Below are 55,846 nucleotides of genomic sequence, written 5' to 3' on the forward strand. Positions count from 1 at the left end.
GGACGGCGCCATCCGCGAGGCCACCGCGCAGGCGACCCTGTTCCCGGCCGAGGTCATCGCGGCCGAGGCCGACAGGCCGCATTTCGAGCAGATCGCCACCCGCAAGCGCGGGGCCGTGCGGGCGCGCAACCCGGCGCAGGACGCCTACATCAAGCTCCTGCGCACCAACGAGCTGGTCTTCGCCGAGGGCCCGGCCGGGACCGGCAAGACCTGGCTCGCCGTCGGCCACGCCGTGTCGCTCCTGGAGCAGGGCCATGCCGAGCGGCTGATCCTGTCCAGGCCCGCGGTCGAGGCCGGCGAGCGCCTGGGCTTCCTGCCGGGCGACATGCGCGAGAAGGTCGATCCCTACCTCCGCCCGATCTACGACGCCCTGTACGACTTCATGGAGGCCCGCCACGTCGATCGCGGCCTCCAGACCGGCCAGATCGAGATCGCGCCGCTCGCCTTCATGCGCGGCCGAACCCTCACCAACGCGGTGGTGCTGCTCGACGAGGCGCAGAACACCACCTCCATGCAGATGAAGATGTTCCTCACCCGCCTGGGCGAGGGCTCGCGCATGATCATCACCGGCGATCCGAGCCAGATCGACCTGCCGCCGGGCCAGAAATCCGGCCTCGTGGAAGCGGTCAGCGTGCTGGAGGACGTCGAGGGGATCGGGCACGTGCGGTTCAAGGACGTCGACGTGGTCCGCCACGACCTCGTCCGCCGGATCGTGACCGCCTACGAGCGCGCCGCCCACGGCAGCGCGGAGGCCGACCGCAACCCGAATCCCCGCCGCCGGCCCCTGGCGTGACCATGCCCCACGAGATCGACCTCGCCGTCGAGGACGCGCGCTGGGAGACGGCGGTTCCGGACCTCGAGGCCCTCGTCACCCGCGCCGTCGAGGCCGGGCTCGCCGTCGCCCCCGAGAGGCCGGACGGTCCCGTCGAGGTCAGCGTCCTGCTGACCGACGACGCCGCCGTCCGGGAACTCAACAGGACCTGGCGCGGCAAGGACAAGCCCACCAACGTCCTGTCCTTCCCGGCCGCCCCGCAGCCGCGGCATGCCGGGACCGCCGCGCCCCTCGGCGACGTGGTCCTTGCGTACGAGACCCTGGTGCGCGAGAGTGCGGAGCAGTCGAAGCCGCTCCAGAATCACCTCGCCCACCTCCTCGTCCATGGCACCCTGCATTGTCTCGGTCAGGACCACGAGATCGGCGAGGCCGAGGCCGATGCCATGGAAGCCCTCGAGGTCGCGGCACTCGCGACCCTCGGCATCCCGGATCCCTATGCCTGAGCGCGCGACGTCCGAGCGACCCCAGACCCGAGAGACATGAGCAACGATCGAAGTCGCGGCGCGGCCCTGGCCGCGCCCAGTTCCACCGAGGGCGAGTCCCAGCACCGGGAGCCCTGGTACGACCGCCTGCTCCAGGCGCTCCATCTCAAGCCGCGCGATTCGCTGCGCGAGGGTCTTGAGGAGGCGCTGGCGGAGCCGGACGCCGGCGAGAGCGGCCTCACCCCACTCGAGCGCGTCATGCTCAAGAACGTCCTCGGCCTGCACAAGGTGCGCGTCGACGACGTGATGGTCCCCCGGGCCGACATCGTCGCCGTCTCGAACGACACGAGCCTCGGCGAGTTGCTCAAGCTGTTCCGCACGGCCGGCCATTCCCGGCTGCCGGTCTACGGCGAGACCCTCGACGATCCCCGCGGCATGGTCCACATCCGCGACCTCGTCGACCACATCGCCGCCAAGGCCGAGCCGGCCCGCCGCAGCGCGCCCGCCGTCTCGAAGCCCGCCGAGGTCGCGGCCGACGGCGCGGCGGACGCGCCGGCCGCGCCGCGCCCGCGCCGGCCGGCGTCGCGCCTGCCGCGCGGCCTGGACCTCGGCAAAGTCGACCTGACGACCACGCTGGCGGCGGCGCGCATCCAGCGGCCGGTCCTGTTCGTGCCGCCCTCCATGCCGGCGATCGACCTGCTGGTGCGGATGCAGGCGACCCGCACCCACATGGCGCTGGTCATCGACGAGTACGGCGGCACCGACGGGCTGATCTCCATCGAGGATCTGATCGAGGTCGTGGTCGGCGACATCGAGGACGAGCACGACGTTGCCGAGGACAAGTACGTCCAGCGCGTCGAGGGCGAGGGCGAGGTCTTCGTGGCCGACGCGCGCACGCCGCTGGCCGAGGTCTCCGAAGTGACGGGCGTCGACCTCGTCGCGGCCGTCGGCGAGATGGCCGAGGAGATCGACACGCTGGGCGGCATGATCGTGACGCTGGCGGGCCGCGTCCCGTCGCGCGGCGAGCTGATCGCCGGCCCCGGGGACCTCGAGTTCGAGGTGCTCGACGCCGATCCGCGCCGCCTGAAGCGGCTCCGGTTCCACAAGGGCGCGGCGCGCATCGGCAACGTCGTGCCGCTCGCCCTGCCGCCGCCCGCGAACGCCCCGGTCGCCGAGACGCCGCACCCGTGACGGTCGCGGCGTGACGGGTCTGGTGGACGGTTTCGCCCGGTCGCCCGCGGCGGCCGGCGCACCGATGCGCGGGCCGATCCCGGGTCCCATGTCCGATCCGGAGCGGGCGCGCGTCCCCGGCGCGGTGCTGGCGATCGCGCGCCTGACCGGCTGGCGCCGGCTCGGGTTGGCGTGGCTCGCCGGCGCCCTGGGCGCGCTGGCCATGCCGCCCTACGGGCTCCTGCCGGCGCTCGCGGTCTCCCTGACGGTCGCGGTCTGGCTGCAGGACGGGGCTGCGGCCGGTCGGACGACGGTCCGGAGATTCGCGCCCTGCTTCCTCATCGGCTGGGCCTGGGGCTTCGGCTACCTCACCGCCGGTCTCTGGTGGCTGGGCCAGGCCTTCCTGGTCGAGGCCGACGAGTTCCTCTGGGCCCTGCCGCTGGGCGTGATCGGCCTGCCCTTCGTCCTCGGCCTGTTCTACGGCGCCGGTTTCGGCGCCGCGGGCCTGCTCTGGGGGCGGGGCGCGGCGCGGATCGCCGCCCTGGCCTTCGGGCTCGGCGCGGCCGACTGGCTGCGCGGCCACCTGTTCACGGGATTCCCCTGGAACACCCTCGGGATGGCGCTGGCCCAGAACCTCTGGCTGATGCAGGGGGCGGCGGCGATCGGGCTCTACGGCCTGGGCATCCTGGCCGCGCTGGTCTGCGCGGCGCCCGCGACGCTCGCCAGCGGCGCGAATCCGCGCGCCCGGTTCGGGCCGAGCGTCGCCGCCGCGATCGTGCTCGCCGGCCTGGCGCTCTACGGGGCCGAGCGGCTCGGTCCGCCCGACCCGGTGGTCGCGGGTGTCCGGCTGCGGCTCGTCCAGCCCAACCTGCCCCAGGACGCCAAGTTCAGGCCCGAGAACCGGGCCGACATCGTCGACCGCTACATCGAGCTGAGCCAGCGCCCGACGGAGGCCGGTGCGCCGGAACCGACCCACATCGTCTGGCCGGAATCGGCCTTCCCGTTCCTGATCCAGCGCGACCCCGACGCCCTGGCCAAGGTGGCGGCCGGCCTCAAGCCCGGGCAGCACCTGATCACCGGGGCGGCGCGCGCCGAGGAGCCGCTGCCGGGCGAGCGCCTGCGCTTCTACAACGCCGTCCTGGTGATCGGCCCGGACGGCCGGATCTCCGACAGCTACGATAAGGTCCACCTCGTCCCGTTCGGGGAGTACCTCCCCGCGCCCCTCGACGCCGCCCTGCGGACCGTGGGGCTGCGCCAGTTCGTGGCGATCCCCGGCGGGTTCTCGGCCGGGACGCTCGCCGGGCAGCGGATCCTGACGGTGCCGGGCCTGCCGCCGGTCGCGGCGACCATCTGCTACGAGGCGATCTTCCCGGGCGCGATCCTGCCCGCCGGGCACGCCGCGCCGTCCCCGCAGCCGCCGGGGCTGATCCTGAACGTCACCAACGACGCGTGGTTCGGCGACACGCCGGGGCCGCGCCAGCACCTCGCCCAGGCGCGCCTGCGCGCCGTCGAGGAGGGTCTGCCGCTCGTGCGCGACGCCAATACCGGGATCTCCGCGGTGATCGACCCGCACGGCCGCGTCGTCGCCCGCACCGCGCTCGACACCGAGACCTGGCTCGACGCCGACCTGCCCGCCCGCATCGTCGGCGGCACGCTCTACGGTCAGTTCGGCGACGCCGCCTTCGCGCTGATGCTGGCCGCCTGCCTGGGCGGAGCCGTGATCGCGCGGCGGCGGCCGTGAGCGCGGACCGGGCGACCGCCAACCGGTTCCTGCTCGGCCTCGCGCTGATGCTGGTCGCGTTCAACCTGCGCCCGGCGCTGAGCACGGTCGGCCCCCTCCTGGCGACGATCCGGGACGGCACGGGGCTCGGCGCCGGCGGCGCCGCCATCCTCACGACGCTGCCGGTCCTGTGCCTCGGCATCGCCTGCGCGCTGGCCGCGCCGCTGATCCGCCGGATCGGGCCCGACCTCGCCGTGCTCGCCGGCTCGACCATCCTCGTCGCCGGCCTGACGCTCCGCGGTCTCGGCGGCCTCGTGCCGCTCTTCGCCGGCACGGCGCTCGCGGCCATCGGGATCGGGCTCGACAACGTCCTGCTGCCGGCGCTGGTGAAGCGCGATTTCGCCGGCAACGGCGGCCTGATGACGGGCCTCTACACGATGACCCTGTGCCTCGGCGCGGCCGCGGGCGCCGGGGCCTCGGTGCCGGTGGAGCACGCCCTCGGGGGCGGCTGGCCCTCCGCCCTGGCGATCTGGTCGCTGCCCGCGCTGGTGGCGGCCTTCGTGTGGATCCCGTTCGCCCGCCGGACCGCCTCGACCGCCGCGCCCTCGGCCGGGCGGCTGCTCCGCAACCCGCTCGCGTGGTGGGTGACGGGCTTCATGGGCCTGCAATCCTCGCTCGCCTACATCCTGTTCGGCTGGCTGCCGCTGCTGCTGCAGGGCCGCGGGCTGACGCCGCTGAATGCCGGGCTCTACGCCTCGCTGGCGACGCTGGTGCAGGCGCCGGGCGCCCTGCTCGTTGCCATGCTGGCGGCCCGCGCCCGCGACCAGCGCGCCTGGATCGTCGTGATACCCGGCCTGACGGCCGCCGCCTTCGTGGTCCTCGCCTTCGGGGCGGAGTCCCTGCGGATCCCCGCCGCCTGCGCGCTGGGCTTCGGAATCGGCGGCTGCTTCGGGCTGGGCCTGACCCTGATCGTGCTGCGCGCCGCGGACGCGGCGAGCGCCGCCGGCCTCTCGGCCATGGCGCAGGGCATCGGCTACACCTGCGCCGCGCTGGGGCCGCTGGTCTTCGGTCTCGCCCACGAGGCGACCGGCGGCTGGGCCGTGCCGGGCGCCCTGTTCGTCGGCATCACCGTCGCGGCGATCCTGATCGGGCTCGCCGCCGGACGCGACCGGAAGGTCAGCGCGGCCGAACCCGAGCCGCGGGATCCGGACGCTCAGCCGCTGACCGAACTCCAGCCGGCGAACCCGGCCAGCGGTTCCTGATCGTAGCGGGCCATCAGGTCGGTCATCGCGGCGTCGTCGTCGAGCCGTCCCTCCGCGGCGAGGCGGGCCAGACCCTCGAAGAAGCCTTCGCGGCCGAGCGCCGGCGCGAAGCTCAGCGTGAAGCGCACCGGGCGGTCGCCGCGATTGGCGAAGGCGTGCGCGACGCCGGGCGGGATCAGCGCGAAGTCGCCGGGTCCGAGGTCGTGGTCGGCACCGTCGACGTGGAGCGCGAGCCGGCCCGCCTCGATCGAGAAGGTCTCGGTCAGTCGGGCGTGGCGATGCAGTCCCGCGCCCGGCGTCCGGGGATCCATCGCGACGCGGTAGATGCCGAGGCCGTCGGCCGTCTCGTCGCTGCGCGCGAGATAGGAGACCCGCATGCCGCCGATGACGGCGTTCGGGCCGGGCCCGCGGTGCACGACACTCGCCATCTTCGCCCCCGTCCGTTCCGCAAACGAGAACCCCGCGCGGCCGGGTGACCGCGCGGGGCTGTGTCGATGAGCGCGCGCGCGAGGCTTACTCGGCGGCGACCCGGTGCGCCTGCGAGCCGTCGGTCAGGGTCTCGGACTGCAGGCGCTTGCCCGGCGCGGCGCGGCCCGGCAGCGGCGGCAGGGCCTTGGCCTTCTCCAGATCGATCCCGGCGCCCTCGGCGACGCGGCGGCCGTAATCCTCGTCGGCATGCCAGAAGTGCCAGACCATCCGCAGCTGGATCGGCTCGGGGCACTGCTTCATGTCGGCCACGAGGTTGGCGATCAGGTCGTCGCGCTCCCAATCCTGGAACGAGCGGTACCGGACGCCGGCCTGGGTGTAGTCGTCCTCGGTCCGCGAGGTCTGGTAGCGGCCGAGGCGGCCCTCCACCGGCTGGTGGTAGTCCTTGGCGGGCTTCGGCGCCTCGCGCAGGCCCTCGGCCAGCGTCGACGGCTCGTAGTTGATGTGCTTGTTCGGGCCGGTGCCGTCGACCGTGTAGGCCATCTGACCGTCGCGCTGGTTCGAGTAGACCTTCACGCCGGGCTGCGGCGCGTTGATTGGCAGCTGGAGGTAGTTGGCGCCGACGCGGTAGCGCTGCGTGTCCGAGTAGGACAGCGTCCGCCCCTGCAGCATCTTGTCGTCCGAGAAGTCGATGCCGTCGACCAGCACGCCGGTGCCGAAGGCGGACTGCTCGACCTCGGCGAAGAAGTTGTCCGGCACGCGATCGAGCACCATGCGGCCCACCGGCAGCAGCGGGAACTGGTCGACCGGCCACAGCTTCGTGTCGTCCAGCGGGTCGAACGACAGGTGGTCGTTCGGGCCGTCCGGCATGATCTGGACGCAGAATTCCCACTCGGGGAAATTCCCGGCCTTGATGTTGTCGTACAGGTCACGGGTCGCGTGGCCGACATCCTTGGCCTGGATCTCGGAGGCCTGCTGCGAGGTCAGGTTGCGCACGCCCTGCTTCGGCTCCCAGTGGAACTTGCAGAGCACCGCCTCACCCTGGTCGTTGACCAGCTTGTAGGTGTTGACGCCCGAGCCTTCCATCTCGCGGTAATTGGCCGGGATGCCCCAGGGCGACTTCAGGTGCGTCACCATGTGGATCGACTCGGGGTGCTGGGCCACGAAGTCGAAGAAGCGCCACGCCTCCTGCCGGTTCGTCACCGGGTCCGGCTTGAACGCGTGGATCATGTCGGGGAACTTGATCGCGTCGCGGATGAAGAAGACCTTGAGGTTGTTGCCCACGAGGTCCCAATTGCCGTCGACGGTCTTGAACTTGACCGCGAACCCGCGCGGGTCGCGCTCGGTCTCCGGGCTCTCCTTGGCGCCGGCGACCGTCGAGAAGCGCACGAACATCGGCGTCTTCACGCCGGTCTCGTTCAGCACGCGGGCGCGGGTGTACTTGGAGGCCGGCTCATCGCCGATCTTGCCGTAGGCCTCGAACCAGCCGTGGGCGCCGGCGCCGCGGGCGTGGACGACGCGCTCCGGGATCCGCTCGCGGTCGAAGTGGGTGATCTTCTCGATGAACTGGTAGTTCTCGAGCGTGGCCGGGCCCCGCTCACCGACCGTGCGGGTGCTCTGGTTGTCGCGGACCGGATGGCCCTGGCGGGTGGTCAGGATCGGGCGTTGATCGCTCATGCGTACCGTCTCTCCGTACTGCGAAGGCTCTCGGTGGACAGCGGAGTCAGCCTGGAACCGTTCTGGTGAAGGGTTATGACCGGGGCGTGACCCCGAGGCAAATGCATCGTCACAAAGGTTCTGATAGACGCAGCCTATGAATCTGGCCGGCCTCTCGCTCCGCGATCTCGAATACGTCGTCGCCGTCGCCGACGAGGGGCATTTCGGCCGGGCTGCCGAGCGCTGCAACGTCAGCCAGCCGACGCTGAGCGTGCAGGTCCGTAAGCTGGAAACCGCGCTCGGCCTGACTTTCTTCGAGCGCTCGAACCGGCGGATCCTGCTCACCGAGGCGGGCCAGGCCATCGTCCGGCAGGCGCGGGTCGTCCTGGCGGAGGCGCAGCGGCTCCTGGCGCTGGCCAGCGAGGGGCGCGGCTCGCCGCTCACCGGGCGTCTCGTGCTGGCGGCGATCCAGACGCTCGGCCCCTACTTCTTCCCGCTGGTGCTGCGGCCCCTGCGCGAGCAGTACCCGCTGCTGATGCTCTCGCTGTCCGAATCGCGCACGGCCGACATCGTCGAGGGTCTGCGCGACGGCCGCATCGACGCGGCCCTGGTCTCGCTGCCGCTGCCGTCGCACGGGCTCGCGGTCTCGCCGCTGTTCGTCGAGCCGTTCTGGCTCGCCTGCCCGGCCGAGCACACCCTCGCCCGGGGCGGCGCGCTCTCCGCCAACGAGATCGCGGGGCCGGACCTGCTGCTCCTCGACGAGGGCAACTGCCTGCGCGACCAGACGATCGCGGCCTGCGGCGCCGGCTCCTCGGTCGGCCGCCACGCGACCAGCCTGGAGACGCTCCGCTCGATGGTGGCGGCGGGCGCCGGATACACGCTGCTCCCGGCCCTGGCGGTGCCGGCGAGCCCCGATCCTAGCGGCCTGACGGTCACCCGCGCCTTCGACGTCGACGGGCCCGGGCGGACCATCGCGCTGGTTTGGCGCGCGAGCGATCCGCGGGCCGCCGGCCTCGCGAGCCTGGCCGCCTTCTTCCGGGCGCACGCGCCAGCGGGCACGGCCGCCTGCCGCGACGGCGAGGCCGTCGCCTGAGCCGCCGCGGACGCCCACCTTGAGCGGTTGTGAATAGGAAGAGGAGCCGCAACCGGTCTATCAGGACGGGTGACGACAGGGAGCGGCTCGATGCGGCGCACGATGGTCTGGGCCGTACTGGCGCTGCTGATCCCCGCGGGCGCGCGCGCCGAGCCGAAGGACAGCTTCGCCCGGATCGACCAGATCAACCGCGCCTCCCTGGTGATGACGGTGGAGACCGGCATCGTGCCGCGGGCGCTGGGCGCGACCGTCGCCCGCGCCCTCGACCAGGTCGCCGCCGACGCCGCCAAGCCGGGCGCCGAGCGGCCGGACGATTACCTGCGGATCGAGCCGCTGATCACCGCCATCGCGGGGGCCGACGCCACGCGGATGCATTCCGGGCGCAGCCGCCAGGACATCATCCCGACGGTGCTGAAGCTCGAGCAGCGCGACCGTCTCCTGAACCTGGCCAAGGCGCTCGACGAGACCCGGGCGGCCCTGCTGGCAGTGGCCGAGCGCGAGGCCGACACGATCGTCCCGGCCTACACCAACGGGGTGCAGGCCCAGCCGACGACGCTCGGCCACGTCTACCTGGGCTACGCATCCGTCCTCGCCCGCGACGCGGACCGCCTCCGGGAGAGCTGGGCGCGGCTGAACCTGTCGCCCCTGGGCGCGGCCGCCCTCGGCACGTCGAGCTTCCCGGTGGATCGCGAGAGGCTGGCGGCGCTGCTCGGCTTCGACGCGCCGGTGGAGAACAGCTACGATTCCGGCCAACTCGCGCCCATGGACATGGGGCTCGAGCTGACCGGGCTCGCGGCGAACCTCGCCACCACGGCCGGCAGCTTCGCGCAGGATCTCTACGCGCAGTACCAACAGACCCGGCCCTGGATCCTGCTGCGGGAGGGCGCGCTCACCGGGCCGAGCAGCATCATGCCGCAGAAGCGCAACCCCGTCGCGCTCTACAGCCTGCGCATGAAGGCCAGCGACGTCGTGGGGGCCGCCCAGGCCTTCGTCATCATGGCGCACAACGTCGATTCCGGCATGCCGGACTACAAGCGCAACCAAGCCGAGCCGCCGGGGCGGACCCTGGCCGAGGCCGCCGAGATGTGCCGGCGCTGGACGCGCGTCCTCGACGGGCTGGTCGTGGACCGGGCGCGCGCCGCCGACGAGGTCGCGGCGGACTACTCCACCACCACCGAGCTCGCCGACACGCTCCAGCGCGAGGCCGACGTGCCGTTCCGGCTCGGCCACCACTTCGCGTCCGAGCTCGTGAGCTACGGCCGCAGCCACGACCTGCGCCCGGCCGACCTGCCATTCCCGGAGGTGCGGCGCATCTACGCCGAGGCCGCGGCGGGGTCGGGGCTGAAGCCGGACCTGCCCCTCGACGAGGCCCGCTTCCGGGCGGCGCTGTCGGCCCGCGGCATGATCGACGCCGCGAAGGGGCTCGGCGGCCCGCAGCCCGCGGAGGTCCGGCGGATGCTGGGCGCCGCGCAGACGCGGCTGCGGACCGACCGCGACTGGCTCGACGCCCGCCGCAAGGGCCTGGCCGACGCCCGGGCGCGCCTCGACGCCGCCTTCGCGGCCCTCACGCGCGAGCCCTGAGTTCCGCGCGGGGGCGCCGTGCCGAAACTCTGCCGTGACAGGGCCAATATTGCGGTATAGCGCGCGCCTGACGCCTGCCGGCTGAAGCGGGCCTCTCCCGATCGGTCGCCTTGCCCCCTCTCCGCACCCTCGGCCTCTGGGCCGCCCTCGCCGCCGCGTCGGCGGCCGTGTCATACGGCCTGATGCAGGCGCAGTTCCCGGCCGCGCTGCTGCTCGGGCCGATGATCGCGGCCATCGCCTTCGGCGTCGGCGGCTCGCGCCTGCGCGTCCCGCGGCCCGCGTTCCAGGCCTCCCAGGCGGCGATCGGCTGCCTCGTCGCGCACGCCGTCACCGGGCAGATCGCCCAGACCCTGATGGAGGACGGGCCGCTCATCGTCGCGGTCGTGCTGGTCACCGTCGCGGTCAGCGGCCTCGTCGGCTGGATCCTGACCCGCCTGCGCGTGCTCCCCGGGACCACCGCGGCCTGGGGCTCGTCCCCCGGCGGCGCCTCCGCCATGGTGGCGATGGCCGAGGATTTCGGCGCCGATCCGCGCCTCGTCGCCTTCATGCAGTACGTGCGCGTCGCCGCCGTGGTGTTCTCGGCCTCGCTGGCCGCCCGCTTCCTGATGGAGGCCCCGGTCCCGGGGGCGTCGGCCGGCGCCGGCGAGGTCACCGGTCCGCTCTCGCTGCTGGCGACGCTGGCGGTCGCCGTCGTCGGCGCGGGCGCGGCGCTCGCCCTGCGGGTTCCGGCCGGCGCGCAGATCGGGCCGATGGTGCTGGGCAGCCTGCTCCACGCCACCGGGCTCGTCCGGATGGCGCTGCCGGTGCCGCTCCTCGAACTCGCCTACGCCTGCATCGGCATCTACGTGGGCCTGCGCTTCACCCGCGAGACGCTGCGCCTGACCGTCACCGCCCTGCCGGGCATCCTGGCGGCGACCTTCTCGGTCATCGCCCTCTGCGCGGCGTGGGGCTGGGGGCTGACCCTCCTGCTGCCCATCGACCTGCTGACCGCCATCCTCGCCACGAGCCCCGGCGGCCTCGACTCGGTGGCGATCATCGCGGTCGGCTCGAAGGCGGACGTCTCCTTCGTGCTGGCCGTCCAGACCCTGCGCCTGTTCGTGGTGCTGCTCACCGGCCCGCTGCTCGCCAAGTGGATCAGCCGGTCCGTGCCGGAGGCCGCCATCCGATGAACGCCTTGGTCCTCGCCTTCCTCAATTCCTGGCGCGGCCTGCGCCACGGCGCGCGCACCGAGCGGGCCGTGCGCCAGGAACTCGTGCTCCTGGCGCTCGGGATCCCGGTCGCGCTGTTCCTCGGCGCGACGCTCTGGGTGCGCGTCGCCCTGATGGTCAGCCTGCTGCTGATGCTGGCCGCGGAGTTCCTGAACACCGCCGTCGAGAAGCTCTGCGACCACGTCCATCCGGGCCATCACCCGATGATCGGGACCGTGAAGGACCTCGCCTCCGCCGGCACCTTCATGGCGCAGATGGCGGCGCTGCTCGTCTGGGTGGCGGCGCTGGTGGACCGTCTCGGCTGACCTGCCGCGCGCGGGGCGCGCTCGCATCCGCGGGCCGGAGGGTCTATCTGGCCGGCATCGCCCCGCGCATCGGCCGAGACTGCACACCGTGACGGACTACATCCGCAAGATCCTCACCGCCCGCGTCTACGACGTCGCGATCGAGAGCCCCCTCGATCCGATGCCGCGCCTGACGCAGCGGCTCGGCCGGGCGGTTCTGCTCAAGCGCGAGGATCTCCAGCCGGTCTTCTCGTTCAAGCTGCGCGGCGCCTACAACAAGATGTCGGGCCTGCACCCCGACCAGATCGCCCGCGGCGTCGTCTGCGCCTCGGCGGGCAACCACGCCCAGGGCGTCGCCCTCGCCGCCGCCAAGCTCGGCGCGCGGGCCGTGATCGTGATGCCGCGCACCACCCCCTCGATCAAGGTCGATGCCTGCCGGGCGCGCGGGGCCGAGGTCGTGCTGCACGGCGACGCCTTCGACGAGGCCCTGGCGCAGGCCAAGATCCTCGAGGACGAGCAGGGCCTGACCTTCCTGCACCCCTTCGACGATCCGGACGTGATCGCCGGCCAGGGCACCATCGGCAAGGAGATCCTGGAGCAGCATACCGGCCCGATCGAGGCGATCTTCGTGCCGGTGGGCGGCGGCGGGCTGGCCGCCGGGATCGCCACCTTCGTGAAGTACCTGAGGCCCGGCACCAAGGTGATCGGCGTCGAGCCCGAGGACGCCGCCTGCATGGCCGCCGCGCTCGCGGCTGACACCCGGGTCAGCCTGCCGAGCGTCGGCCTGTTCGCCGACGGTGTCGCCGTGCGGCAGGCCGGCGAGGAGACCTTCCGGCTCTGCCGCGAGCATCTCGACGAGGTCATCACCGTGGACACCGACGCTATGTGCGCCGCGGTCAAAGACATCTTCGACGACACCCGCGCGGTGTCCGAGCCCTCCGGGGCGCTGAGCCTCGCCGGCGCCAAGATGTACGCCGAGCGCGAGGGCGGCGACGGCACGCTGATCGCCATCTCGTCGGGGGCGAACCTGAACTTCGACCGCCTGCGCCACATCGCCGAGCGCGCCGAGATCGGCGAGCAGCGCGAGGTCCTGATCGGCGTGACCATCCCGGAACGTCCGGGCGCCTATCGCGCCTTCATCCAGGCCCTCGGCCCGCGCGCCGTCACCGAGTTCAACTACCGCCACGCCCCGGGCTCCGAGGCGCAGATCTTCGTGGGCATCAACGTCGGCGGCGGCAAGCGCGAGAAGCAGGCGCTGATCGGCTCCCTGCGCGACGCCGGCTACCGCGTCCTCGACATGAGCGACAACGAGATGGCCAAGGTCCATGTCCGCTACATGGTCGGCGGCCGGGCCGTGGGGGTGGCGCACGAGCGCCTGTTCCGCTTCCAGTTCCCGGAGCGGCCGGGCGCGCTGATGAAGTTCCTCGAAGCGCTGGGCCCGGACTTCGACATCACGCTGTTCCACTACCGCAACCACGGGGCCGATTACGGCCGGGTGCTCGCCGGGATCGCGGTGCCGCCGGCCGAGCGCGCCCGCTTCGACGCCGTCATCGAGGCGCTCGGCTACCCGGCCACCGACGAGACCGAGAACCCGGCCTACCGCCTGTTCCTCGACGGCGAGGGCGCCGGGACGCTCTGAGCCCCGGCGGCGGCACGCCCCCGCGTCACCCGCCGTCAGCTCTCCGCCACGTCGACGGAGGTGACGTCCGGCATCGCCCGCAGCTTCGCCGCGATGGTCTCGAAGCTCGTGCGCGACAGGCGCACGAAGGTGACGGTGACCTCGTCGAGGTCCGGGTCGGGCCCCGGATGGACCGTGAAGGTCCGGACGCGCGAGGCACGCTCGCCGGTCGCCGCCTGGAGGGTGTCGATCGACATGGTGCCGCGCTTGGCGGTCAGCCGCAGCGTCTGGGCGCGCATCCGGTCGCGCCAGCGCTCCTCGAAGGGCTTCACGCCGGCCAGGATGCCGACGATCAGTGCCGTCGCGGCGAGCGCCGGCACGTAGAGGCCGCTGCCGATCGCCAGCCCGATCGCCGCCACGCCCCAGAGGCTCGCGGCCGTGGTGAGGCCCTTCACCACCTCGCCGCGCAGCAGGATCGTCCCCGCGCCGAGGAAGCCGATGCCGGAGACGACCTGCGCGGCGATACGGGACGGGTCGAGGACGACGTGCTCGGCGCCCAGCACGTCGGCGAAGCCGAAGGCCGAGACCAGCATGATCAGGCAGGAGCCGACGCAGACCAGCATGTGGGTCCGCAGGCCGGCCGCCCAGAGCAGGCGCTCGCGCTCCAGGCCTACCACGCTGCCGAACAGGGCCGCCAGTGCCAGCCGGGCCACCATCTCGCCGTTGCCGATCAGAGCCGCCTCCGTGCCTCCGCCCCGCGCGGATCGCGCGGATCCTTGCGGCTTTAGCGTGGGCGGATCAAGCGATCCCGAGGGCCGCCTTCTCGACCTCGTAGGCGGCCCGCACGGCGGCGGCCCCGTAGGCGCGCTCCAGGCGGCGCACGGTGAAATGCGCCCGCGCGGTCGACTGGAAGTGGTTCATGAAGGCGGTGTTGACCGCCGCCCCGCCGAAGGCGCCGAGGATCGGCACCGCCTGGGCGGCGACCTTCTGGGAGGCCACGAGGCCGAAGCGCGCGGCGATCTGCGCGGTGAAGCGGATCAGCGCCGGCGCCGACTGGTCGAGGAGCGTCTTGCTCCCGGCGTAGCGCGCCGCCTCCGACAGGGTCTTGGCCAGCGCGGCGCGGACCGCGAAGTAGCCGCTCTCGGTGAGCGCCGAGCCCGCCTCGGTCTCCGCCATGGCCCGGCCGCCGAGGGCGAAGACCTGCACGCAGGCGAGCGCGCCCTCGGGGGTCTCGAGATCCTCCCCCTCCTCCCGGGCGATCTCGGCGATCGAGCGCAGCATCAGCGTGGTCGAGACCGGCAGCTCGACCGCCAGCGTCGCGAGGCCGAACGCGCCGCCGACCGCGCCCGAGAGCGCCGCCATCGCCTTGTGCTTGGCGTCGCCCGAGCCGAGCAGCCGCGTGAGACGGCTCTCGGCCTTCGCGGCCACGCCGCCGAGACCCTCGCCCTCGGCGGGGACGAGTTCCTTGCGCGGCAGCGTCGCCAGCGCGACGCGCAGCGCGCCCCGCATGGCCACCTCGGTGCTGCGGCTGACGGCCTCGGTGACCGGGGTCGGCAGCGATCTGCCGATGATGTCGAGGGGCGCGCCGGCCGCCGCGGAGAGCCGCGCCGCGAGGCTCGGACGCTCCAGCACCTGCACGGCGCGGCGCAGGGCGGCGAGATCCGCGTCGCTCAGCGCTATCTCTGGCGTCTCGGCCGGCAGCGTCTCGCCGGCGCGGGTGAGGTCGCTCGTGCTCATCCGTCGATCCCTGGATCTGTCCCGCTCACGCGGCCCCGGGGGCGCGCGCCGTGGTAGGAAGCTCGGGCCCCGGGATGCGGTTCCCCGGCTCCTGGGCGTCCCGCGCCGGGGCCGCGGCCTCCACCCGACCGCTCCGGCGCCCGACCGCGAGGCAGAGCACGAGGACGGGGATTCCCACAAGGGAGGTCATGACGAAGAAGGCCGGGTAGCCGATCGCCGCGACCACGAAGCCCGACGAGCCCGCGATCAGCTTGCCCGGCAGCGCGTAGAGCGAGGAGAACAGCGCGTACTGCGTCGCCGCGTAGGCCGGGCTGGTGAGGCTCGACATGTAGGCGATCAGCACGATCCCCGCGAAGGAGCCGCAGAAGTTCTCGATCGAGATGGCCACGGTCAGGCGCCAGATCTCGGGCGCGCCGGCCGCCAGCCACGCGAAGGCGAGGTGGGAGGCGGCGGCCAGGAAGGCGCCCAGCAGCAGCGTCGGGAACAGGCCGAACCGGGCCAGCGCCCAGCCGCCCGCGAAGCCGCCCGCGATGCCGACCCAGATGCCGTAGAGCTTGGTGACGGTGGCGATCTCCTTCAGGTCGAAGCCCAGCGTCCGGTAGAGCGGGCTCGCCATGACGCCGGACAGGAAGTCGGGCAGCCGGAACAGGGCCACGAGCAGGAGGATGCCCCAGAGCGCGCCGCCGAACCGGCCGTGCAGCTCGGTCAGCGGCTCCAGGATGGCGCGGCGCATCGACCAGAACCGGGACCGGCCTAGCGTCTCGGCGGGGGCCGCGCGCGGTCTGTCGAAGGCCGGGGCCAGCAGGGCGGCGATCATCCCGACCAGCATGAGGGCGGCCATGATCAGGTAGGCCAGCGTCCAGCCCCCCGCGGAGGCGATGAACAGCGCGCCGGCGCCGGCGCTGATCAGGCCGAGGCGGTAGCCGAGGTTCGAGGTCGCCGCCAGGATGCCCTGGAAGTCGCTGCCGGCGGCGTCGATGCGCCAACCGTCGATCACGACGTCCTGGCTGGCCGCGCAGAACGCCACCAGGAAGGCCCCGAGCCCGAGGAGCGCGAGGTTGGTCTTCGGGTCCGAGAAGGCCATCAGGATCAGGCACAGGGCGACCGCGGCCTGCGTCGTCACCATCCAGGCGCGGCGGCGCCCGAGCCGGGCGCTCAGCACCGGCACGTTCAGGCGGTCGATCGCGGGCGCCCAGAGAAACTTCAGCGAGTAGGGCAGCGCCACGTAGCTGAACAGGCCGATCGCCCGGACGTCGATGTCCGAGAAGGCGAGGCGGAGCGTGAACGTCCCCAGCACCAGGAGCAGCGGCAGTCCGGACGAGAATCCGAGTGCCAGCATGAGCGCGATCCGCCGATCCTCGACGATGTCGCGGAGCCGGAAGCGACGCGTCGCCTGTGGCTGGTTCGCCATGGCATGGAACTCCTGAGCGTTCGTGGCCTTGATCCCGCGAAATCGTGGCAGCCTTACGCCGCACCTGTCTCCGCTGGATCCTGCTGTCTTGCGCCCCAATCTTGGTAGAAGCTTGCTTAACGCGGTGTCCACGTCCCGCGGTCGGAGCGCGATGGTGGCGCCGCCGGACGAACGGGGGCACCGCCTGACTGTGGAATGACGCGTTGAGTGCCCGATCCGAGACCGGTCCGCCCCTCGCGACGCTCGTCGACGCGTTCGCGTCGAGTCCGTCGCCGATGGTCATCACCGATGCCCGCGCGCCCGACAACCCGATCGCCTGGGCGAACGACGCCTTCCTGAGCGCCACCGGCTACGCCGCCGACGAGATCGTCGGGCGCAACTGCCGCATGCTGCAGGGGCCGGCCACGGACCGGTCGACGATCCAGCGGATCCGCGCGGCCGTCGAGTCCGCCGAGGCGATCTCGGTGGAGCTGCTCAACTATCGCAAGGACGGGACGTCGTTCTGGAACGCGATGACCATCACGCCGGTGCGCGACGCCGAGGGGCTCGCCTACTTCTACGCCGCCCAGGCGGACATGACCCATGTCCACCAGATGGAAGTGTCGATGCGCGGCACCAACGACGAACTGGAGCGCCTCGTCGCGGCGCGGACCCAGGACCTGACATCGGCGCTGGAGCAGAAGACCGCCCTCCTCCACGAGGTCGATCACCGGGTGAAGAACAATCTCCAGGTGATCTCGTCGCTGATGCTGCTGAAGGCCCGGCGCACGCCCGAGGGCGAGGCGCGCGACGCGCTCCAGGGCATGGCCGAGCGGATCGGCGCCCTCTCGACGGCGCACCGGATGCTCTACTCCGAGGGCGACTGCACGCACTTCAACCTCGGCGACTTCGCGGCCGAGTTCCTGGCCGACATGAATGCCGGCCTGGACCCGGAGCGGCGCCGGGTGGAGGCCGACGTCGAGCCGATCGCGGTGGCCGCCGCGATGGCGGCGCCTCTCGCGCTGATGATCCACGAACTGACGGCCAACGCCCTGCGCCACGCCTTTCCGGGCGAGCGCGAGGGGCGCGTGTCGATCGTCGCCCGCCGCACCGATGGCGGGATGCACATGACGATCCGCGACGACGGCGTCGGCGTCGCCGCGGCGGCCCCGAACCCGGCGGGGTTCGGGCGCAATCTCGTGGAGATGGTGGTCCGGCAGATGCGCGGGACCATCGCCTGGGCGGATGCCGGCCCGGGCACGACCGTCGAGATCGACATCCCGCTCCTGCAGCCGGCTTGAGAAATCGACGTGGAGGCATCAAGCTCGTCGGCCGCGGGGCCGGAGGACGAAGAGCGCATGGGGACCGGGAACGCCGCCGCGGACGCCGCGCTCCGCATCCTCGTGGTGGAGGACGAGGCCCTGATCGCCCTCGAGCTGGAATGCCTGCTGGACGATCTCGGGCACGTCACCGTCGGCGTCGCCGGCAACGCGACGGAGGCCATCGCGATGGGCCGGTCCACGGCGCCCGACGTCGCCCTCGTCGACATCCACCTCGTCGACGGCCCGACCGGCATCGACGTGGCCCGGGCGCTCTCGGCCGACCGGCGCACCACCGTGGTGTTCATGACCGCGAACGCCAAGCGCATCCCGGCCGATTTCGCCGGCGCGATCGGGGTGATCGCCAAGCCCTATTCCGAGCGCGTCGTCGCCAGCACCCTGGACTACGTGGCCGATCGCCGGGCCGGCCGCGACGGGCCGGCCTGCCCGGACGGGTTCTCGCCCGCGCCCGTCTGAGGTTCTTCGGGTCAGGCCCCCGGCGCGCGGCCCACGGGTCTCAGCCCCGCGCCGCGCGCTCGCGCTTCAGCCGGTAGAGCGCGTCCAGCGCCTCGCGCGGGGTCAGCGCGTCCGGGTCGATCCCGTCGAGCAGCGCGCCCAGCGGATCCTCCGGCGGCGGTTCCGGCGGCGGGGGCGGCGCGAGGGCCGCGAAGAGCGGCAGGTCGTCGATCCGGGCGCGGGCCGGGCGGCCGCGCTCGGCCTTCTCCAGGCTCTTGAGGATCGCGCCGGCCCGGGTCACGACGCTGCCCGGGAGGCCGGCGAGCCGTGCCACCTGCAGCCCGTAGCTGCGCTCGGCGACGCCCGGCACGACCTCGTGCAGGAACACGACGCCGTCCCGGTGCTCGGCCACCTTCAGGGTGGCGTTCTCCAGCCGCGCCAGCCGGTCGCCCAGCGCCGTCAGCTCGTGGAAATGCGTGGCGAACAGCGCCCGGCAGGCATTCACCTCGTGGAGGTGCTCCAGGCAGGCCCAGGCGATCGACAGGCCGTCGAAGGTCGCGGTGCCGCGGCCGATCTCGTCCAGGATCACCAGGGAGCGCCGGGTTGCCTGGTTGAGGATCGCCGCGGTCTCGACCATCTCGACCATGAAGGTCGATTGCCCCCGGGCGAGATCGTCGGCGGCGCCGACGCGGGAGAACAGCCGGTCGACCCGGCCGATCCGCGCCTCTGCGGCCGGCACGAAGGCGCCGATCTGGGCGAGCACCGCGATCAGCGCGTTCTGGCGCAGGAAGGTCGACTTGCCGCCCATGTTCGGGCCGGTGATCAGGCGGATCCGGCCGCGCGTGTCGCCGGACAGGTCGCAGTCGTTGGCGATGAACGGCTCGCCGGCCCGGTGCAGGGCCGCCTCGACCACCGGGTGGCGGCCGCCGACCACGACGAAGCTGAGCGAGTCGTCGACCACGGGACGCCGCCAGTCGAGCTCGACGGCGAGTTCCGCGTGGCTCGCCGCCACGTCGAGCCCGGCCAGCGCCTCGGCCACCTCGGCGACGGGCTCGGCCTGGGCCAGCACGCGGGCCGCGAGGTCGTCGAAGACGGCGGCCTCCAGGGCCAGGGCCCGGTCGGAGGCGCCCGAGATCTTCGATTCGAGCTCGCCCAGCTCGACGCTGGTGAAGCGCATCGCGTCCACCATGGTCTGGCGATGGACGAACTCGCTCTGCAGGCCCTTCAGGCAGGCCTCGCCGACGGATTGCGGGACCTCGATGAAGTAGCCCAGCAGATTGTTGTGCTTGATCCGCAGGGTCCGGCAGCCGGTCTGCTCGGCGTAGCGCGCCTGAAGGGCCGCGATCACCTTGCGGGAATCCTGTCCGAGGGTCCGCGCCTCGTCGATCTCCGGGTGGTAGCCCGTGCGGACGAATCCGCCGTCGCGCCGGCTCAGGGGCAGCTCGTCGGCGAGCGCCGCCGCCAGAGTCGCGATGAGCGCCCGGTCGGCCTCGGCCAGATGCTCGGCCAGCCGGGCGAGTTCCGCCGGGAGGCCGTGCATGGCGGCGAGGCGCGCGCCGAGATCCGCCGCGACCGCGAGGCCGTCGCGGATCGCCGCGAGGTCCCGAGGACCCGCGCGACCGAGCCCGGTCCGCGAGAGGGCCCGGGCGAGGTCGGGCGCGCGGGCCAGGGCGTCGCGCAGGAAGCCGCGCAGGCGCGCGTCGTCCACCAGGTACGCCACCGCGGCGTGCCGCCGGGCGATGGCGTCGAGATGGGTGAGCGGGCCCGCGAGGTGCTCAGCGAGCAGCCGCGCCCCGTTCGCCGTCACGGTCCGGTCGATCGTGGCGAGGAGGCTCCCGGCGCGCTCGCCCGACAGGGTGCGGGTGAGTTCGAGATTGGCCCGCGTCGCCGCGTCGATCGCCAGGGTGGCGCCGCCATCCTCGCGGGTCGGGACCGCCAGGGGCGGACGGGCCGCGAGCTGCGTCCGGGCGATGTAGAGCAGCGCCGCCCCGGCGGCCGCGATCTCGGCCCGGGTGAACTGGCCGAACCCCTCCAGGGTCGAGACCCCAAACTGCTCGCGCAGGCGCCGCTCGGCGGCCGCGGGCTCGAGCTCGGCCTGCGCGAGGGGCACGACGGCGGCGCGGCTCTCCTGCCACAGGCGCGCGAGGGCCGGATCGGCGTGGATCGCCTCCGACAGGACGATCTCCCGCGGGTCGTGCCGCGCGATGGCGCCGGACAAGTCGCCGCCCGCGACCTCGCTGAGGGAGAAGCGGCCCGTGGAGATGTCCACCGCGGCGAGGCCGTAGGCGACCGCCCCCTCCCCCGTCTTCCGGCGGCCGATGGCCAGGAGGAGGTTGGCGCGGGCCGGGTCGAGGAGCCGGTCCTCGGTGATCGTGCCGGGGGTGACGAGCCGCACGACCTCGCGGCGGACCACGGATTTCGGCCCGCGCTTCTTGGCCTCGGCCGGATCCTCTGTCTGCTCGCACACCGCCACGCGGTGGCCGAGGGCGATGAGGCGGTTGAGATAGTCGTCGGACCGGTCGACCGGCACGCCGCACATCGGGATCTCGCCGCCCGCGTGCTTGCCGCGCTTCGTCAGGACGATGCCGAGGGCCCGGGACGCGATCTCGGCGTCCTCGAAGAACAGCTCGTAGAAGTCGCCCATCCGGTAGAACAGCAGGCAGTCCGGATTGGCGGCCTTGATCTCGATGTACTGCGCCATCATCGGCGTCGCGCCGGCCGGGTCCAGGCCGGGCGTGGGCGTCGTGTCGGCGGCGGGGCGGACGGCGGTTCTGGCCATGCCGCCTCTTAGCAGAGCGACGCCGGCGAATCAGGCCGGGCGAACCGATGCGACTGGGGAGAAGGCGCCCGGACTCCGCATCGCCGGTGGATGGCGCCCGGATCCGCCACAGCCTGCGCGGAATCCGGGCGCGGTCGCGATGTCAGTAGCGCGGGCCGCCCGTGGTGTTGCCGAGCTGCTGCTGGTAGCCCGGGCGCGACGGGTTGCGGGCGTTCGGGTTGCCGTGGCGCATCGTGTTCATGCGCCGCATCCGGCGCTCGTGCCGGGTCGAGTGATGGCGGTGCATCCGGTGATGATGCATGCGGTGATGGCGATGCATCGCCACGGTCTCGACCATGTCGGATCCGGCGAAGCCGGGCTGCGCGATCGCGGGCGCGGCCTGCGACGCGACGGTTCCGGCCAGGAGGCCGCCGAAGACCACACCCGCGGTCAGGAAAGAACGAAAAGACATCGTGGAGTAGCTCCGATCAGCCCTCATGGGCCACCACCAAGTGACAAGTGCTCGTCATGTTCCGGAGCGGCGAGCGAAAAATAGTACGTGGCTTCCGAGAAGCGAACGGATTACCGCACCGCCCGACGCGCGTCCGCACTCGCCGGCGCGGAGACTTGCGAGATCCGGCCGTGCATTGAATATCGCTCTACAACTTGCCCGCGTGGACCGGCCCGCTTTCACGCGGGTGCAAGGCGGCTAGCGGAGGAACGCGCCGAGGTCGGCGTTGACCGCCTCGGGCTCCTCGTGGGCGAGCCAGTGGCTGGCCCGCTCGTACCAGCGGAGCCGGCCGGCGTCGCAGAACGCGAGGCTCGCCTCCGCCAAGCCGGGCTGCAGCGCCGTATCCCGTCGCCCCCAGAGGATGAGCACCGGCACGCGCACCCGCGGCGGCCGCGCCCGGGGCAGCTGCACCAGGGCCCGGTACCAGTTCAGCATGCCGGTCATCGCGCCGGGCCGGAGCCACCCCGCGACGTAATGGTCGAGATCGGCCTGCGCGAAGGTGCCGGGCCGGCTGGAGGTCGTCAGCGCGCGCCGCAGGGCCCGGCCGCGATCCGCCGTGAGCAGCCGCTCGGGGAGGCGCGGGAGCTGGAAGAGGCCCACATAGGTGCTGCGCAGCCACTGACCGGGATGGCGGCGCATGTAGGTGCCGACGATCGCGGGATGCGGCGCGTTGAGGATCGCCAGCCGGTCGATCCGCTCGGGGTGGCGGCTCGCCACCCACCACGCGACGAGGCCCCCCCAGTCGTGGCCGACGAGCCGCACCGTGGGCGCGCCGTAGGCGTCGGCCAGGGCCAGGACGTCGCCGGCCAGCCGGTCCAGGTGGTAGGCGGCGATCCCCGCCGGCTTGTCGCTGAGGCCGTAGCCGCGCTGATCCGGCGCGATGATCCGCAGCCCCGCCTCGGCGAGCGGCCCGATCTGGTGGCGCCAGCCGTACCAGGATTCCGGGAAGCCGTGCAGCAGGATGGTCGGCGGCCCCGTCTCGGGGCCCGCCTCGGCCACGTGCAGGCCGATCTCCGGCAGGGCGATCCGGCGAAACCTCACTCCCGCGACGGTCATTCTCGCGCGCGCTCCGTCATGTCCGGCTCCCCCGCGGCGGAGAACGCGCGCGTCCTCCGGTCCGATCCGCTCAGAAGCCGAGCGCGGCGCCGTCGCCGGCGTCCGGGGAGAGCTGGTCGCGCAGACGCTCCGGCGCGGTCCGCGTCCAGAGGCACAGCAGCACGAAGGCGGCGCCGTGCAGGAGGGCGTGCGGCCCGGAATGGTCGGCCGCGGCGCGCCGGTCCGGCGCGGAACCGGGCACGGCGCCGGTCGGGGTCTTGGCAGGATGGGTCATGGTTCCGGTCTCCCGATGACGTGTTGCACCGGAGATCGTCGGCGGATGGTCCGGGTTACAGGGCCGCGGGCGCCGCGCGTGCGCCGCCGCACGCGGACATCTCGGCGCACCGGGTCAGCGCATCGGGTCGAGCCAGCGCGCGAGGGTCCCGGTCGCGATGCCCGCGCGGGTCTCCCGGTAGCCGAGTTCCGCCGATTCCCGGAAGCGCGACCACGCCCGCAGGTCGATGCCGGAGAGCTGCGGCTTCAGCACGGCGGTCGCGTGGGCCGCCGCCATCAGGCTCTGCGCGTCGCTCGACACGGTGGCGGCGCGCAGGAGCAGCGGGGCCAGGCCCGGCATCGCCAGCGGTGAGCCGATCAGCTTGCGCATGAGCCGGCCGCTCCACCCGCGCCGCGGCATATCCTGGAACGCCCGGTCGGTCCCGACATCGACGGCCAGGACCGGGCCGCGCTCCAGCCCGGCGGCGACGTCGGCCGGCAGGTTGTTCATCATGCCGCCGTCGACCAGGACGCCCTCGTCGCACAGCACGGGCGGCAGGAGGCCGGGGATCGCGATGCTGGCGCGCAGGGCCTTCGGCAGGTCGCCCGAGCGGTGCACCATGGTGTTGCCGGTCGTCAGGTTCGACGAGACGCAGAAGAACGGCAGCCAGAGGTCCTCGATGCGCACGCCGCCGTAGCGCGCCGCGAGGCCGGCATCGACCTTTGCGCCGCGGGTCAGCGCGTGCAGCGGCAGCGTGTAGTCGTTGATCGGGTTGCTGGTGGCGAAGAACGCCTCGATCTGGGCCTGGATCTCCGCGACGCTCCAGCCCATGGCGAGGCTCGCCGCGATGATCGCGCCCATGCTGGTCCCGCCCACGAAGTCGGGCGCGCAGGACACCTCGTCGAGGGCCTTGAGCACTCCTAGATGGGCGAGCCCCCGGGCCCCGCCGCCGCCGAGGACGAGGCCGCGCGCCGACCCGCTGGCGAGCCGCGCGAGGCGATGCAGATCCCCCCGGTCGCCGTCCCGGACCTGGATGCGCATCGCCGCGGGCAGCGCGGCGACCTCCGGATGCAGGGCCTTCGGGCGCCGGGCCGCGGGGTCCTGGCGCACGACGAGGTCCATGCGGATCCAGTCGGAGCGCACCCGGTCGAGATAGGCCGCCGCGCCCGGCCGCGGCGGCGCGCCGGGCTCGGCGAGGAGCAGGACATGGTCGCCCCGCCGCTGGCTCTGGCGGCACCAGGGGCAGTCGATGTCGTGCGCCGCGAAGATCGTGCGCGCGTGGGCGCCCTCGAAGGCCTGGAACCACGCCTCGTCGGCGCCCTCCGGCCAGTCGGTGAGGCAGCCGGTCTTCCCGGGCAGCAGGGCGTCGAAGGCGGCGGCGAGCTGCCGCGCCACCCGCGCCGGATCGGGCCCCTCGGTCACGGCCAGGATCGTGAAGATCCGCGGTGCGTGGTGGACCGAGTGGCCGTCGTAGATCGCCCGCAGGCGGTCGGCGAGCATCCGGGCGAAGTAGAGGAGTGTGTGCGGGTGCTCGGCGATCACCGCCTCGAAGGCCCCGCGGGTGAGTTGCAGGAGGTGCGAATCGCGCAGCGCCATAACGGTCGCCGCCCGCGGGGCGTCCGACAGCAGGGCCATCTCGCCGAAGGTCTCGGGCGGCCGCAGGCGCGCGATCCGGGTCGGCCGCCCGGCATGGTCGCGGGCCGAGACGCCGACCGCGCCGGAGACCAGCGTGTACAGGGCGTCCCCGGTCTCGCCCTGCTCGAACAGGGTCCGGCCGCCCGGCACCGCCACCGGCACCATCCGGGCCCGCACGGCCGCGATTGCCGGCGCGTCGAGGCCGGCGAGGAACGGGATCTCGGGTGCGCTCACGCCGGGACCGCCGCGTCGCTCGTCCCGCGCAGGCCTGCCGACGAACCCTGCCCCATCGTTCCGTTCCCGTCCCCGTGTCTTTCGACCACCATAGCGCATGGCGGCCGCCGGTACGCCCCGTGACCGTGGCCCGCATGTGAAACGCCGAGCCTTCGCGCGGCGGCGGCCATCCGCTACAGGCGGTGAAACACCGGAGCCGGGAGGAACGCATGTCGGGGCTTGAGCGGATCGCGATCGTGACCGGGGCCGGGACGGGTGTCGGCAAGGCCGCCGCCCTGGCGCTCGCCGACGCCGGATGGCGCGTCGTCCTCTCGGGGCGGCGTCAGGCTCCCCTCGAGGAGGTCGCCGCGCGGATCGGACACGGAGCCCTGGCGGTCCCGACCGACGTGACCGATCCCGACTCGATCGCCGCCCTGTTCGCGCGCACCAAGGCGGAGTTCGGCCGGCTCGACCTGCTGTTCAACAATGCCGGGATCGGCGCTCCGGCGGTCCCGCTGGAGGATCTGCCCCTCGAGACCTGGCGGCAGGTGGTCGACACCAACCTCACGGCGCTGTTCCTGTGCACGCAGCACGCCTTCCGGATCATGCGCGACCAGGATCCCCGGGGCGGCCGGATCATCAACAACGGCTCGATCTCGGCCCACGCGCCCCGACCGAACTCCATCGCCTACACGGCGACCAAGCACGCCGTGACCGGGCTGACCAAGGCGACCTCCCTCGACGGCCGGGCCTACGACATCGCCTGCGGCCAGATCGATATCGGCAACGCCGACACGCCCATGGGCGGCAAGATGAAGGCCGGCGTCCCGCAGGCGGACGGCTCCCTGCGGGCCGAGGCGGTGATGGATCCGGACCATGTCGGTCAGGCCGTGCTGTCCATGGCGAGCCTGCCGCTGGAGGCCAACGTGCAGTTCATGACCATCATGGCCACCAAGATGCCGTTCGTCGGCCGCGGCTGAACCAACGCGGTTTCCGGGCCCGCGCGGCGACGCCGCGCTGAACTGCTTGGCGGTGCGGACACGCGATCCGCCCTCCCCTGATCCGATCGAGCGGACCGGTCATCGCCGCCGTGCCGATCGGCCGGCCGCGCCCCGTGGCCCGCGCGACCCCATCGCGCCGACCGGCGATCGAACTCGGACCTGAACCCGCGGCGCGCTCCACACACACACCTGAGACCGCGCCGCGAGACGGGGCGCCGCGCGTGCCGATTGACGGCCCCATCTATAACTCATACAAATCGAATGCTCGAGCTTCTCAAGTTGCGGGCTTGGCCCTCGAAGAGGCTGCCGGCGGCGCCCGGATTGCGCTTCTGCCTGCCAACCCGGCCAAGTTTGCCGGATCGGCTCCCGCAGGGATATTCGGTCGGGCAGTGGATGGGTGTCGGCCATAGACTAGATAAGTAAAACATCGAGTTTTAATTATAGAAAATAATCGACCGACAATAACAGAAGCACGGACTCGCTTCGATTGAAGTCGAAGTCCGGCTGCGCAGCGATAGGGGGGGATTGTGATCGCCAGGCATACGGTTCTCAAATACATCCTGGGCCTGTCGCTCATCGGCGCGTGCGCCACGGCATCGGCGCAGGCGGCCGGCGGGGATTCGATCGGGGTCGCCATGCCGACCAAGTCGTCGCAGCGCTGGATCGACGACGGCAACAACATCGTCAGGCTTCTGAAGGCCAAGGGCTACAATCCGGATCTGCAATACGCGGACGACGACATCCCGACCCAGCTCGCCCAGATCGAGAACATGCTCACCACCGGCGTGAAGATCCTGGTGATCGCTTCCATCGACGGCACGACCCTCAGCGATGTGCTGTCGAAAGCGAGCGAGCGCGGCGTCAGGGTCATCGCCTACGACCGGCTCATCCGGGGGACGCCGAACGTCGATTACTACGCCACCTTCGACAACTACAAGGTTGGCGTTCAGCAGGCGACATCCATCGTCGACGCCCTCGGCTTGAAGGACGGGAAGGGGCCCTTCAACATCGAGCTGTTCGGCGGTTCGCCCGACGACAATAACGCATACTTTTTCTACGACGGCGCCCTGTCGGTGCTGAAGCCCTACATCGACGCGAAGAGGCTCGTTGTGCGCTCGGGCCAGTTCGGCATGGACAAGGTGTCCACCCTGCGCTGGGACGCCGCGACCGCCCAGGCGCGGATGGATAACCTGCTCTCGGCCTATTACGGCAACGCCCATCTGGATGCCGTGCTCTCGCCCTACGACGGCATCTCCACGGCGATCCTCTCGTCGGTGAAGAGCGTGGGCTACGGGTCGGGCGGCGTGAAGCTGCCGGTGATCAGCGGCCAGGACGCCGAGCTGCAATCGGTCAAGTCGATCATCGCCGGTGAGCAGACGGCGACGATCTTCAAGGACACCCGGGACTTGGCCAAGGTGACGGTGGCGATGATCGACGCCATCGAGGCGGGCCGACAGCCCGAGGTCAACGACGTGAAGACCTACGACAACGGCAAGAAGATCGTCCCGTCCTACCTGCTCACGCCGGTGATCGTCACCCGGGCCAACTGGAAGCCGGCCCTGATCGACACGGGCTACTACACGCTCGACCAGCTCAAGTGACCGATGCCGGGGCGGAGCCCGGTCGCTCCGCCCGATCCGATCCCCGCCGCGACGACTGTCGCGCGGGCCGAACGTGCAGTCCGAGCTGGTAGGCGCCGCATGCAGCCCGTTCTCGAAATGCGGGGAATCACCAAGACCTTCCCCGGCGTGAAGGCCCTCTCCGACGTCAACCTGACCGTCGAGCCCGCCGAGATCCTCGCCCTGGTCGGCGAGAACGGCGCGGGGAAGTCGACGCTGATGAAGGTGCTGAGCGGCGTGTATCCCAACGGGTCGTACACGGGTGACATCACCTACGAGGGGCGGCCGGGCCGCTTCCGCGACATCACGGACAGCGAGCGCCTCGGCATCGTGATCATCCACCAGGAACTCGCCCTGGTGCCGTACCTGTCGATCGCCGAGAACATCTTCCTCGGCAACGAGCCGGCCCGGTTCGGGGTCATCGACCGGGATCGTGTCCAGGCCCGCGCCCGCGCGCTGATGGCGATGGTGGGGCTCGACGAGAGCCCCGACACCCTCGTCACCCATCTCGGGGTCGGCAAGCAGCAGCTCGTGGAGATCGCCAAGGCGCTCTCCAAGGAGGTGAAGCTCCTGATCCTCGACGAACCGACCGCGTCGTTGAGCGAGACCGACAGTGAGGCCTTGCTGCAGCTCCTGCTGCGCTTCAAGGCGCAGGGCATCGCCTCGATCCTGATCTCCCACAAGCTGAACGAGATCGCCAAGGTGGCCGACCGGATCACGGTCCTGCGCGACGGCAGCACCGTCGAGACCCTCGACTGCCGCGGCGGCGCGATCGACGAGGGCCGCATCATCCGGGCGATGGTCGGCCGCACGCTGGAGAGCCGCTACCCGGTCCGCACGCCGCGGATCGGCGCGGTGCTGATGGAGGTGCGCGACTGGACGGTCCACCACCCCGTCCACGCCGGCCGGGCGGTGGTGCGCGACGTCGACCTGAGCCTGCGCCGGGGCGAGATCGTCGGGATCGCGGGCCTGATGGGCTCGGGCCGGACCGAGCTCGCCATGAGCCTCTTCGGCCGGTCCTACGGCCGGGACATCCGGGGCACGGTCCGGATCGGAAGTGTCGAGGTCGACGTCTCGACGATCGACCGGGCGATCGCGGCCGGCCTCGCCTACGTCACCGAGGATCGCAAGCAACTCGGGCTCGTGCTGGGCGAGGACATCGCCCGGAACACCACCCTGGCGAACCTGCCCGGGATCTCCACCGCCGCGGTGATCGACGAGGCGGCCGAGCACCGGGTCGCGACCGGCTACCGCACCAAGATGCGCATCCGCTCCGTCGGGGTGACGCAGCAGACCGTGAATTTGTCGGGCGGCAACCAGCAGAAGGTCGTGCTGAGCAAGTGGCTGTTCACCCGGCCCAAGGTGCTGATCCTCGACGAGCCGACCCGCGGCATCGATGTCGGCGCGAAGTACGAGATCTACAGCATCATCAACGAGCTGGCGGAGGACGGCCGCGGCGTCCTCCTGATCTCCTCGGAGATGCCGGAACTGCTCGGCCTCTGCGACCGCATCTACGTGATGAACGAGGGGCGCTTCGTGGGCGAATTCGACCGCGCCGAGGCCAGCCAGGAAGCGATCATGCGCGCCATCATGCGCTCCAGGGGGCTGAACGGATGACCGACATCACAGTGAGCAAGTCCGTGAGCCCCGGCAGGGACCTCATCCCGGCCGCCGCCGCGGGCGAAGTCCGGGCCGGGCGCGGCCGCCTGCCGATGGCGCAGCTGCGCGCCTACGGTCTCGTCGTCGCGCTGGCGGTGATCACGCTGTTCTTCGAGGTCGCGACGGGCGGCGTCCTGTTCCAGCCGCTGAACCTGACCAACCTGATCCTCCAGAACAGCTACGTCGTCGTGATGGCGCTCGGGATGCTGCTGGTCATCGTGGCCGGGCATATCGACCTGTCGGTCGGCTCGGTGGTCGGTTTCGTGGGGGCGCTCGCCGCCCTGCTGATGGTCCGCTTCCACGTCGACCCGTTCTCTGCGGCCGTCCTGTGCCTCGCGGTGGGCGCGGTCATCGGCGGTCTGCAGGGCTACTTCGTGGCCTACCTCGCCATCCCGAGCTTCATCGTCACCCTGGCCGGCATGATGGTGTTCCGCGGCCTGACGCAGGTGCTGCTGCAGGGGGCCTCCATCGGACCGTTCCCGGAGGTGTTCCAGCTCCTCGCCAAGGGCTTCCTCGTCAACGGCGCCGGACCCTGGACCGCCGTCCTGATCGCCGCCGCGCTGGTCGCGACGCTGACCGGGCTGAACTGGCGACGGCGGCAGGCTCGGCTGCGGAACGCGAGCCCGGCCGAGTCCCCGGCGGCGTTCATCGGCCGCAACGGCGTGACCGCCATCCTGATCCTGGCCTTCGCCTGGCAGATGAGCGCGTACCGGGGCCTGCCCAACGTGCTCCTCGTGCTGCTGGCGCTGGTGACGCTCTACGGGTTCGTGACGACGCGGACGACGATCGGGCGCCGGATCTACGCGCTGGGCGGGAACATCAAGGCCGCGCGCCTCTCGGGGATCAAGACCGAGCGGCTGACCTTCCTGACCTTCGCCAACATGGGCGCGCTGGCGGGCCTCGCCGGCATGATCTTCGTCGCCCGGCTCAACACCGCGAACTCGAAGGCCGGCGTCGGGATGGAGCTCGACGTGATCGCGGCCTGCTTCATCGGTGGCGCCTCGGCGGCGGGCGGCATCGGCAAGGTCTCGGGTGTCGTGATCGGCGCCTTCATCATCGGCATCATGAACAACGGCATGTCGATCCTGGGGATCGGCGTCGACTGGCAGCAGGTGATCAAGGGCGTCGTCCTGCTCGCCGCCGTGTGCCTCGACGTCCACAACAAGACCAACCGGCTCTGACCGGCGCCCCGCGCTCCGCGGTCCCGCCTCCGGTTCGGATGGCCCCGATCGGGACGGCGCGGGTCCGCGTCGCGGAGGGTGTCGATCCGGCGGAGCCGCGATCGCTTGTGGCGTGCCCCGCGTGGTCGTGGCGCAGTGTTCGCGGAGGTCGGGCTGCCGGGCCCGGCCCGGCCGCCCGAGGCGGCGGCCGGGTTTCCGCCGCCCGGCGCGATCAGGTCTTGCGGGCGACCGTGAAGCGGGCGGCGTCGCGCAGGACGCGGGCGCCCTCCCCCCAGGACGACACCGCGTCCTCGCAGACGCCGACGAGGCGGTCGCACTCGGCGCGGGCCCCGTCGATGCCGAGACGGTCGACGAGCGTCGCCTTGCCGGCATCCTTGTCCTTGCCGGTGGCCTTGCCCATGGCCTCGGGCGAGGCCTCCCGGTCGAGGATGTCGTCGGCGATCTGGAAGGCCTGCCCCAGGGCGAGGCCGTAGCGCAGGAGTGCGGCCTGCTGGTCCTTGTCGGCACCGCCGACGATCGCGCCGGCCTCCACCGAGAAGGCCAGGATCGCGCCGGTCTTCATCGCCTGCATCCGCAGGGTGTCGTCCACGTCCATGTTGGCCGCGCCGAACCGGCCCTCGGCGGTGAGGTCGAGGAGCTGGCCGCCGACCATGCCGCCGAGGCCCGAGGCCCGAGCGAGGCCGAGCACGAGGTCGGCGCGGATGCGCGCATCCGGCTGCCAGGTCGGGTCGGCCACGATCTCGAAGGCCAGCGTCTGCAGGGCGTCGCCGACGAGGATGGCGGTGGCCTCGTCGTAGGCCTTGTGGACCGTGGGCTTGCCGCGGCGCATGTCGTCGTCGTCCATCGCCGGCAGGTCGTCGTGGACGAGGCTGTAGCAGTGGACCAGCTCGACGCCGGCGCCGGCCGCCAGCGCGGCGGCCTCGGAGCCGCCGAGCATCCGGGCGGTCTCGATGGCCAGGAACGGCCGGAGACGCTTGCCGCCGCCGAGCACGGCGTGCCGCATGGCCTCCATCAGGCGGGGCGGCCGGGCGATCTCGCCGGCGCCGACCGCGGGGCCGAGCCGCTCGACCAGGAAGGTCTCGACCGTGCCGGCGACCTCCGTCAACCTGTGGGTAAAATCGGCGGCCGGCGTGACTGCCTTGACCGAACCGGTCGGTGCCTGCGTTGAGGGGGTCGGGGTCATCGGGCTTACGTCCGGTCCTGGCCTTGCGAAACCAATCGGGTGTCAGTTGGGCGGGGACGGACTCACGGTGGACGGGGCTCGACGCAGGCGGGAGACGGCAGGTCGCGACCTCCCGCTCGCGCGCCCGCGCCGTTCCCGTCGCGTCCGACAGCTTGTGGGAGCGCTGCTGCTGCTCCCCGCCGTCGGGTTCGTCCTCGCGCTGACGTTGGCGCTCGTCTATAGCGCGGTGATGCCGCCGTCGACCCTGATGCTGGGACGGTGGTTGACGCTTCAGCCGGTGAGTCGGGATCCGGTCCCGCTCTCCGCCATCGCGCCGGTCCTGCCGCAGGCGGTGATCGCCTCGGAGGATCAGCGCTTCTGCCTGGATCACGGGGTCGATTTCGGCGCGATCCGCGACGTGGTCGAGGACGAGGATTCCCCGAGCCGCGGCGCCTCCACGATCGCCATGCAGACGGTGAAGAACGTCTTCCTGTGGCCCGGCCGCTCCTACATCCGGAAGGCCATCGAGATCCCGCTGGCGCTGGCGCTCGACACGCTCTGGGGCAAGCGCCGGATGATGGAGATCTACCTCAACGTCGCCGAGTGGGGCGACGGGATCTACGGCGCGCAGGCCGCGAGCCGGCACTGGTTCGGCAAGGACGCGAGCCGGCTGACCCGCAACGAGGCCGCCCTGCTCGCCGCCGTGCTGCCGAACCCGATCACCCGCAGCGCCGGCCGGCCCTCTCCCGGGGTGCGCCGCCGGGCCGCGCGGATCCAGGCGATGATGGGACAGATCGACGGCCTCACGGGCTGCGTGCGGCGGTAGCAGGGGGCGACTCGCCTCTGTAAGACGGGCCTTCCAAGCGTGAGAGCCGGGACCGATACACGATGAGCGATGCCGCCTACGACCTGAGCCTGGAGCGCATCGCCCTGATCCGCCGGATGGTCGTCGCCTGGGACGGCGCCGAGCCGGGGGCGCCGACCATCCACCCGGCCGCCCCCTATGGCAGCCTCGACCGCGACGGCGACATCGCCAACGTCACCGGCGACGACGAGGGCGCCGAGGAGGAGCACCGGTCCCTCGAGGACGGCCTCGCCGTCTTCGTCCAGAACGGGCAGCTGAAGCCGGGCCGGTACCAGTACCACAACGGTCTGGCCAAGCTCGATCCGGGCGCCGTGGGCGACGTCTTCCGGGACGCGGCCACCGGCGAGACCCCGGACCTGATCACCTTCGCGGTGACGCCCGAGCACCTCGCGCTGATCCCGCAGCTGAACATCGGGTGGAACGCCGAGCAGGGGGTGCCGCGCGTCGACCCGGAGCGGCCCTACGGCGCGGACGGTGCCTACACCGCGGCCATGAAGCGCCTTCTCGCCGCCGTGCCGGGCGCGGCCGCGAACGACGACGAGGACGCGGAGACGCGGCTCGTGCGCCTCCATCGCGAATTGCAGCCGGCCCTGCAGATCTTCCTGCGCTACGCCGATCTCGGGCCCGGCGACTTCCGTCGGGCCGCCGAGCGCTGGCTCCCCGCCTGACGGCTACCTCCGGTCGCGGCCGCCCGCGCGGCGGCGACCGGCACCGGGCTCAGCCCTCGCGCTTCTTGCGCTGGGCCAGGGTGCGCAGGCGCAGGGCGTTGAGCTTGATGAAACCCGCCGCGTCGCGGTGATCGTAGGCGACGGCGCCCTCCTCGAAGGTCACGAGGTCCTGGTCGTAGAGCGAGTGCGGGCTCTCGCGGCCGATCACGTGGACGCCGCCCTTGTAGAGCTTCAGCCGCACCGTGCCGGTGACCTTCTCCTGGCTCTTGTCGATCAGGGCCTGGATCATCTCGCGCTCCGGCGAGAACCAGAAGCCGTTGTAGATGAGCTCGGCGTATTGCGGCATGAGCTGGTCCTTGAGGTGCGCGGCCCCCCGGTCCAGCGTGATCGACTCGATGGCGCGGTGCGCCGGCAGCAGGATCGTGCCGCCCGGCGTCTCGTACATGCCGCGGCTCTTCATGCCGACGAAGCGGTTCTCCACCAGGTCGAGCCGGCCGATGCCGTTGGCGCGGCCGAGCTCGTTGAGCTTGGTCAGAAGGCTCGCGGGCGACAGAGCCTCGCCGTCGATCGAGACGGCGTCGCCGCGCTCGAACCCGATCGTGATGACCGTCGGCTGGTCGGGCGCCTCCTCGGGGGAGAGGGTGCGCGAGTAGACGTAGTCCGGCACCTCGACGGCCGGATCCTCCAGCACCTTGCCCTCCGAGGAGGCGTGCAGGAGGTTGGCGTCCACCGAGAACGGGCTCTCGCCGCGCTTGTCCTTGGCGATCGGGATCTGGTGCTGCTCGGCGAAGGCGATGAGCTGCTCGCGCGAGCGCAGGTCCCACTCGCGCCAGGGCGCGATTACCGTGACGTCGGGCTTCAGCGCGTAGTAGCCAAGCTCGAACCGGACCTGATCGTTCCCCTTGCCGGTGGCGCCGTGGCAGACCGCGTCGGCGCCGACGCGCTCGGCGATCTCGATCTGCTTCTTGGCGATCAGCGGCCGGGCGATCGAGGTGCCGAGCAGGTAGACGCCCTCGTAGACGGCGTTCGCCCGGAACATCGGGAAGACGTAGTCGCGGACGAATTCCTCGCGCAGGTCCTCGATGTAGATATTCTCGGGCTTGATGCCGAGGAGCTCCGCCTTGCGGCGCGCGGGCTCCAGCTCCTCGCCCTGGCCGAGATCGGCCGTGAAGGTGACGACCTCGCAGCCGTAGGTGGTCTGCAGCCACTTCAGGATGATCGATGTGTCGAGGCCGCCGGAATAGGCCAGCACGACCTTCTTCACGGGGCTCTTCGCGGGGACGGACATGGGACTTCCGGAACTGGGCGAGGGATCTGGCTCGGCGTCTGCGGCTTATCGCGGGTGTCACCGGCCTGCAACCGGCGCGCCGCCTCGCGCGTAGCCGAGATGCCGGAGGATCGGCCGCGTTTCGCCTCACGACGGCCTTGCGGTTGTGTCAGAAACGGCGCGGGCGTTGCAGGTCGTCATCGCCGCGAGAGTGCATCGGAGAAGCGAAGTCTATGGCGCGCCAGCCAATTCTGGAGTTCTGGTACGAATTCGCCTCCACCTACTCCTACCTCGCGGCCATGCGCGTCGAGGCCGCCGCCGCCGAGGCGGACGTGGCGATCCGGTGGCGCCCCTTCCTGGTCGGGCCGCTCTTCGCCGCGCAGGGCTGGACCACCTCGCCGTTCAATCTCTACGCGGCCAAGGGCAAGAACATGTGGCGCGACGTCGAGCGCGAGGCCGCCCGCCTCGGCCTGCCGCCGGTGACGCGCCCCGCCCAGTTTCCGCAGAACAGCCTCAGCGCGGTGCGGGTCGCGATCCTCGGCCAGGACCAGCCGTGGCTGGTCCCGTTCTCGAAGGCGGTCTTCACCGCGAGCTTCGCCGAGGGCCGCTCGATCGCGGAGCCGGCGGCCGTCGCGGAGATCCTCGATTCGCTCGGGCTCGACGGCACGCAGACCGTGCGGGCCGCCGCCGCCGAGGCCAACAAGACGAAGCTGCGGGTCAGCGTCGAGGAGGCGCGCTCCCGCGGGATCTACGGGGCGCCGACGTTCCTGGCCGATGACGGCGAGCTGTTCTGGGGCAACGACCGGCTCGAGCAGGCCCTGGCCTGGGCGACCGGCGACCGGCCGAAGGGGCTGCGCTAGGCCGCGCCCGCCGCGCGGTAGCGCGACGTTCACGGCCGCTCGGCCATGAAACCGACTCGACCCCCTGGTTCTGGTCCGGCTCCGCTTCGGCGCGGCCGGAGCGGGACAGCGATGCCCCGGACGAGTCCCATGCCTGTTTCGAAGCCTGTCTCGCGACGCCTCCTGCTCGCCGCAGCCGCCACCTTCGGTGCCGGCCTGACCAGCGCCTCCGCGCAATCCTACGGCCAGCGGGTCGCGGTGACGGGCGACGACGGGCGCGCGGTGGCGAACTCGATCCTGCCGGGCGAGATCACCGGGCAGATCCCGGCCCTGCGCGGCGTGACCTATGTCGGGCCGCGGGATGCCGGCACCACGCTCTACGAGTTCTTCGACTTCAACTGCCCGTACTGCCGGAAGGCGGCCGCCGACGTGGTTGCCCTGCACGACAGCGATCCGGAGCTGCGGATCGGGCTTGTCCACAACCCGATCCTGTCGCCGCAATCCGCCCAGGCCGCCAAGGTGATGCTCGCGGTGCAGCGCAAGCTCGGCTCCGAGGCGGCGTGGCGCTTCTACCAGACGCTGCTGGGCAAGCCCGGCCGCATCGACGGGCCCGGCGCGCTCGCCGTCGCCGCCACGATGGGGATCCCGCAGGCGGAGGTCGAGGAGATCGCCGACAGCGAGGAGGTGCGCGCGGCGCTGAAGAGCCAGATGCGGATGGCCGCGGATCTCGGCCTATACGCGACGCCGTCCTACGTGATCGGCAACAGCGGGATCCTCGGGCATCCCGGCGCCGGCGCCATGGCCAAGATGATCGCGAGCGTGCGGCGCTGCGACCGGCTCGCCTGCTGAGGCGGGACCCGCGTCACACTTCCGCCGTCCTGACGCGCAGCGACGCGCGCCTGCCGTGTTGCGCGCGGCCATGCTGGCATGCTAGGCGGTCGCCGCGCCGCGAGGACAGTTCTCGACCTGTCCGTTGCCGGCGCGATCCCACGTCCCGAACGGTCTCGCACCGCGCTCCAGCCGGAGCGCGCGGAGCGGACGGGCAACCAGAGAAGAGAGCGACGGGTGGCGCAGAACGGTTCCGAGGCTGGTCCCCTGGTCGCAGGCGTGGCGGGCCGGTACGCTTCCGCCCTGTTCGAGCTCGCGCGCGACGAGCGCCAGGTCGACGCGGTCGCCGAGTCTCTCGATCAATTCGACACGCTGCTGAAGGAGAGCGCGGATCTCCGCCGCCTCGTCCGCAGCCCGGTCTTCAGCGCCGAGGAGCAGGCGGCCGCCATCGGCGCCGTGCTCGACAAGGCGGGCATCGGCGGCCTCGCCGGCAATTTCATCCGCCTCGCGGCCTCGAACCGCCGGCTCTTCGCCCTGCCCGACATGATCGACGCGTTCCGGACCCTGGTCCAGGACTCGAAGGGCATCGTGCGCGCCCAGGTCCGGGTGGCCGAGAAGCCCTCCGACGCGGTGATCGAGGAGATCAAGGCGTCGCTGCGCGACATCGCCAAGGCCGATGTCGCCGTCGACCTCGTGGTCGATCCCAGCCTGATCGGCGGCCTCGTCGTGAAGATGGGCTCGCGCATGGTCGACGCCTCCCTCAAGACCAAGCTCAACGGTATCCGCCTCGCGATGCGGGCCGCGCGGTAAGCGCCCCCATCCGACCCGAACACGCATAGACGCATCAGCGACAGAGGCCCGAGTATGGACATCCGCGCCGCCGAGATCTCCGCGATCCTGAAAGAGCAGATCAAGAACTTCGGCGAGGAGGCCGAGGTCTCCGAGGTCGGGCAGGTCCTGTCCGTCGGCGACGGCATCGCCCGCGCCTACGGCCTCGACAACGTCCAGGCCGGCGAGATGGTCGAGTTCGAGTCGGGCGTGCGCGGCATGGCCCTGAACCTCGAGCAGGACAACGTCGGCATCGTGATCTTCGGCTCCGACCGCGAGATCAAGGAAGGCCAGACCGTCAAGCGGACCGGCGCCATCGTGGACGTGCCGGTCGGCAAGGGCCTGCTCGGCCGCGTCGTCGACGCCCTCGGCAACCCGATCGACGGCAAGGGCCCGATCCAGTCGACCGAGCGTCGCCGCGTCGACGTCAAGGCTCCGGGCATCATCCCGCGCAAGTCTGTGCACGAGCCGATGGCCACGGGCCTGAAGGCGATCGACGCCCTGATCCCGGTCGGCCGCGGCCAGCGCGAGCTGATCATCGGCGATCGCCAGACCGGCAAGACCGCCATCGCCCTCGACACGATCCTGAACCAGAAGCCGGGCCACACCGCCGGCAGTGACGAGAAGGCCAAGCTCTACTGCATCTACGTCGCTATCGGCCAGAAGCGCTCGACGGTGGCCCAGTTCGTGAAGGTCCTGGAGGACCAGGGCGCGCTGGAGTACTCCATCGTCATCGCCGCCACGGCGTCCGACGCGGCCCCGATGCAGTTCATCGCGCCGTTCGCCGGCTGCGCCATGGGCGAGTACTTCCGCGACAACGGCATGCACGCCGTGATCGTGTACGACGATCTGTCCAAGCAGGCCGTGGCCTACCGCCAGATGTCGCTGCTGCTGCGCCGCCCGCCGGGCCGCGAGGCGTATCCGGGCGACGTGTTCTACCTCCACAGCCGCCTGCTCGAGCGCGCCGCCAAGATGGGCGACGCCGCCGGCAACGGCTCGCTGACCGCGCTGCCGGTCATCGAGACCCAGGCCAACGACGTCTCGGCCTACATCCCGACCAACGTGATCTCGATCACCGACGGCCAGATCTTCCTCGAGACCGACCTGTTCTACCAGGGCATCCGCCCGGCGGTGAACGTCGGCCTCTCGGTGTCGCGGGTGGGCTCCTCGGCGCAGACCAAGGCGATGAAGAAGGTCGCCGGCAAGATCAAGGGCGAGCTCGCGCAGTACCGCGAGATGGCCGCCTTCGCGCAGTTCGGCTCGGATCTCGACGCCTCCACCCAGGCGCTCCTGAACCGCGGCTCGCGGCTCACCGAGCTCCTGAAGCAGCCGCAGTTCTCGCCACTGAAGATGGAAGAGCAGGTCGCGGTGATCTACGCCGGCGTGAACGGCTACCTCGACAAGATGCCGGTGACCAAGGTCCGTCCCTTCGAGGACGCGCTGCTCTCGACCCTGCGCTCCAAGCACAAGGACCTGCTCGACTCGATCGCCGCCTCCAAGGACCTGTCGGACGAGAACGCCGGCAAGCTGAAGAGCGTCGTCGAGAGCGTCGCCAAGTCGATCGGCTGATGTGAGGCCCCTCCCCTCGGGGAGGGATCTTGGGTGGTGCGGGGGGATCCCGGTCCCCGCCGCACCGCCCGAACTTCCGGCTCCTTCCCGCCGAGGGAAGGAGAGGCCCATAGAACGGACCTGGACCTCACCCGATGGCGAGTTTGAAGGACCTGCGCAACCGCATCACCTCGGTGAAGGCGACGCAGAAGATCACCAAGGCCATGCAGATGGTCGCCGCCGCCAAGCTGCGCCGGGCGCAGATGGCCGCCGAGGCGGGCCGTCCCTACGCCGAGAAGATGTCGGCGGTGCTCGGCAACCTCGCGGGCAACCTCGTCGGCGGCGTCGGCGCCCCGCGGCTCCTGTCCGGGACCGGCTCCGAGCAGACGCACCTGCTCGTGGTGTGCACGGGCGACCGCGGCCTCGCCGGCGCGTTCAACTCGTCGATCGTCCGCCTCGCGGTGCGCGAGTACGCCCAGAGGCTCGCCGCCGAGGGCAAGACGGTCAAGATCATGACGGTCGGCAAGAAGGGCCTCGACGCGCTGCGCCGGCAGTACCGCGACCAGATCGTCGAGAGCATGGACATCCGCGGCAACCGCCCGGTGGATTACGAGTTCGCCGCCTCGATCGCCGACAAGATCCTGACCCGCTTCGAGAACGGCGAGTTCGACGTCGCGACCCTGTTCTACTCCGAGTTCCGCTCGGTCATCTCGCAGATCCCGACCGCGCAGCGCCTGATCCCCGCGGAGCTGCCGGCGGTCGACACGACCGCGAAGGCGGCCGCCGGCAACGCCGCCCTGGAATTCGAGCCGTCCGAGGAGGCGATCCTCGAGACGCTGCTGCCGAAGAACCTGACGGTGCAGATCTACCGGGCGCTCCTGGAGAACGCCGCCTCCGAGCAGGGCGCGCGCATGAGCGCCATGGACTCGGCGACCCGCAACGCGGGCGAGATGATCAAGAAGCAGACGCTGATCTACAACCGGACGCGTCAGGCCATGATCACCAAGGAACTCATCGAGATCATCTCGGGCGCGGAAGCCCTCTGAGGCACCGCGACCCGACCGCACAGCTTGAAGGGTAGGTTAACGATGGCGAACACCGCACTCCCCGGCACCGGCTCCAACAAGGTCGGCAAGATCACCCAGGTCATCGGCCCCGTGGTCGACGTGCAGTTCGAGGGCCACCTGCCCGAGATCCTGAACGCGCTGGAGACCAAGAACAACGGCGCCCGCCTCGTCCTCGAGGTGGCCCAGCAGCTCGGCGAGAACACCGTCCGCTGCATCGCCATGGACACGTCCGAGGGCCTGACCCGCGGCCAGGAGTGCACCGACACCGGCGAGCCGATCAAGGTTCCGGTCGGCATGAACACGCTCGGCCGCATCATGAACGTCATCGGCGAGCCGATCGACGAGGCTGGCCCAGTCCAGGCCGACACGTTCCGCGCCATCCACCAGCCGGCCCCCTCCTACGCCGAGCAGTCGACCGAGGCCCAGATCCTCGTGACCGGCATCAAGGTGGTGGACCTGCTCGCCCCCTACGCGAAGGGCGGCAAGATCGGCCTGTTCGGCGGCGCCGGCGTCGGCAAGACCGTGCTGATCATGGAGCTGATCAACAACATCGCCAAGGTGCACTCGGGCTACTCGGTGTTCGCCGGCGTGGGTGAGCGCACCCGCGAGGGCAACGATCTCTACCACGAGATGATCGAGTCCAAGGTGAACGTCGACCCGAAGGAGCACGGCTCCGCCGAGGGTTCGAAGTGCGCCCTGGTCTACGGCCAGATGAACGAGTCGCCGGGCGCCCGCTCGCGCGTCGCCCTGACCGGCCTCACGATCGCCGAGCAGTTCCGCGACGACGGCCAGGACGTGCTGTTCTTCGTCGACAACATCTTCCGCTTCACGCAGGCGGGCTCCGAGGTGTCGGCGCTCCTCGGCCGCATCCCGTCGGCGGTGGGCTACCAGCCGACGCTCGCCACCGACATGGGCGCCCTCCAGGAGCGCATCACCACCACGACCAAGGGCTCGATCACCTCGGTGCAGGCGATCTACGTGCCGGCCGACGACCTGACCGACCCGGCGCCCGCCGCCTCGTTCGCCCACCTCGACGCCACGACCGTGCTGTCGCGCTCGATCGCCGAGAAGGGCATCTACCCGGCGGTGGACCCGCTGGACTCGACCTCGCGCATGCTGTCGCCGGCGATCCTCGGCGAGGAGCACTACGATGTCGCCCGCCGCGTCCAGCAGACCCTGCAGCGCTACAAGGCTCTCCAGGATATCATCGCGATCCTGGGCATGGACGAGCTGTCCGAGGAGGACAAGCTGACCGTGGCCCGCGCCCGCAAGATCGAGCGCTTCTTCTCGCAGCCCTTCTCGGTGGCCGAGGTGTTCACTGGCTCGCCGGGCAAGCAGGTCGCCCTCGAGGACACCATCAAGGGCTTCAAGGGCCTGGTGAACGGCGACTACGACGACCTCCCGGAGGCCGCCTTCTACATGGTCGGCACCATCGAGGAGGCCCAGGAGAAGGCCAAGAAGCTCAAGGCCGCGTAAGACGACACCCCCTTCCCCGCGCGGGAAGGGGACAGAGGCCGCGCGGGCGACCCTGACCGGTGCCGTCCGCGCAGCCTTTTTCCGAGACGCTCCGCCCGCTTGGCGGGGCGCGCGCCGCCGATCCGGGAACACGTCAGGCCATGGCCACCTTCCACTTCGATTTCGTCGGCCCCGAGCGGACGCTGTATTCCGGCGAGGTGACCGCCGTTCAGCTGCCCGGCACCGAGGGCGAGATGACCGTGATGCCGGGCCACGCGCCCGTGCTGACCTCCCTTCGGGTCGGCGTCATCGTGATCACCGAGAGCCAGGGCAGCGGCAAGCGGATCTACGTCCGCGGCGGCTTCGCCGATATCGGCCCGACGGCCGTGACCGTGCTGGCCGAGCGCGCCGCCCCGATCGAGGAGCTGACGCACGAATCCCTCGACCGCGACATCGAGGCGATCGAGATGCAGCGCGACGCCACCGAGGACCTGCAGAAGCGCGAGGAGCTGAACGGCCAGATCGTCCAGCTCCAGGAGACCAAGGCGCTCCTGAAGCTCTGAGCCTCGTTCAGCGGGCGCTCTCCAGCGCCCGCGCCAGCAGGTCGGCCCGCGCTGCCGCGTCCGTCGGGCAGCCCCGCTCCAGCCAGATCCTCCGCGCCGCGGCCAACCCGCGCCCGATCCCGGGCCCCGGCGCCACCCCGGCCGCGACGAGATCCGCCCCCGCCAGGGGAAAGGCCGGCGACTCCCCTTCCCCCTCCAGGGCCCGCAGGGCCGCCCGCGCCGCCTCCGTCACGGCGGGCCGCGGCTCTCCGGCCAGGATCGCCAGCGCGTCGGCCAGGCACGACAGGCCGTGCTCCGCCGCCAGGGCCCGCGCCGCGACCGCGTCCAGCACCGCGCATCCGTGGAGATCGGCCAGCGCCGCGGCGTAGCCGAGCAGCTGCCCGTGCTCGTTCTTCGACAGGCGTAGCCGGTCGCGCAGCCGGTCGGCGTCGTGCCGAGCGCCGACGGCGAGGGCCGCGAGGCGCGTCACCGGAGGCAGGCCCGCGGCTGCGGCCCGTTCCAGCCGCCCGAGCTCCCCGACGCCGCCGGTGATCCGCGGCAGCAGCCCGGTCGTGCTCAGCGTCGTCACCATGGCCGCGCCGCCGGGGGCCGCGAGCAACTTCAGGAATTCCGCGCGCACGCGCTCGCGAGAGAGCCGGTCCAGGCTGTCCCGCGCGGCCACGCAGGCCGCCAGGGCCGCGGCGTCTGGCGCGCCGGCTCCGAACCGCGCATGGAAGCGGAAGAAGCGCAGGATCCGCAGCGCGTCCTCGCGGATCCGGGTCGCCGGGTCGCCGATGAAGCGCACCCGCCCGGCCGTCAGGTCGGGCCGGCCGCCCACCGGGTCGTGCAGGGTTCCGTCGGCGCCGAGGGAGAGCGTGTTGACGGTGAAGTCGCGGCGCTCGGCGTCGCGGAGGAAGTCGCTGCCGAAGCGGACGACGGCGTGACGCCCGTCGGTCTCGACGTCCTCGCGCAGGGTCGTGACCTCGATCGGCCCGTCCTCGGTCACCAGCGTGATGGTGCCGTGCTCGATGCCGGTCGGCACCGCCTTGAGGCCGGGCGCCCGCTGCGCCGCCCGCATCACCGCCTCGGGCCGGTGCGTCGTCGCCATGTCGATGTCGGCGGTCGGCGCGCCGAGGAGCGCGTCGCGGACGCAGCCGCCGATCAGGCGGGTCTCCGCGCCCGGCGCGTCCAGGGCCGCGAGGACGCGGCGGACGCCCGGGCGTTCGAGCAGGGCCGCCAGCCCCGCCGGATCGAGGGCGCGGCTCACCGGAAGCCACCGGGTACGAGGCGGCCGTTCTCCATGTGGGTCGGCACGTAGCCCCCGGGACGGCGCTCCGAGAACAGGCCCTCGTAGACGAGGGTGCCGATCACCACCGCCAGCCCGGCCAGGACCAAGCGGAACAGGTGCGCGTCCCAGTGTACCCGGCGCAGGGGATTGCGGCCGGACAGCAGCAGGTAGACGAGGAACAGCGCGAAGGGGATGAGGAAGAGGCCGAACTCTTCGAGGATGCGGCGGAGCATGCGGTCAGCCTAACGCGCCGCGCGGTCGGCGTCGCCCGGCTCCGCCTCCGGGTAGAGCCGTTCCCGCAGATTGTTCAGGATCCCGGCGGTGACGCCCCAGATCAGCCGCTCGCCGAAGGTCAAGGCGTAGAACCAGCGCTCGCGGCCCTGCCACGCGCGGGAGCGCAGGCGGTAGCGCTCCGGGTCCATGAGGAACGGGAGCGGTACCTCGAAGACGTCGGCCACCTCGTCCGGGTTCGGCGTCAGGACCGCGCCGGGATCGACCAGGCCGATGACCGGCGTCACGAGGAAGCCGGTGCCCGAGAGGTATGGGTCGAGATAGCCGAGGAACCGCACCGCCTCGGGCGGCAGCCCGATCTCCTCGTAGGCCTCCCGCAGGGCCGCGTCCGCAGGCCCGGGATCGGAGGGATCGATCTTGCCCCCCGGCAGCGCCACCTGCCCGGAATGGTCGCGCAGGTTGGCGGCCCGCATCGTCAGGATCAGGGTCGGACCGTCCGCGCGCGGCACGACCGCCACGAGGACGGCGGCCCGGCGGTGCGGCGGCGGCGGGATCACGGCCGTCCCGTCCGGATCGAGGCTGTGGTCGCCCCGGGGATTGGAGGTCGGATCGTCCGGTCCGGGCGGGTCCGGCGACAGGCCGGCGGCGGCGCGGGCGAGGAAGTCGGCGAGCGGGTCGCTCACGCGGCGGCGACCGGCGCGATCGAGTGGAAGGCGCCGCCGGCCCACAGGCCGAGCCAGGGCTTCCCGTCGACCAGACGCTCCTCGGCGAGGTCCACGAGGTCGTAGGTGAGCGCCCGGGTCACGAGCGCCCACAGCCCGCGGCGGACATGGAGGTAGGGCTTCAGCGCCCCGTCCGGCGCCTCCTCGAAGCGGAGGGTGTGGTCGGCGTCGACGCTCACTAGGTCGTCGACGTTGGTCCGGAACGAGACCCGCCGGTCCGCCCCGCTCCCGTCCACCGCCATCTCGACGGCCACGAAGGCCGCGTCGTCCACGGTGATGCCCACGCTCTCCACCGGCGTGACCAGGACGGTCCGGCCGTCCGGCTCGCGCCGCAGGATGGTGGCGAAGAGCTTGACCAGCTTGTCCCGTCGGATCGGCGAGCCGTTGTGGAACCACGTCCCGTCCGCGGCGATGCGGATGTCGATGGCGCCGCAATAGGGTGGGTCCCACCGCTCCACCGGCGGCAGCCCGCGCTTCGGCAGATCCCCGAGGGCCGCGCTGAGGCGGCTCAAGGTCGGGTCGGGGGCGGGATCCTCGCTCATGCCCGTGACAGATAGCGTCGCGATGCCCGGTCAGCCATGGCCGAGAGGAGGATCGGCGCCGGTTCCGTCCCGGATCGCAGATTCGCGATCCTAGGCCGGCCCGGCGCCCTGGGTATTCACCGTCAGGGCGTAGAGCGACTGGCTCGCCGCCATGAACAGGCGGTTGCGCTTGGGGCCGCCGAAGGTCAGATTCCCGCACACTTCCGGCAGGCGGATCCGACCGATGAGCTTGCCCTGGGGCGTCCAGACGGTGACGCCGTTGTAGCCCACGGCCCGGCCGGCATTGCTCGACACCCAGAGATTGCCGTCGACGTCGGTCCGCAGGCCGTCGGGCCCGCATTTCACCCCGTCGACGACGCAGTCCGAGAAGAGGCGCTTGTTCGAGAGCGCCGCCCCGGCCCCGACGTCGAAGGCATAGATCTCGCCCTTGCCGCCGGGTCCGGTATCCCCGGGACCCTTGCCGGTGGAGCAGACGTAGAGCGTCCGGTGATCGGGCGAGAAGCACAGGCCGTTGGGGTCGGGCACCTCGTCGTCGGTCAGAACCCGGTCGACCCGGCCGGACGGGTCGATGCGGTAGACCGCGTTCGGGAGCTCGCGTCGCCGCGGGACGGTCCCGGCGGGCTGGCCGAGCCGCGGATCGAGATGGCCCTGCCGGTTGCTCGGGCCGCCGGCGACGTCGGGCAGGCCCTCGTAGAGAAGCGCCCCGTAGGGCGGATCGGAGAACCAGTAGGCGCCGTCCGGGTGCTGGATGACGTCGTTGGGCGAGTTGAGCGGCTTGCCCTCGAACGAATCGGCCAGGACCGTCGCCGAGCCGTCGAGCTCGTAGCGGACGACCCGCCCGGTGGCGTGCTCGCAGGTAAGCTGTCGCCCCTGGCGATCGAAGCTGTTGCCGTTGGAGTTGTTGCTCGGCATCCGGAAGGTGGAGACGTGCCCGTCCTCCTCCAGCCAGCGCATCTGCCGGTTGTTCGGGATGTCGCTCCAGACGAGGTAACGGCCGACCGAGTTCCAGGCCGGTCCCTCCGCCCAGAGGGCGCCGGTCCAGAGCCGGCGGATGGCGCTGTTGGGCACGATGTAGGGCTCGAACGCCGGGTCGACCGTGACGATGTCCGGATCGGTGAAGTAGGTGGTCGGGGCGGCGCCAGGCCGGAAGTCGCGCGGCGGGCTCGTCACCGTGCTGGGCGGTTCCGGTCGGGCCGCCGCGTCGCCGGCAGTGACGGCCAGGGCCCCCAGGCCCGCGAGGATCGTGCGCCGGGATCGCGGAATCGACTCGCGTTCACCCGCGATCCCGGATGCGTCGGTCCGCGACGGTCGCATGTGATCCTCCCCCGCACATCGGGCCTCTGCGCCGCGATGCGCCCGGGCAGGTTAGGACCGTCGTCCTGCGCGGGTCAATCGGGACGGCGCCTCAGGATCTTCCAGACGCCGTCCGCCGAGGCGAGGAGACGTGTGCCGTCGCGGACGTCGCCGCGCATGAACACCAGGGAGCCCGTGCGCTTGACGACCTGCGGCCGGATCTCGATCCAGTCGCCGAGTCGGCCGACATCGATGAACTTCATCTCCAGCTGGATGGTCACGCAGTTGGCGCCCCCGGCGGCGCGCATCGCGGTCTCGCCGAGGGCGCGGTCGGCGAAGCTCATCAGCATGCCGCCGTGGACCACGCCGATCAGGTTGGCGTGCTTCTGATCGGCCCGGAAGGCGTAGGCGCCGTCCGCGCCGCGGACGTGCAGCGGCCCGACATGGGCGATGAAGCCCTTGTCCTCCACCGGCGTCCAGCCTTCGGCGGAGGGGTCGTGGGCGGCGGGGTCGTGGGCATCCGTGTCGTTCGTCATCGCGTCGGGCTCGTTCGTGTCGGGGTCTCGGAGGGCGGCTGTCAGGTTTCCCGGGGCTTGGCCCGGCGGGTCGGGGCCTCGCTGAGCGGGTCCTCCGGCCAGGGATGGCGCGGGTAGCGCCCGCGCATCTCGGACCGCACCGCCGCCCAGGAACCGCGCCAGAAGCCCGGCAGGTCCCGCGTGATCTGGATCGGCCGCTGGGCCGGCGACAGCAGGTGCAGGACCAGCGGCCGGCCGCCGGCCCTGGGATGCCGGTCGAGGCCGAACAGCTCCTGGACTCGGACCGCCAGCGCCGGTTCCTCGGCCGTGTAATCCACCGGGATGCGGGAGCCGGTCGGCACCTCGACATGGGTCGGCGCCTCCGCGTCGAGCCGCGCGCGCAGGTCCCAGGGCAGCAGGGCCTGGAGGGCGTCCGCGAGGTCGCTCGCCGTGACCGACGCCAGGGCGGCGCGCCCCACTAGGGCAGGCGCCAGCCACGTCTCCGCGGTGCGAGCCAGGGCGTCGTCCGACAGGTCGGGCCAAGCCACGCCGTCGGCGGCGTGCAAGAAGGTCACCCGGGCCCGCCACTGCGCCAGGGCCTGCGTCCACGGCAGGCGGTCGATCCCGAGATCGGCGATGCCGCGCGCCAGGATCGCGGCGCTGTCCGTATCGGGCGGCACCGGCAGCGGCCGTGACCCGAGACTGACCGCGCCGAGCCGCCGGACCGCCCGCGCCCGCAGGGCGGCCGCCTGCGGATCGAAGGCGATCTCGGTGCGCGACTCGATCCGGTCGGCGAAGAGGCGCTCGATCGCCTCAGTGCCGATCGCCGCCGCGGCCAGGATCCGGGCGTTCCCGGCCGATCCGGCGAGGTCGGCGACCACCAGATGGGTCTCGCGGGCGAGCGGGCTCGCCGGGTCGAGGCGCCCGGCCCGACCGCTCGCCATCACGAACTCGCCCTCGCGGCCGCGCGCCCGGGCGACCCGGTCGGGATAGGCGAGTGCCAGGAGCGGCCCGGCGGCGGCCGGACCGGCATCCGGGCTCGCGGGGCCGGTGGCCCCGGCGTTCCGGGCCCAGTTCTCGGCGAGCCGGCGCATGTCGGCGGCGCGCCCGCCCCGGTCGCGGAGGAAGCGCTCGACCCGGTCGTCGAGGTCGACCCCGTCGCCCCCAAGGCCCCGCTCCACCAGCACGGCGGCGAGGTCGGCCGCGGCCCGCGCCTGGCCGGTACCGGCCGCGACCGTCACCATCCGGGCGAGCCGCGGCGGCAGCGGCAGCGCCCGCAGGCGCGCGCCGACCGGCGTCAGGCGGCCGTCGGCGTCGAGGGCGCCCAGCTCACTCAGCAGGGCGCGGGCCTCCGCCAGGGCCGGCGCCGGCGGCGGGTCGAGGAAGGCGAGCGCGCCCGGGTCGGTCACGCCCCAGGCGGCGCAGTCGAGGAGCAGCCCGGCGAGGTCGGACGACAGGATCTCGGGCCGCGTGAACGGCTCCAGGGCGTTGGTGCCGGCCTCGGACCAGAGCCGCCAGCACAGGCCGGGCTCGGTGCGGCCGGCGCGGCCCCGGCGCTGGTCCACCGAGGCGCGGGAGGCGCGGGCCGTGACCAGCCGGGTCAGGCCGAGGCCCGGCTCGTAGACCGGGACCCGCGCCAACCCCGAATCGACCACGATCCGGACGCCCTCGATGGTCAGGGAGGTCTCGGCGATGCTGGTCGCGAGGACGACCTTCCGGGTGCCGGCGGAGGCCGGCGCGACGGCGCGGTCCTGCTCGGCGGGCGTCAGCGCGCCGTAGAGCGGCGCGAGCTGCACGTCGGGTCCGACCTTCTCGGCCAGCAGGTCGGCGGTCCGGCGGATCTCGGCCTGCCCGGGCAGGAACACCAGGATCGAGCCCGGATCCGCCCGCAGGGCGCGCAAAGTGACCTCGGCGACCGAGTCCTCGATCCGCCGGTTCGGATCGCGCTCCGCGTAGCGGGTCTCCACCGGGAAGGCGCGCCCCTCGGAGGCCACGACCGGGGCGTCGCCCATCAGCCGCGCGACCCGGGCGCCGTCGAGGGTCGCCGACATGACGAGGATCCGCAGGTCTTCCCGCAGGCCGCCCTGCGCGTCGAGCGCCAGCGCGAGGCCGAGATCGGCGTCGAGGGAGCGCTCGTGGAACTCGTCGAACAGGACGGCTCCGACCCCGGACAGTTCCGGATCGTCCAGGATCATCCGGGTGAAGACACCCTCGGTGACGACCTCGATCCGCGTGCGGCCCGAGATCTTCGAGCCGAGGCGGACCCGCAGGCCGACCGTGCCGCCGACCGGTTCGCCCAAAGTCTGGGCCATCCGCGCGGCGGCGGCCCGGGCCGCGAGGCGGCGCGGCTCCAGCAGGACGATCTTGCGCCCGTCAAGCCAGGGCACCGCGAGCAGGTCGAGGGGCACGCGCGTCGTCTTGCCGGCGCCGGGGGGCGCCACCAGGACGGCGGCGTTCCGCGCGGCGAGCGCGCGGCGCAGATCGGGGAGCGCCGCCTCGATCGGCAGCACGGGTGCGGGACCGGCCATCGCGGCCGCTGATGGCGCGGTGCGGCGCCGAGCGCAACCGGGCCGGGCCCGGGACCGCGACGCGTCCGGCATTCCCGTGACGCCGCGCGCGATTCGACACGGGCTTGCCGCCCCGGGCCCTGGTGGCCGCGCGGCGCCGCCGCGATCGTGCGGCGCGACTGCACAGATCCAACGGGAGCGAAACGATGACCCTCCGCCGCCGCGCGCTGACTCTGGCCGCCCTCGCCCTGGCCCTGCCGCTGGCGACCCCGCTGGCGACCGTGGCGGCGCGGGCGCAGGACCGGCTGCCGACCATCCCGCCCCAGGACTACACGCCCGAGCAGAAGCAGGCGGCCGAGGCCTTCGCGCAGGCGCGCGGCAAGCCGCCCTTCGGGCCGTTCGAGCCGCTCATGTACTCGCCGGAGGTGATGACGCTCGCCCGGTCGATGGGCGACTACCTCCGCTTCAAGCCGAAGATCGGCACCACGCTCTCGGAGCTGGTGATCCTGATGACCGCCCGCCGCTGGACGCAGGACTACGAGTGGTACGTCCACGCGCCGATCGCCGAGAAGGCCGGCATCTCCGCCGACATCATCGCGGCGATCCGCGACGGCCGCCGGCCGGCGAAGATGAGCGACGACGAGACCCTCGTGTACGATTTCACCGCCGAGCTCCAGGACACGAAGCGCGTCTCCGACGCGACCTTCGCCCGCGCCGAGGCCCGGTTCGGCAAGCCCGGCGTCGTCGATCTGGCGGCGATCTCCGGCTACTACACGTTCCTGGCGATGGAGCTGAACGCGGCCCGCTACCCGATTCCCGCCGACGGCAAGCCGCTGCCGCGCATGCCCGAGTGAGCCGGCTTATCCACAGTCGTCCGGCAGCGGAAACTGCGTTGTCCACAGGGTTTGGCCGGTCACGCGCGGCCGGCCCGGCCTCCGTTGACGGAACGTTAACCCTTATGGCCTGTTCTCTTTTCGTTCCCGGACGCGACGAAGAAGAACCCGATGCTGACCCAGGTCCTGGCCCAGCGCGACGATCACGTATGCCCCGTCGAGGCGATCAGCACCGCGTATCTCGGCTTCGCGGGCGGCGATGCCGGGATCGCCCTGCGCTGCGCGATCGCCGACGCCCTGTCCGACCTGATGGAGGCCGAGCGGCGCACGCGCGAGCGCAGTCGCCTGATCTCCCGAGGCTACATCCGCACCGCCCCCGACACGGAGGCCGGACCGGCAAGCTGAACCGTGGCTGCAGGCCGGCTTCAGCATCGGTGCAGCGCGGGCGCGGCATTGTCCCTCGTGTGATCCGGGGCGCCGCAGGCGCTCCCCGCACCCACCGGAGACAGGTCATGACACGCATCGCTCTGCTCTCGGCCGCCGCGCTGATCGGCGCGGGCACCCTGGCCTCCACCGCCGCCGAGGCCCGCGGCGGCGGCGCCATCGCGGCCGGCATCATCGGCGGCCTCGCGGCCGGCGCCCTGATCGGCGCCGCGACCCAGGCCCACGCGGCGCCCGGCTACGGCTACGGATACGCGGATTACGGCTACGCCCCGGCTCCCGTGGTCGTGCGGCGGCCCCCGGTCTACCGCGTCTACGAGGAGGACGCGCCGGTCTACGCCACCCGCCGGACCGTGACCTACGAGCGGGTCCCGGTCGGCTACGGCCCCGCCCGCCACTGGGGCGGGGATTACGAGGGCGGCTACGGCTATCGCGGCTGGTGAGCCGGGGGTTGCGCCCGGGCGCCGTGACGGCGCCCGGGCGCGTGGCTTAAGACGGTGGCGGCGCCGACCGAATCGGGTTTCCGGCACCCCACCGACGGGTCATCGACGGGTCCATGCTGGTCCACGAAGGCGAGACGCGTACCCCCGAGGCCGACAGGGCGCTCGCCCTCTCCCTCGCCGGGGTGGCCGGCGCGCTGAACACCGCCGGCTTCTACGCGGTGGGCCTCTACGCCTCGAACATGACCGGGAACGTCTCGGCCATCTCGGACAGGACCGGCACGGGCGACCTGCTCCTCGCCCTGCAAGCCGGTCTGCTCGTCGTCCTGTTCGTGCTCGGCGCCGCCACCGCGACGCTGCTCATCCGTCGCCGCCGTCGCGGGCACCGACCGGGCGCCTACGCCTACGGGGTCTGCGCGGAGGCGATCCTCCTCGTCGCCGTCGGCCTGGTCGTGCTGCCGCTCCACGAGCCGGCGCGGAGCCACGCCCTGGTACTCGGCCTGAGCTTCGTCCTGGGCCTTCAGAACGCGGCCGTGACCAAGATCTCCGAATCGCGGGTGCGGACCACGCACGTGACCGGCATGATCACCGACATCGGCATCGAACTCGCGCGCTGGCTGGACCGCGGCCCATCCGGCGCGGATCCACTCAAGCCCCACGATCCGGAGCGGCTGCGGCTGTACCTGCTGACCGTCGGCGCCTTCCTGGCGGGCGGTGTGGTGGGGGTCGTGGCCTACCGCCTCGTCGGCGTGGCCCTGCTCTTCGCGGCGGCCGCGATCCTGGCCGGCCTCGCCCTCCCGGCGCTCAGGCGGTGACGTCGAGGAGCTGACCCATCATGCGGTCGGCGGAGCGCGCCACCGCGGCGTTCAGCGCGAAGGCCGACCGCGACCCGATCAGGTCCAGCGCGGCGCCCGACAGGTCCACCTGCGCGGCCGGCGGCAGTGTCGCGTCGCCGGTGGGCGCGCCGCTCGCCGCGATGGTCTCGGCCGCTCTCCCGAGCCGGTCGGTGGCCCGGGTCATGCCGGTGGCGGCGGTCTGAAGGGCGTCGATCATACCGGAATCTCCCCGCCGCCACTCTGGCAGGGACACGACAAGGGCCGGTTTCGGCGATCGCTCAAATGCAATCCATCCGGCGCGACGGCCGCCGCGTCCGCCTCACCCCTTCGGCGCGCACACGGTCACCGGAGAGGCGCCGCCGTAGGGCCGCTCCGCCTCGGCGATCTGCTTCGCGGCGGCCTCGCAGGCCTGCTTCGTGTTGAACTCGACCGATCCGATCGCGGAGCCCGAGCCGGCGAGCATGATGATGAGCACGTAGACCACGCCATTCCCCTCCGGCATCCCGGTCCGGCGTCGCGCTGCGTGCTGGTGCGGACGGCGGGACTCGAACCCGCACGGCCTCGCGGCCGCAAGATTTTAAGTCTCGTGCGTCTACCGGTTCCGCCACGTCCGCATGCACCCTCGGTAGCGGGGGCGGCGGGTCCGATCAAGCGGGGGGCGTCCAATCGTACAGCCAGGCGTAGCGGTCGCGCATGCCGTCCGGGCCGAGACGGGCCATCACGGCGTTGCGCAGGAACGCCACCACGCCGCCGGCGTGGTAGGTCCGGCCGTTGCTCCGCGCCGCTTTCTGAACCCGTCGCACCCGTGCGGTCCGCGCGCCCGAATACGCCGCGAGCGCGGCCGGAACGTCGGCGTTGTCTGCGAGGGCGCGCGTGAGGATCGCGGCGTCCTCGATCGCCAGGGCGGCCCCCTGCGCGAGATAGGGCAGCACCGGGTGGCCGGCATCGCCGATCAGCGCGAGCCGGTCGCGGGCGAGCGGGCGCGCCACGGCCCGGTCGGCGAGCGACCAGACCAGCCAGGAATCCGGCAGGCTCAGGAGATCGCGCAGCGGCGCGGCGCTGCCGCGCAGGTGCCCGCGCAGCACGGCCGGCTCCCCGAGCCGGCCCCAGCCCTCGTCGCCCACCGCCTCGGGCACCACCGCCACCACGTTGAGGAACTGGCCGTCCCGCACCGGGTAGTGCACCACGTGCCGGCCGCGGCCGAGCCACAGGCCGGTGGCGCCGCCGCGCAGGTCCTGCGGGACCGCCTCCATCGGGATGAGCGCGCGCCACGCCGCGGCCTGACCCGGGCGGAGCGGCGCCGAATCGAGATGCGCGCGCAGCCGGGACCTCAGCCCGTCCGCGCCGATCGCGAGGTCGAAGGCGACCGGTTGGGCCCCGCTCGCGCCCTCGACGGTGAGGACGGCCTCGGACGTCGTCTGGGACACGGCCGTGACGGTGCGCCCCATCATCAGGCGGATGGTCGAGCGGCTCCGGAGCGCGTCGAGCAGCAGCGTCTGCAGGTCGGCGCGGTGGATCACGTAGTAGGGCGCGCCGAAGCGGCTCTGCGCCTGCGCGCCGAGCGCCACGCCGCCGATGCGGCGGCCGCTGTCAAGGGCCCGCACCTCGACCGCCGGCGGCTCGCTCGCCGCCCGGCGCAGGGCCGCCGAGAGCCCGAGGCCTGCCAGAACCCGGCTCGCGTTGGGCGAGATCTGGATCCCGGCCCCGACCTCGCTGAAGCCGGTCCGGCGCTCGATCACCGTGACGGCGTGGCCGGCATCCGACAGCGCCAGCGCCGCCGTCAGGCCGCCGATCCCGGCCCCGACGATCCCGATCCGCAGAGATGGACTGCCAGAAGGCACGGTGGGCGGCGCCTACTCCGCCGCGACCTTGGCGTCGTCCCGCCACACGCAGGCCTGCGGCTCCGCCTCGTCGGCCTTCAGGCCGGCCCGGTAGCGGTAGAGCGTCGAGCAGTACTGGCAGATGATTTCGCTGTCGGCGCCCATGTCGAGGAACACGTGCGGGTGGTCGAACGGCGGCAGCGCGCCGATGCACATGAACTCCTTCACGCCCACGGTGATCACCGGCACGCCCGGCTCGTTGTGGAAGTGCGGTACCGCCTTGCCTGCCATCCGGCCCTCGCCTGCCCCGCGACTGACCGCGCGGCGAATCTGCCAGCGCGCTCCCGGGCGTCTCGCGGCCGCTTATGCCGCCAGCCCCGCGACCGGCGCAAGCCTCGCCCGACCTACGACCGATGCGGCTTGGACTCCCGGGCCCCGCGCCGTACATAGGGCGAAGCCCGATTGACGCCGCCGCGAAAAAAGTCCCGATCATGCAGCAGGAACAGGCCAGTGCGCAGGGTGCGCGCCGCGCCCCGGAACCGCCGATCCACGGTCCCGAGGGTTTCGAGGGCATGCGCCGGGCGGGTCGGCTCACCGCCGAGGCCCTCGACCTGCTGATGGAGGCGACGCAGCCCGGCGTCACCACCGAGGAACTCGACAAGCTCGCCTACACCTTCGCCATGGACCACGGCGCCTATCCGGCCTCGCTGCTCTACCGCGGCTATCCGAAGTCGATCTGCACCTCGATCAACCACGTGGTCTGCCACGGCATCCCCAACGACAAGCCGCTGCGCGAGGGCGACATCGTCAACCTCGACATCTGCCTGATCCTCGACGGCTGGCACGGTGATTCGAGCCGGATGGCCTATGTCGGCGAGGTGCCGCGCAAGGCCCAGCGCCTGTGCGAGATCACCTACGAGGCGCTGATGCGGGGCGTCGCCGCCGTGAAGCCCGGCGGATCGACCAACGACATCGGCCGGGCGATCCAGTCCTACGCCGAGGGCGAGCGCTGCTCGGTGGTGCGCGATTTCTGCGGCCACGGCCTCGGGCGCACCTACCACGACGCGCCCACGATCTTGCACTACGTCGAGGCCAGCTACGACGTGCCGTTCAAACCCGGCCAGTTCTTCACGATCGAGCCGATGATCAATCTGGGCCGGCCCGCCGTGAAGGTCCTGGGCGACGGCTGGACCGCCGTGACCCGCGACCGCTCGCTCTCCGCCCAGTTCGAGCACACGGTCGGTGTCACCGAGACCGGCGTCGAGATCTTCACGATCTCGCCGAAGGGGCTGCACCAGCCCGTCAACCCGGCCGCCTGACCGGCCGTGCCCGAGCGGCAGGACGACGGTGAGGCGGGGCTGTTCGCCGACAGCGCCGCCCCGTCGCCGGTCGAGAAGGAGACGCCGCACTACCACGGCCACCGCGACCGCCTGCGGGAGAAGTTCTCCGCCGCGGGGCCCGACGCGCTGCCCGATTACGAGCTGCTGGAGCTCGTCCTGTTCCGGGCGATTCCCCGGCGCGACGTGAAGCCCCTCGCCAAGGCGCTGGTCGCCCGGTTCGGCAGCTTCGCCGAGGTGGTCAGCGCCGAGCCGGCGCGGCTCATGGAAGTGGAGGGCGTGAGCGCCGGGGTCGCGTCCGACCTCAAGGTGATCGAGGCCGCGGCGCGGCGGCTGGCCCGGGGCGCGATCCGCGAGCGCGCGCTCCTGGGCTCGTGGAGCGCCCTGCACGAGTACCTGCGCGCCACCATGGCGTTCGCCCCGCGCGAGGAGTTCCGCGTCCTCTTTCTCGACAAGCGCAACCACCTCATCGCCGACGAGGTGCAAGGGCGCGGCACCGTCGACCACACGCCGGTCTACCCGCGCGAGGTCGCCCGCCGGGCGCTCGAACTGTCGGCGACGGCCATCATCCTGGCCCACAACCACCCGTCCGGCGACCCGGCCCCGTCGGCGGCCGACGTGGCGATGACCCGCGAGATCGTGGCCGTCCTGGCGCCGCTCAAGATCGTGGTCCACGACCACGTGATCCTCGGCCGAAACGGTCACGCCAGCCTGAAAGGCCTGAAGTTGATCTGATCCTCCGGCCTCCTTGAGCGTTATCGCCCGCGGATATAGCCATGATCGGGTGGCGCGCCTCTTGCCTCAAGAGCGGGAGCGTACGGGAGGAGCGAGATGGCGGTGACGGCCTTCGACGAGATGAACGGGATCGGCGCGGCCGATCCGGCGGCCGTCCGCGACGCCTACGGCCAGCTCAAGGCCTGGCTCGACTCCACGCCGCCCGAGCATTTCAACACCCGCCGCAGCCAGGCCGAGCTGCTGTTCCGCCGGATCGGCATCACCTTCGCGGTCTACGGCGACAACGAGTCGACCGAGCGGCTGATCCCGTTCGACATCATCCCCCGGGTGATCACCAAGCCGGAATGGGCCTTCCTGGAGCGCGGGCTGACGCAGCGGGTCACCGCCATCAACCTGTTCCTCAAGGACATCTACGGCGCCCAGGAATGCATCAAGGCCGGCATCATCCCGGCCGACCTCGTCTACCGCAACGCCCATTACCGCATGGAGATGCGGTCCTTCCGCGTGCCGCACGACCTCTACGTGCACATCGCCGGCATCGACATCGTCCGGACCGGCGAGAACGACTTCTTCGTGCTGGAGGACAACGCCCGCATCCCGTCGGGCGTCTCCTACATGCTGGAGAACCGGGAGGTCATGCTGCGCCTGTTTCCGGACCTGTTCTCGAAGCACCGGGTCGCGCCGGTGGAGAACTACCCGGACGCCCTGCTCGCCACCCTGCGCAGCCTCGCGCCGGGCTCGGCGACCCGGGACCCGACCGTCGTGCTGCTGACCCCCGGACGCTACAATTCCGCGTTCTACGAGCACTCGTTCCTGGCCGACAAGCTCGGCGTCGAACTGGTGGAGGCGTCCGACCTCTTCACCAAGGACGACGTCGTCTACATGCGCACCACCGAGGGGCCGCGGAAGGTCGACGTCATCTACCGCCGCCTCGACGACGACTTCCTCGACCCGCTGGTCTTCCGCCCGGACTCGGTGCTCGGCGTGCCCGGCCTGATGAACGCCTACGAGCGCGGCTCGGTCACCCTCGCCAACGCGGTCGGGACCGGCATCTCGGACGACAAGGCGGTCTACAGCTACATGCCGGAGATCGTGAAGTTCTTCACCGGCGAGGAGCCGATCCTGCACAACGTGCCGACCTATCGGTGCCGCGAGAAGGACGCGTTCGCGTACGTGA

At 72.1% G+C, this 55,846-nt stretch carries 55 protein-coding genes and 1 tRNA gene (2 of these 56 cut by a window edge); 32 read left to right on the forward strand and 24 right to left on the reverse strand.

Going from position 1 to position 55,846, the window contains the following annotated elements; all coding sequences use genetic code 11:
• The 5 genes from H288_RS0115375 to H288_RS0115395 all read left to right on the forward strand — a co-directional run.
• On the forward strand, positions 1-793 hold the 3' portion of the coding sequence (locus H288_RS0115375; RefSeq protein ID WP_244435166.1) for a PhoH family protein. 224 nt of this gene lie to the left of the window's left edge; only the last 793 of its 1,017 coding nucleotides appear in the window; its start codon lies beyond the left edge, outside the window; the stop codon is at positions 791-793.
• A gap of 2 nt (positions 794-795) precedes the next feature.
• The gene (ybeY, locus tag H288_RS0115380; protein WP_026604977.1) at positions 796-1,275 is read left to right on the forward strand and encodes an rRNA maturation RNase YbeY; all 480 of its coding nucleotides are present in this window, start codon (positions 796-798) and stop codon (positions 1,273-1,275) included.
• 36 nt (positions 1,276-1,311) lie between these two features.
• Complete coding sequence (locus H288_RS0115385; RefSeq protein ID WP_020093469.1) at positions 1,312-2,445, forward strand: hemolysin family protein; 1,134 nt, start codon at positions 1,312-1,314, stop codon at positions 2,443-2,445.
• Positions 2,446-2,533: 88 nt separating this feature from the next.
• Positions 2,534-4,165, forward strand: a complete 1,632-nt coding sequence (gene lnt, locus H288_RS0115390) for an apolipoprotein N-acyltransferase (RefSeq protein WP_106735920.1) — start codon at positions 2,534-2,536, stop codon at positions 4,163-4,165.
• Positions 4,162-5,406, forward strand: a complete 1,245-nt coding sequence (locus tag H288_RS0115395) for an MFS transporter (RefSeq protein WP_020093471.1) — start codon at positions 4,162-4,164, stop codon at positions 5,404-5,406. The genes lnt and H288_RS0115395 overlap by 4 nt, the downstream gene beginning before the upstream one ends.
• On the opposite strand, the gene H288_RS0115400 is transcribed toward H288_RS0115395, so the two are convergent.
• Both H288_RS0115400 and H288_RS0115405 read right to left on the reverse strand, forming a co-directional pair.
• On the reverse strand, positions 5,358-5,834 hold the full coding sequence (locus H288_RS0115400) for a cupin domain-containing protein (protein WP_020093472.1): 477 nt from the start codon (positions 5,832-5,834) through the stop codon (positions 5,358-5,360). The genes H288_RS0115395 and H288_RS0115400 overlap by 49 nt on opposite strands.
• Positions 5,835-5,919: 85 nt before the next feature.
• Positions 5,920-7,509 carry a catalase gene (locus H288_RS0115405; RefSeq protein ID WP_020093473.1) on the reverse strand — a complete coding sequence of 530 codons (1,590 nt, stop codon included), beginning with the start codon at positions 7,507-7,509 and terminating at the stop codon, positions 5,920-5,922.
• A 136-nt stretch (positions 7,510-7,645) separates the two neighbouring features.
• Between H288_RS0115405 and H288_RS0115410 the strand changes: the two genes are divergently transcribed.
• From H288_RS0115410 to ilvA, 5 genes are all read left to right on the forward strand, one after another.
• Complete coding sequence (locus tag H288_RS0115410; RefSeq protein ID WP_020093474.1) at positions 7,646-8,581, forward strand: LysR substrate-binding domain-containing protein; 936 nt, start codon at positions 7,646-7,648, stop codon at positions 8,579-8,581.
• 90 nt (positions 8,582-8,671) lie between these two features.
• Entirely contained in the window at positions 8,672-10,162 is a 1,491-nt protein-coding gene (locus H288_RS0115415; RefSeq protein WP_020093475.1) for an argininosuccinate lyase, read from the forward strand.
• Positions 10,163-10,272: 110 nt separating this feature from the next.
• Positions 10,273-11,331, forward strand: coding sequence for an AbrB family transcriptional regulator (locus H288_RS0115420; RefSeq protein WP_020093476.1), 1,059 nt, complete (start codon positions 10,273-10,275; stop codon positions 11,329-11,331).
• On the forward strand, positions 11,328-11,675 hold the full coding sequence (locus tag H288_RS0115425; protein ID WP_020093477.1) for a diacylglycerol kinase: 348 nt from the start codon (positions 11,328-11,330) through the stop codon (positions 11,673-11,675). Before H288_RS0115420 ends, H288_RS0115425 begins: the two co-directional genes overlap by 4 nt.
• A 25-nt stretch (positions 11,676-11,700) precedes the next feature.
• Complete coding sequence (ilvA, locus tag H288_RS0115430) at positions 11,701-13,293, forward strand: threonine ammonia-lyase, biosynthetic (RefSeq protein ID WP_267965802.1); 1,593 nt, start codon at positions 11,701-11,703, stop codon at positions 13,291-13,293.
• Positions 13,294-13,328: 35 nt separating this feature from the next.
• On the opposite strand, the gene H288_RS0115435 is transcribed toward ilvA, so the two are convergent.
• The 3 genes from H288_RS0115435 to H288_RS0115445 form a co-directional block, all read right to left on the reverse strand.
• Entirely contained in the window at positions 13,329-13,988 is a 660-nt protein-coding gene (locus tag H288_RS0115435; RefSeq protein ID WP_020093479.1) for an MgtC/SapB family protein, read from the reverse strand.
• An 82-nt stretch (positions 13,989-14,070) separates the two neighbouring features.
• Complete coding sequence (locus H288_RS0115440; RefSeq protein ID WP_020093480.1) at positions 14,071-15,009, reverse strand: EcsC family protein; 939 nt, start codon at positions 15,007-15,009, stop codon at positions 14,071-14,073.
• Between the two features lie 25 nt (positions 15,010-15,034).
• Positions 15,035-16,420, reverse strand: coding sequence for an AmpG family muropeptide MFS transporter (locus H288_RS0115445; RefSeq protein ID WP_020093481.1), 1,386 nt, complete (start codon positions 16,418-16,420; stop codon positions 15,035-15,037).
• Between the two features lie 203 nt (positions 16,421-16,623).
• Between H288_RS0115445 and H288_RS0115450 the strand changes: the two genes are divergently transcribed.
• Together H288_RS0115450 and H288_RS0115455 are read left to right on the forward strand one after the other, a co-directional pair.
• A complete protein-coding gene (locus H288_RS0115450; RefSeq protein WP_020093482.1) occupies positions 16,624-17,700 on the forward strand; it encodes a histidine kinase dimerization/phosphoacceptor domain -containing protein in 1,077 nt (358 codons plus the stop codon).
• A 57-nt stretch (positions 17,701-17,757) separates the two neighbouring features.
• Positions 17,758-18,195 carry a response regulator gene (locus tag H288_RS0115455; protein WP_020093483.1) on the forward strand — a complete coding sequence of 146 codons (438 nt, stop codon included), beginning with the start codon at positions 17,758-17,760 and terminating at the stop codon, positions 18,193-18,195.
• A 40-nt stretch (positions 18,196-18,235) separates the two neighbouring features.
• Here the strand turns inward: H288_RS0115455 and mutS are convergent, their stop codons facing one another.
• From mutS to H288_RS0115480, 5 genes are all read right to left on the reverse strand, one after another.
• On the reverse strand, positions 18,236-20,953 hold the full coding sequence (gene mutS, locus H288_RS0115460) for a DNA mismatch repair protein MutS (RefSeq protein WP_020093484.1): 2,718 nt from the start codon (positions 20,951-20,953) through the stop codon (positions 18,236-18,238).
• 142 nt (positions 20,954-21,095) lie between these two features.
• Positions 21,096-21,404 (reverse strand): hypothetical protein, encoded by a 309-nt coding sequence (locus H288_RS0115465; protein WP_026604979.1) that lies wholly within the window; start codon positions 21,402-21,404, stop codon positions 21,096-21,098.
• A 237-nt stretch (positions 21,405-21,641) separates the two neighbouring features.
• A complete protein-coding gene (locus tag H288_RS0115470) occupies positions 21,642-22,499 on the reverse strand; it encodes an alpha/beta hydrolase (RefSeq protein ID WP_020093486.1) in 858 nt (285 codons plus the stop codon).
• A 70-nt stretch (positions 22,500-22,569) separates the two neighbouring features.
• Positions 22,570-22,773: a hypothetical protein gene (locus tag H288_RS0115475; protein WP_020093487.1), complete on the reverse strand. Its 204-nt coding sequence runs from the start codon at positions 22,771-22,773 to the stop codon at positions 22,570-22,572.
• Between the two features lie 114 nt (positions 22,774-22,887).
• Positions 22,888-24,621, reverse strand: coding sequence for a patatin-like phospholipase family protein (locus tag H288_RS0115480; RefSeq protein ID WP_020093488.1), 1,734 nt, complete (start codon positions 24,619-24,621; stop codon positions 22,888-22,890).
• 209 nt (positions 24,622-24,830) lie between these two features.
• On the opposite strand from H288_RS0115480, the gene H288_RS0115485 reads away from it, so the two are divergent.
• The 4 genes from H288_RS0115485 to mmsB all read left to right on the forward strand — a co-directional run bounded on the left by H288_RS0115485 (position 24,831) and on the right by mmsB (position 30,060).
• Positions 24,831-25,580 (forward strand): SDR family oxidoreductase, encoded by a 750-nt coding sequence (locus H288_RS0115485; RefSeq protein WP_020093489.1) that lies wholly within the window; start codon positions 24,831-24,833, stop codon positions 25,578-25,580.
• A 581-nt stretch (positions 25,581-26,161) separates the two neighbouring features.
• The gene (gene chvE / locus H288_RS0115490) at positions 26,162-27,202 is read left to right on the forward strand and encodes a multiple monosaccharide ABC transporter substrate-binding protein (RefSeq protein ID WP_234083037.1); all 1,041 of its coding nucleotides are present in this window, start codon (positions 26,162-26,164) and stop codon (positions 27,200-27,202) included.
• Between the two features lie 99 nt (positions 27,203-27,301).
• Positions 27,302-28,837 (forward strand): multiple monosaccharide ABC transporter ATP-binding protein, encoded by a 1,536-nt coding sequence (mmsA, locus tag H288_RS0115495; RefSeq protein WP_026604981.1) that lies wholly within the window; start codon positions 27,302-27,304, stop codon positions 28,835-28,837.
• A gap of 95 nt (positions 28,838-28,932) precedes the next feature.
• Positions 28,933-30,060, forward strand: a complete 1,128-nt coding sequence (mmsB, locus tag H288_RS0115500; RefSeq protein WP_042669552.1) for a multiple monosaccharide ABC transporter permease — start codon at positions 28,933-28,935, stop codon at positions 30,058-30,060.
• Positions 30,061-30,271: 211 nt separating this feature from the next.
• On the opposite strand, the gene H288_RS0115505 is transcribed toward mmsB, so the two are convergent.
• Positions 30,272-31,243 (reverse strand): polyprenyl synthetase family protein, encoded by a 972-nt coding sequence (locus H288_RS0115505; RefSeq protein ID WP_026604982.1) that lies wholly within the window; start codon positions 31,241-31,243, stop codon positions 30,272-30,274.
• 154 nt (positions 31,244-31,397) lie between these two features.
• Between H288_RS0115505 and mtgA the strand changes: the two genes are divergently transcribed.
• Both mtgA and H288_RS0115515 read left to right on the forward strand, forming a co-directional pair.
• Entirely contained in the window at positions 31,398-32,048 is a 651-nt protein-coding gene (gene mtgA / locus H288_RS0115510; protein WP_020093494.1) for a monofunctional biosynthetic peptidoglycan transglycosylase, read from the forward strand.
• Between the two features lie 62 nt (positions 32,049-32,110).
• The gene (locus H288_RS0115515; protein ID WP_020093495.1) at positions 32,111-32,755 is read left to right on the forward strand and encodes a hypothetical protein; all 645 of its coding nucleotides are present in this window, start codon (positions 32,111-32,113) and stop codon (positions 32,753-32,755) included.
• 49 nt (positions 32,756-32,804) lie between these two features.
• Here the strand turns inward: H288_RS0115515 and H288_RS0115520 are convergent, their stop codons facing one another.
• Positions 32,805-34,043, reverse strand: a complete 1,239-nt coding sequence (locus H288_RS0115520) for an argininosuccinate synthase (RefSeq protein ID WP_020093496.1) — start codon at positions 34,041-34,043, stop codon at positions 32,805-32,807.
• A gap of 212 nt (positions 34,044-34,255) precedes the next feature.
• Between H288_RS0115520 and H288_RS0115525 the strand changes: the two genes are divergently transcribed.
• From H288_RS0115525 to H288_RS0115555, 7 genes are all read left to right on the forward strand, one after another.
• Positions 34,256-34,882 (forward strand): 2-hydroxychromene-2-carboxylate isomerase, encoded by a 627-nt coding sequence (locus H288_RS0115525; RefSeq protein WP_020093497.1) that lies wholly within the window; start codon positions 34,256-34,258, stop codon positions 34,880-34,882.
• Positions 34,883-35,011: 129 nt separating this feature from the next.
• On the forward strand, positions 35,012-35,710 hold the full coding sequence (locus tag H288_RS0115530; protein ID WP_020093498.1) for a DsbA family protein: 699 nt from the start codon (positions 35,012-35,014) through the stop codon (positions 35,708-35,710).
• Positions 35,711-35,926: 216 nt separating this feature from the next.
• Positions 35,927-36,499, forward strand: a complete 573-nt coding sequence (locus H288_RS0115535; protein WP_020093499.1) for a F0F1 ATP synthase subunit delta — start codon at positions 35,927-35,929, stop codon at positions 36,497-36,499.
• A gap of 54 nt (positions 36,500-36,553) precedes the next feature.
• A complete protein-coding gene (gene atpA / locus H288_RS0115540) occupies positions 36,554-38,086 on the forward strand; it encodes a F0F1 ATP synthase subunit alpha (protein ID WP_020093500.1) in 1,533 nt (510 codons plus the stop codon).
• 134 nt (positions 38,087-38,220) lie between these two features.
• Positions 38,221-39,111 (forward strand): F0F1 ATP synthase subunit gamma, encoded by an 891-nt coding sequence (locus tag H288_RS0115545; protein WP_020093501.1) that lies wholly within the window; start codon positions 38,221-38,223, stop codon positions 39,109-39,111.
• Between the two features lie 42 nt (positions 39,112-39,153).
• Complete coding sequence (gene atpD, locus H288_RS0115550) at positions 39,154-40,608, forward strand: F0F1 ATP synthase subunit beta (RefSeq protein ID WP_020093502.1); 1,455 nt, start codon at positions 39,154-39,156, stop codon at positions 40,606-40,608.
• 140 nt (positions 40,609-40,748) lie between these two features.
• Positions 40,749-41,150: a F0F1 ATP synthase subunit epsilon gene (locus tag H288_RS0115555; protein WP_020093503.1), complete on the forward strand. Its 402-nt coding sequence runs from the start codon at positions 40,749-40,751 to the stop codon at positions 41,148-41,150.
• 7 nt (positions 41,151-41,157) lie between these two features.
• Here H288_RS0115555 and H288_RS0115560 read toward each other — a convergent pair whose 3' ends face one another.
• The 7 genes from H288_RS0115560 to hrpB all read right to left on the reverse strand — a co-directional run bounded on the left by H288_RS0115560 (position 41,158) and on the right by hrpB (position 48,248).
• Positions 41,158-42,396, reverse strand: coding sequence for a CCA tRNA nucleotidyltransferase (locus H288_RS0115560; protein ID WP_020093504.1), 1,239 nt, complete (start codon positions 42,394-42,396; stop codon positions 41,158-41,160).
• On the reverse strand, positions 42,393-42,650 hold the full coding sequence (locus H288_RS0115565) for a DUF6111 family protein (RefSeq protein WP_020093505.1): 258 nt from the start codon (positions 42,648-42,650) through the stop codon (positions 42,393-42,395). The genes H288_RS0115560 and H288_RS0115565 overlap by 4 nt, the downstream gene beginning before the upstream one ends.
• Before the next feature lie 9 nt (positions 42,651-42,659).
• On the reverse strand, positions 42,660-43,331 hold the full coding sequence (locus H288_RS0115570) for a CoA pyrophosphatase (RefSeq protein WP_026604983.1): 672 nt from the start codon (positions 43,329-43,331) through the stop codon (positions 42,660-42,662).
• Positions 43,328-43,912, reverse strand: coding sequence for a DUF1285 domain-containing protein (locus H288_RS0115575; protein ID WP_020093507.1), 585 nt, complete (start codon positions 43,910-43,912; stop codon positions 43,328-43,330). The genes H288_RS0115570 and H288_RS0115575 overlap by 4 nt, the downstream gene beginning before the upstream one ends.
• A 90-nt stretch (positions 43,913-44,002) precedes the next feature.
• Positions 44,003-45,226 carry an SMP-30/gluconolactonase/LRE family protein gene (locus H288_RS0115580; protein ID WP_020093508.1) on the reverse strand — a complete coding sequence of 408 codons (1,224 nt, stop codon included), beginning with the start codon at positions 45,224-45,226 and terminating at the stop codon, positions 44,003-44,005.
• A gap of 74 nt (positions 45,227-45,300) precedes the next feature.
• A complete protein-coding gene (locus H288_RS0115585) occupies positions 45,301-45,741 on the reverse strand; it encodes a PaaI family thioesterase (RefSeq protein WP_020093509.1) in 441 nt (146 codons plus the stop codon).
• 41 nt (positions 45,742-45,782) lie between these two features.
• Positions 45,783-48,248, reverse strand: coding sequence for an ATP-dependent helicase HrpB (gene hrpB / locus H288_RS0115590; protein WP_026604985.1), 2,466 nt, complete (start codon positions 48,246-48,248; stop codon positions 45,783-45,785).
• A gap of 185 nt (positions 48,249-48,433) precedes the next feature.
• Between hrpB and H288_RS0115595 the strand changes: the two genes are divergently transcribed.
• The 4 genes from H288_RS0115595 (at position 48,434) to H288_RS0115610 (ending at position 50,756) form a co-directional block, all read left to right on the forward strand.
• A complete protein-coding gene (locus H288_RS0115595) occupies positions 48,434-49,081 on the forward strand; it encodes a 4-carboxymuconolactone decarboxylase (protein WP_020093511.1) in 648 nt (215 codons plus the stop codon).
• Positions 49,082-49,231: 150 nt separating this feature from the next.
• Positions 49,232-49,465: a hypothetical protein gene (locus tag H288_RS0115600; protein WP_020093512.1), complete on the forward strand. Its 234-nt coding sequence runs from the start codon at positions 49,232-49,234 to the stop codon at positions 49,463-49,465.
• Between the two features lie 107 nt (positions 49,466-49,572).
• Positions 49,573-49,944 carry a hypothetical protein gene (locus tag H288_RS0115605; protein WP_020093513.1) on the forward strand — a complete coding sequence of 124 codons (372 nt, stop codon included), beginning with the start codon at positions 49,573-49,575 and terminating at the stop codon, positions 49,942-49,944.
• 113 nt (positions 49,945-50,057) lie between these two features.
• Entirely contained in the window at positions 50,058-50,756 is a 699-nt protein-coding gene (locus tag H288_RS0115610) for a YoaK family protein (protein ID WP_020093514.1), read from the forward strand.
• Here H288_RS0115610 and H288_RS0115615 read toward each other — a convergent pair.
• The 5 genes from H288_RS0115615 to H288_RS0115635 form a co-directional block, all read right to left on the reverse strand.
• A complete protein-coding gene (locus tag H288_RS0115615; RefSeq protein ID WP_020093515.1) occupies positions 50,746-50,994 on the reverse strand; it encodes a hypothetical protein in 249 nt (82 codons plus the stop codon). The genes H288_RS0115610 and H288_RS0115615 overlap by 11 nt on opposite strands.
• Before the next feature lie 102 nt (positions 50,995-51,096).
• Positions 51,097-51,279 (reverse strand): hypothetical protein, encoded by a 183-nt coding sequence (locus H288_RS0115620; protein ID WP_020093516.1) that lies wholly within the window; start codon positions 51,277-51,279, stop codon positions 51,097-51,099.
• 25 nt (positions 51,280-51,304) lie between these two features.
• A tRNA-Leu gene (locus H288_RS0115625) sits at positions 51,305-51,391 on the reverse strand.
• Positions 51,392-51,424: 33 nt separating this feature from the next.
• On the reverse strand, positions 51,425-52,618 hold the full coding sequence (locus tag H288_RS0115630; protein ID WP_020093517.1) for an FAD-dependent monooxygenase: 1,194 nt from the start codon (positions 52,616-52,618) through the stop codon (positions 51,425-51,427).
• Positions 52,619-52,630: 12 nt separating this feature from the next.
• A complete protein-coding gene (locus tag H288_RS0115635) occupies positions 52,631-52,888 on the reverse strand; it encodes a zinc-finger domain-containing protein (RefSeq protein ID WP_020093518.1) in 258 nt (85 codons plus the stop codon).
• 197 nt (positions 52,889-53,085) lie between these two features.
• Between H288_RS0115635 and map the strand changes: the two genes are divergently transcribed.
• The 3 genes from map to H288_RS0115650 form a co-directional block, all read left to right on the forward strand.
• Positions 53,086-53,916, forward strand: coding sequence for a type I methionyl aminopeptidase (map, locus tag H288_RS0115640; protein WP_024831058.1), 831 nt, complete (start codon positions 53,086-53,088; stop codon positions 53,914-53,916).
• 6 nt (positions 53,917-53,922) lie between these two features.
• Positions 53,923-54,669: a DNA repair protein RadC gene (gene radC, locus H288_RS0115645; RefSeq protein WP_020093519.1), complete on the forward strand. Its 747-nt coding sequence runs from the start codon at positions 53,923-53,925 to the stop codon at positions 54,667-54,669.
• Between the two features lie 96 nt (positions 54,670-54,765).
• A protein-coding gene (locus tag H288_RS0115650) for a circularly permuted type 2 ATP-grasp protein (RefSeq protein WP_020093520.1) crosses the window boundary here: on the forward strand, positions 54,766-55,846 show its 5' portion. Its footprint extends 353 nt past the window's final position; 1,081 of the gene's 1,434 nt are visible here — the first part of the coding sequence; its start codon is at positions 54,766-54,768; its stop codon lies beyond the right edge, outside the window.

Origin of the sequence: Methylobacterium sp. 285MFTsu5.1 (assembly GCF_000383455.1) — a bacterium.
GTDB lineage: Bacteria > Pseudomonadota > Alphaproteobacteria > Rhizobiales > Beijerinckiaceae > Methylobacterium.

Excerpts from the sequence above, each read along its gene's own strand:
- ybeY (WP_026604977.1), top strand. The coding sequence starts at position 796 with ATGCCCCACGAGATCGACCTCGCCGTCGAGGACGCGCGCTGGGAGACG.
- H288_RS0115385 (WP_020093469.1), top strand. The coding sequence starts at position 1,312 with ATGAGCAACGATCGAAGTCGCGGCGCGGCCCTGGCCGCGCCCAGTTCC.
- lnt (WP_106735920.1), top strand. The coding sequence starts at position 2,534 with ATGTCCGATCCGGAGCGGGCGCGCGTCCCCGGCGCGGTGCTGGCGATC.
- H288_RS0115400 (WP_020093472.1), bottom strand. The coding sequence starts at position 5,834 with ATGGCGAGTGTCGTGCACCGCGGGCCCGGCCCGAACGCCGTCATCGGC.
- H288_RS0115405 (WP_020093473.1), bottom strand. The coding sequence starts at position 7,509 with ATGAGCGATCAACGCCCGATCCTGACCACCCGCCAGGGCCATCCGGTC.
- H288_RS0115410 (WP_020093474.1), top strand. The coding sequence starts at position 7,646 with ATGAATCTGGCCGGCCTCTCGCTCCGCGATCTCGAATACGTCGTCGCC.
- H288_RS0115415 (WP_020093475.1), top strand. The coding sequence starts at position 8,672 with ATGCGGCGCACGATGGTCTGGGCCGTACTGGCGCTGCTGATCCCCGCG.
- H288_RS0115425 (WP_020093477.1), top strand. The coding sequence starts at position 11,328 with ATGAACGCCTTGGTCCTCGCCTTCCTCAATTCCTGGCGCGGCCTGCGC.
- H288_RS0115435 (WP_020093479.1), bottom strand. The coding sequence starts at position 13,988 with ATGGTGGCCCGGCTGGCACTGGCGGCCCTGTTCGGCAGCGTGGTAGGC.
- H288_RS0115440 (WP_020093480.1), bottom strand. The coding sequence starts at position 15,009 with ATGAGCACGAGCGACCTCACCCGCGCCGGCGAGACGCTGCCGGCCGAG.
- H288_RS0115445 (WP_020093481.1), bottom strand. The coding sequence starts at position 16,420 with ATGGCGAACCAGCCACAGGCGACGCGTCGCTTCCGGCTCCGCGACATC.
- H288_RS0115455 (WP_020093483.1), top strand. The coding sequence starts at position 17,758 with ATGGGGACCGGGAACGCCGCCGCGGACGCCGCGCTCCGCATCCTCGTG.
- mutS (WP_020093484.1), bottom strand. The coding sequence starts at position 20,953 with ATGGCCAGAACCGCCGTCCGCCCCGCCGCCGACACGACGCCCACGCCC.
- H288_RS0115465 (WP_026604979.1), bottom strand. The coding sequence starts at position 21,404 with ATGTCTTTTCGTTCTTTCCTGACCGCGGGTGTGGTCTTCGGCGGCCTC.
- H288_RS0115470 (WP_020093486.1), bottom strand. The coding sequence starts at position 22,499 with ATGACCGTCGCGGGAGTGAGGTTTCGCCGGATCGCCCTGCCGGAGATC.
- H288_RS0115475 (WP_020093487.1), bottom strand. The coding sequence starts at position 22,773 with ATGACCCATCCTGCCAAGACCCCGACCGGCGCCGTGCCCGGTTCCGCG.
- H288_RS0115485 (WP_020093489.1), top strand. The coding sequence starts at position 24,831 with ATGTCGGGGCTTGAGCGGATCGCGATCGTGACCGGGGCCGGGACGGGT.
- mmsA (WP_026604981.1), top strand. The coding sequence starts at position 27,302 with ATGCAGCCCGTTCTCGAAATGCGGGGAATCACCAAGACCTTCCCCGGC.
- mmsB (WP_042669552.1), top strand. The coding sequence starts at position 28,933 with ATGGCGCAGCTGCGCGCCTACGGTCTCGTCGTCGCGCTGGCGGTGATC.
- H288_RS0115505 (WP_026604982.1), bottom strand. The coding sequence starts at position 31,243 with ATGACCCCGACCCCCTCAACGCAGGCACCGACCGGTTCGGTCAAGGCA.
- H288_RS0115515 (WP_020093495.1), top strand. The coding sequence starts at position 32,111 with ATGAGCGATGCCGCCTACGACCTGAGCCTGGAGCGCATCGCCCTGATC.
- H288_RS0115520 (WP_020093496.1), bottom strand. The coding sequence starts at position 34,043 with ATGTCCGTCCCCGCGAAGAGCCCCGTGAAGAAGGTCGTGCTGGCCTAT.
- H288_RS0115525 (WP_020093497.1), top strand. The coding sequence starts at position 34,256 with ATGGCGCGCCAGCCAATTCTGGAGTTCTGGTACGAATTCGCCTCCACC.
- H288_RS0115530 (WP_020093498.1), top strand. The coding sequence starts at position 35,012 with ATGCCTGTTTCGAAGCCTGTCTCGCGACGCCTCCTGCTCGCCGCAGCC.
- atpA (WP_020093500.1), top strand. The coding sequence starts at position 36,554 with ATGGACATCCGCGCCGCCGAGATCTCCGCGATCCTGAAAGAGCAGATC.
- H288_RS0115545 (WP_020093501.1), top strand. The coding sequence starts at position 38,221 with ATGGCGAGTTTGAAGGACCTGCGCAACCGCATCACCTCGGTGAAGGCG.
- atpD (WP_020093502.1), top strand. The coding sequence starts at position 39,154 with ATGGCGAACACCGCACTCCCCGGCACCGGCTCCAACAAGGTCGGCAAG.
- H288_RS0115555 (WP_020093503.1), top strand. The coding sequence starts at position 40,749 with ATGGCCACCTTCCACTTCGATTTCGTCGGCCCCGAGCGGACGCTGTAT.
- H288_RS0115565 (WP_020093505.1), bottom strand. The coding sequence starts at position 42,650 with ATGCTCCGCCGCATCCTCGAAGAGTTCGGCCTCTTCCTCATCCCCTTC.
- H288_RS0115575 (WP_020093507.1), bottom strand. The coding sequence starts at position 43,912 with ATGAGCGAGGATCCCGCCCCCGACCCGACCTTGAGCCGCCTCAGCGCG.
- H288_RS0115580 (WP_020093508.1), bottom strand. The coding sequence starts at position 45,226 with ATGCGACCGTCGCGGACCGACGCATCCGGGATCGCGGGTGAACGCGAG.
- H288_RS0115585 (WP_020093509.1), bottom strand. The coding sequence starts at position 45,741 with ATGACGAACGACACGGATGCCCACGACCCCGCCGCCCACGACCCCTCC.
- hrpB (WP_026604985.1), bottom strand. The coding sequence starts at position 48,248 with ATGGCCGGTCCCGCACCCGTGCTGCCGATCGAGGCGGCGCTCCCCGAT.
- H288_RS0115595 (WP_020093511.1), top strand. The coding sequence starts at position 48,434 with ATGACCCTCCGCCGCCGCGCGCTGACTCTGGCCGCCCTCGCCCTGGCC.
- H288_RS0115600 (WP_020093512.1), top strand. The coding sequence starts at position 49,232 with ATGCTGACCCAGGTCCTGGCCCAGCGCGACGATCACGTATGCCCCGTC.
- H288_RS0115605 (WP_020093513.1), top strand. The coding sequence starts at position 49,573 with ATGACACGCATCGCTCTGCTCTCGGCCGCCGCGCTGATCGGCGCGGGC.
- H288_RS0115610 (WP_020093514.1), top strand. The coding sequence starts at position 50,058 with ATGCTGGTCCACGAAGGCGAGACGCGTACCCCCGAGGCCGACAGGGCG.
- H288_RS0115615 (WP_020093515.1), bottom strand. The coding sequence starts at position 50,994 with ATGATCGACGCCCTTCAGACCGCCGCCACCGGCATGACCCGGGCCACC.
- H288_RS0115620 (WP_020093516.1), bottom strand. The coding sequence starts at position 51,279 with ATGCCGGAGGGGAATGGCGTGGTCTACGTGCTCATCATCATGCTCGCC.
- H288_RS0115635 (WP_020093518.1), bottom strand. The coding sequence starts at position 52,888 with ATGGCAGGCAAGGCGGTACCGCACTTCCACAACGAGCCGGGCGTGCCG.